The sequence below is a fragment of the Sphingobium sp. MP9-4 genome (assembly GCF_005281675.1).
Lineage (GTDB): Bacteria > Pseudomonadota > Alphaproteobacteria > Sphingomonadales > Sphingomonadaceae > Sphingobium > Sphingobium yanoikuyae.
This window is the reverse complement of record NZ_LUFI01000035.1, coordinates 1-56612: the sequence shown is the minus strand read 5'-3', so window position 1 is coordinate 56612 and position 56612 is coordinate 1. Positions and strand designations below refer to the sequence as shown.

Here is a 56612-nt window from a genome sequence, read left to right as displayed (position 1 = left end):
AGCTGCCCAAACCCGACGAGAACGGCACGCGCTATCTGAAAATCCCGCTGGACGCGCTGTGATGGACGCGCTGCTCGGCGATGCGATGCCGGTCGCGGGTTTTGTCGGCGGACTGATGATCGGCGTCGCTGGTGCGATCATGCTGCTCGGCCTCGGCCGGATCGCCGGGGTCAGCGGTCTCGCGGCGACATCCTTGGGGCTGAGCGGGCCGGATGCGGACCGCAAGCTGGCGCTCGCCTTCGTGGCCGGCTTGCCGCTTGGCGCGGCACTGGTGATGCTGGCCGGGCCGGTGCGTATCGTGTTCCCGGACTCGCTCGCCTTGCTGGTTGTGGGCGGCTTGCTCGTAGGTTTCGGCACGCGGCTCGGCAGCGGCTGCACCAGCGGGCACGGGGTCTGCGGCCTGTCGCGGCTATCGCCGCGCTCGCTCGTCGCAACCGGGCTGTTCATGGCGGCGGGTTTTGCCACCGTCGGGCTGATGCGCTTGGCAGGGCTGCTCTGATGCGCGTCGTCATCGCTCTTGCCGGTGGTATCCTGTTCGGCGCCGGCCTCGCTGTGTCCGGCATGGCCGATCCCTCGCGCGTGACGGGCTTTCTCGATCTCTTCGGCCGCTGGGATCCGACACTCGCCTTCGTGATGGCGGGCGCGATCCTGCCGATGGCGGTCGCGTGGCGCGTGCAGAGGCGGGCACCGCACGCGCTGTCCGGCGAGCCCTTCCGCGTTCCGGCAACCGCCAAGCTCGATGCTCCGCTGGCGATCGGCGCGCTGCTGTTCGGCGTCGGATGGGGGCTGAGCGGCATCTGTCCCGGCCCGGCAATCGCAAACCTCGGCCTCGCGCCGCTTTCCACAGTTCCGTTCATCGCGGCCATGGCGGCGGGGATGGTTCTTCATAGGCTGTGGGCGAGCCGTAACCGATAGCCCGAAAGGCACTTGCCATGGACAAGATCACGTCCGTCACCGGAGATTTCTCGACGACCGGGCAGGTAGGCCCCGAGGACATGGCCGCGATCGCCGCGCTCGGCTTTCGCGCGATCATCTCGAACCGGCCCGACGGCGAGGATGCCGGACAACCCAGCGCCAAGGCCGTCGCAGAGGCGGCGGAGGCGGCCGGGCTCAGCTTTGCCCATCTGCCGGTCACGACACGCGATATCGCGCCGCCTGACGCACAGGCGATGCGCGAGGCGATCGAAAGGCTACCCGGCCCGATTCTCGCCTTTTGTCGCACCGGCGCGCGTTCGCAGGCGATGTACGCGGCTGCGATGAAGGCGGGCGGGCCTGCCCTGGACTATGACGTGGTGATCGTTGGCGGCGGCAGTGCGGGTATCGCTTGTGCCGCCAGTCTTCTCAAGCGGCAGCCGGACCTGTCGATCGCCGTCGTCGAGCCTGCCGAAATCCACTATTATCAGCCGGGCTGGACGCTGGTCGGCGCGGGTGTCTTCAAACCGGAGGCGACATTCCGGCCGATGGCCGATGTCATGCCACCTGCGGCGCACTGGTTGCACCAGCGCGCTGCGGCCTTTCATCCCGACGACAATCAGGTCGAACTGGCCGAGGGCGCGCGGGTTGGCTATCGCGCGCTCGTCGTCGCGGCAGGAATCAAGCTCGATTGGGACGCCATCCCCGGCCTGCGTCAGGCGCTGGGCGAGAACGGCGTCACGTCCAACTACCGCTATGATCTTGCGCCCTACACGCGCGATCTGGTCCGCACGCTGGCGAAGGGGAAAGCGCTGTTCACGCAGCCGCCCATGCCGATCAAATGCGCCGGTGCGCCGCAAAAGGCGATGTATCTCTCCTGTCATGCCTGGGAACGGGACGGGCGGCTGCGGGAGATCGACGTCGAGTTCCACACCGCCGGCTCGGTCCTGTTCGGCGTCCCTGAATATGTGCCCGCGCTCATGCGCTACATCGAGCGCTATATGATCGGGCTGCAGCTCGGCTCCACCCTTATCGAGGTAGACGGCCCGGGGCGGCGAGCGGTGTTCCGGCGCATGCTCGGGCAGCGGTCCGAGACCTTTGCGCGCTCCTTCAACATGCTCCATGCGGTGCCGCCCCAGGTCGCGCCCGACTTCGTGGCGACAAGCCCGCTCGCCGACGAGACCGGCTTCGTCGAGGTCTTCCCGGCCACGCTACAGCATCGCCGATGGCCCAATGTCTTTGCACTCGGCGATGTCGCCACGACGAGCAATGCCAAGACGGCGGCGGCGGCGCGCAAACAGGCGCCCGTCGTTGCGATCAATCTGCTGGCGATGCTGGACGGCAAGGCCCCTCAAGCGGCCTATGACGGCTATGGTTCCTGCCCGCTGACGGTCGAGCGCGGAAAGATCGTGCTCGCCGAGTTCGGCTATGGCGGCAAGCTGCTGCCGAGCTTCCCGTCCTGGCTGCTCGACGGGCGTCGGCCGACACGGCGGGCCTGGTTCCTGAAGGATCGCATACTGCCGCCGATCTACTGGCACGGCATGCTCAAGGGGCGCGAATGGCTCGCCAGGCCGGCGCGCGTCGATCAGCCGCAATGACGCTAGAACCCGTTCAATATGTGCTCGGCCTCGCGTCGGGCGGTCTGGTCGGGTTCAGCCTGGGCCTTGTCGGCGGCGGCGGCTCGATCCTCGCGGTCCCGCTGATGGTCTATGTGGTCGGCGTGCCGAGCGCACATGTCGCGATCGGCACCAGCGCGCTCGCGGTCGCGGCGAACGCCGCCACGGGCCTCGCCAATCACGCATCGGCGCATAACGTCAAATGGCGCTGCGGCGGCATCTTCGCGGCGAGCGGCATCGTCGGCGCGGCGCTCGGCTCGACCTTCGGCAAGATGGTCGACGGCGACAAGCTGCTGTTCCTGTTCGCGCTGGTTATGCTGGTGGTCGGCGCGCTGATGCTCAAGCGCCGCGGCGACCCTGGCGACCCCCGCGCCGAATGCACGCGCGAGAAAGCCCCCAAGGTCGCGGGCTATGGTCTGGGCTCCGGCCTGTTCTCGGGCTTCTTCGGCATCGGCGGGGGCTTCCTGATCGTGCCGGGGTTGGTGGCTTCGACCGGCATGCCGATCCTGCTCGCGGTCGGCACCTCGCTGGTCGCGGTCACGGCCTTCGGGCTGACGACGGCGGCCAACTACGCTTTCTCCGGCCTGATCGACTGGCCGCTCGCCCTGCTGTTCATCGTGGGCGGCGCGGCGGGCAGCTTCGCCGGCACCCGGCTCGCGCGCCGCCTCGGCGCCAGCACTGGCCGGCTCACCATCGTCTTCGCGTCGCTGATCTTCGCAGTCGCCTTCTACATGCTGTGGAAGAGCGGCGCCGCGCTATTTGCATGAAAGGGACAAGACCATGACTTTGCACATCGGCGACACCGCGCCTGACTTCACCGTCGATACCCAGCTCGGGCCGATCAGCTTCCACGAGTGGGCCGGGGATAGCTGGGTGTTCTTCTTCAGCCATCCCGCCGACTTCACGCCGGTCTGCACGACCGAGATGGGCCGCACCGCGCAGCTCGCCGAGCAGTTCGCGCAGCGTGGCACCAAGCCCCTGGGCCTGTCCACCGACACCGCCGACGAACATCGCAAGTGGATCGCGGACGTCAACGAGACCCAGCATACCGATCTGCGCTTCCCGATCGTGGCCGACGCCGATCTCGCCATCGCCCGCATGTATGACATGATCCATCCCGAGCAGAGCGAGACGGCGGCGGTGCGCTCGGTGTTCATCATCGATCCGATGAAGAAAATCCGGCTCTCGATGACCTATCCGATGAGCGTCGGGCGCAACTTCGATGAAATCCTGCGGGTCATCGATGCGCTGCAGCTCGGCGACCGGAGCCGGATCGCCACGCCGGCGGACTGGATGCCGGGCAAGGAGGTCATCATCCCGCCGTCGATCGGCGACGAGGACGCCCGCCGCCTGTTTCCGCAAGGCTGGACCGAGCATCGATCCTACCTGCGCACGACGATGGTCGACTGAATCGCCGCGGAGGAGCGGCCCTGGGTCGCTTCCCCGCCACCACATGCATGGGCGCGCCAAGCCGACGCCGTTGAGGACAGGCCATGTTCGAATCGTTCGATGCTCTCTTTCTTGCGCGCGCGCAGTTCGCCTTCACGGTGAGCTTCCACTTCATCTTCCCGGCCTTCTCGATCGGGCTGGCGAGCTATCTGATGGTGCTCGAAGCGCTGTGGCTGAAGACCGGAAGCGGCGTCTATGCCAACCTCTACCGCTACTGGCTGAAGATCTTCGCGGTAGCCTTTGCGATGGGCGTCGTCTCCGGCATCGTCATGTCCTACCAGTTCGGCACCAACTGGTCAGTGTTCAGCGACAAGGCCGGGCCGGTGATCGGCCCGCTGATGGCCTATGAGGTGCTGACCGCCTTTTTCCTCGAGGCCGGGTTCCTCGGCGTCATGCTGTTCGGCATCAACAAGGTCGGCCCGAAATTGCATTTCACGGCGACCTGCCTCGTGGCGCTCGGAACCTTCATCTCCGCATTCTGGATTTTGTCGGCCAATAGCTGGATGCAGACGCCGACCGGCTACGAGATCGGCGCGAACGGCCAGTTCCTGCCCGGCCCGAGCTGGGCCGCGATCATCTTCAATCCCAGCTTCCCCTATCGCCTCGTCCACACCGTCATCGCCGCCTATCTCACGACCGCGTTCGTGGTCGGTGCGGTGGGCGCCTGGCACCTGCTCAAGGATCGCACCAATCCTGGCGCGCGCACCATGTTCTCGATGGCGATGTGGATGGCCGCGCTGGTCGCGCCGGTCCAGATTTTCGCGGGCGACATGCACGGGCTCAACACGCTGGAGCATCAGCCCGCCAAGGTCATGGCGATGGAAGGGCACTATCAAAGCCATCCCGCTGGCGCCCCGCTGATCCTGTTCGGCATCCCCAACAGCACGGAAAAACGGGTCGATTTCGCGGTCGAGATACCCAAGGCGTCATCGCTCATCCTCAAGCACGATCCGAACGCGCCGCTGGCCGGTCTCGATACCGTGCCCGATGATCGGCAACCGCCGGTCGGGACGGTGTTCTGGGCCTTCCGGATCATGGTCGGGATCGGCTTCGCCATGCTCGGACTCGGGCTCTGGAGCCTGCTCGCGCGTGCGCGAAAGCGGCTTTACGACTGGCCCTGGTTGCACCGTGCGGCGATCGTGATGGGGCCATCGGGCTTCGTCGCGGTGATCGCGGGATGGGTGACGACCGAAGTCGGCCGCCAGCCCTGGACCGTCTATGGCCTGCTGCGCACGGCGCAGTCGGTCGCGCCGCTCGACGCGCCGGCGGTCGCCGCGTCCCTGCTCGCCTTCATCACCGTGTATTTCGCGGTCTTCGGCGCCGGCACGATGTATATCCTCAAGCTCATGGCCAAGCCGCCGGAGCCGCACGAGGATCCCGTGCCTATCCATGGCCCGGTGCGCACCGCCGGCATCACGCCGGCCCCGGCGATCGAGGGAGGCCAGCCATGATCAATCTCACCATCGTCTGGGCCGGCATCATTGCCTTCGCCGTCGCTGCCTATGTGGTGATGGACGGGTTCGATCTCGGGATCGGCATCCTGTTCCCGCGCTTCGCGGTCGGCCGCGACCGAGACATGGCGATGAACAGCATCGCGCCCGTCTGGGACGGCAACGAAACCTGGCTGGTGATGGGCGGCGGCGGCCTGCTCGCGGCGTTCCCGCTCGCCTATGCGATCGTCCTGCCGGCGCTCTATGCGCCGCTGATCGCCATGTTGCTCGGTCTCGTGTTCCGGGGGGTGGCCTTCGAGTTCCGCTGGCGCGATCCGGCGCACCGGCGCTTCTGGGATTTCTCGTTCAGTGCCGGCTCGATCGTCGCGACGCTGGCGCAGGGCATCACGCTCGGCGCGCTGCTGCAGGGCATCACGGTCGAGGGCCGCGCCTATGCCGGCGGATGGTGGGAATGGCTGTCGCCATTCTCGATCGCGACGGGCGTCAGCCTGCTGATCGGCTACGCCTTGCTGGGCGCCTGCTGGCTGATCTGGAAAACCGAAGGACCGCTGCACGATCAGGCCCGCCGCATCGCGAAGCCGCTGCTGCCCGCGCTGCTCGTCGCGATCGCGGTGGTGAGCGCGTGGACGCCGTTTCTCGAAGGTCAATATTACCGCCGCTGGTTCGAATGGCCCGGCGTGCTCGCCAGCGCGCAGATGCCGCTGCTGGTCGCCGTCACCGGCTTCCTCGCGTGGCGCGCGATCCTCAAGGGGCGGGACTGGACGCCGTTCTTCCTGACGCTGGCGCTGTTCGGCCTCTCGATGATCGGCCTCGCCATTTCGATCTGGCCGGACGTGATCCCGGGGCGAGTCTCGATCTGGGAGGCGGCAGCGCCCGAGCGCAGCCAGGTGTTCATGCTGATCGGCGCGGCCGTGCTGGTGCCGGTCATTCTCGCCTACACGGTCTGGGCCTATTGGGTCTTCCGAGGGAAAGTCGATGAGACTGGATACCACTGAACCGCAAAGCCCGCTCTGGCGGCGGCTGCTCTGGTTCGCGGCGATCTGGCTCGCGAGCGTCGTGATCCTCGCGGGTGTCGCCTATGGCATCCGCCTGGTGCTCAAACAGTAAGCGCAAGGGAGCGCCCGCTATGAATGACAAGCTGACCGACGGGCATAAGGATGGCGGGCTGCCGGCATCGGAATGGGCGGGTGGATCGGGCGAGCGCTGGCTCGCCAATCTCGACGGTTTGGAGCGCATGATCGAACCGATCGGCACGGCGCTGCTGACCCAGGCCGGCTACCGCCCCGGCGAGAGGGTGATCGACATCGGCTGCGGCGGCGGGTGGACGAGCCGGCAGATCGCGCGGGCAGTCGGCCCCGATGGCGCGGTGACGGGTCTTGATATTTCGCCGGCGCTTGTCGAGGCGGCGCGCTCGCGCGCCGAGGCCGAAGGCATCGCCAATATCGCTTTCGAGCTGGGTGACGCGGGCGTCGCCATGCCCGCGTCGGCTCCCTTCGATCGCCTGTTCTCGCGCTTCGGCACGATGTTCTTCGACGATCCCTATGCGGCCTTTGCCAATCTGCGCTGCATGGTCGCCGACGGCGGCCGGCTCGATATCGCGGTGTGGGCAAGGGCCGGCGAGAACCCTTGGTTCGTAGCGGTGACGGATGTCCTCGCAAGGCATGTCGAGATGCCCAAGCCCGCGCCCCGCGCGCCCGGACCCTTCGCTCTGGGCGAACCGGAATATCTTCGCGACCTCCTGACCCGAGCCGGCTTCGCCGAGCCGCACATCGTGCCGTGGGAGGGCGCCTATTATATCGGCGGGCCGGGCAACAAACCCGATGCTGCCGCCGCCTTCGTACTGGAATCGATGCATGTCGCAGACCTGCTGAAAGGCGACCGCGCCCTGCAGGATGTCGTCCGCGAGGATCTGGCGCGTGTGTTCGCTGCCCACGAGACCGCGAACGGCGTTGCGCTGTCCGCCAAGGTGCTATTCGTCAGCGCCGAGGCGGGCGAGCAAAGTGAGGGCCGCCGCGGCGACCCCGCCAGGAAGAACAAGCTGGGAGTGCGCTATGATGAACCGCAGACGTCCGTTTCTCCTGCTGGCGGTGCTCGCCATGAGCTTTGAGCCCGGTGCGGTACAGGCTCAGGGTGCGCGCGATCCGGCGCATCCGGTCATCGCCGGCTTCGGTACGATCACGCCATTGCCCGATGCCGCCAATCAGCCCGACACGGCCGTCAATTACCGGGCGGTCTTCAACGTCACCAAGGCGGCCGCGAAGCCCGAAGAGGTGAACCCCTCGCTCGATCGCGTCGCGCGCTTCGTCAATCTGCTGGGTTCGAAGGGCGTGAACCCCGCGCCCGGTGCGCTGGTCGCGGTGATCCATGGTCCCGCAACGCCGATCATCATGAACGATGCGGCCTATCAGGCGCGCTTTGGGCGTGCCAATCCCAACACGGCGCTGATCGCGGCGCTTCGGCAAGCGGGCGTCGAAATCCATGTCTGCGGCCAGGCCCTCGGGCGGGCGGGCATCGAACCGGCGTCGGTATCGCGGGACGTGACAGTCGATCTCGCTGCCATGGTGACGCTGGCGACGTTGCAGCTCAAGGGCTGGGCGCTCATTCCCGATTGAGCGCTGCACCGCGTGGGGGACTGCTAAGCGGGCCTTAAGGTGGCGGGTCGATGCGATGACGCATGACCCGTCCCCTGCAAGCTGCGCGGCACGCGCCATCGCCGTCATCGTCAGCCATGCTCTGGCTGAAGCGTCTTGCCGCGATGATCGCGCTGATCCTTGCCGGCCTGGCCGTCCCGGCGCACGCGCAGCCCCGGCCTCACATCGCAGCATCGATCGTCGCGGCGAGCGACACGCCGCGCCCGGGGGCTACGACCCGCATCGCCATTCGCATGGCGCCCGAGGCGGGATGGCACGGCTATTGGATCAACCCCGGCGATAGCGGTCTTTCCGTAGAGGCAAAGTGGCAGGCGCCGGCGGGCGCAACGATCGGCGCGCTTCGGCACCCCGCGCCCACGCTGCTCGAACTGGCCGGTATCGCCAGCTACGTCCACGAAGGCCCATTCACGCTCCTGGCGGACCTCAAGCTCGCCCCGTCGATCGCGCCCGGGACAGCGCTGCCGATCGCGGTCGATCTGAACTGGCTGGCCTGTTCCGACACGTTATGCGTCCCGGAGCGTGCCACGCTTCGGCTTCAGCTCGTGTCAGGCGACGGCGCCCCGGCGAGCGGCGCGCCCGCGATCATCTCGGCGGCCGAGGCGGCGCTGCCGCGCAGCGGCGCCAGCGGCGCCAGCGGCACCTTTGCCCGTATTGGCCCCGACCTGGTGTTCGACATTGCCGGTGCGGGTTCGCTCGATCCCGCCAAGGCGCGCCTGTTCCCCGCTTCGGCCGATTGGTTTGAGGCGGCAACGCCGCAAAGCGTGACCCGCGCGGCGGGTGGTGCCGTCACGGTGCGGGTGGCTGCCACAGGCGAGCGCCCCAGCGGAAATTTCAGCGGCGTCCTGAGCGACGGGCGGCGCAGTGTCGCCCTCACTGCCAAAGCCGGGTCCGTAGCGGCGCTTGCATCGCCGGGGGTGACGGAACTGCCCGACACGCCCAAGCTGGTCCTCAGCGGCGATCCTGAGACGTTACAGGCCCCTCCCGCCGATCCGGGCAGGGTGACGTCCGCCGGCGCGACGCCAGCGCTCTTCGCCGCGCTGATGGGCGCCTTGATCGGCGGGCTGCTGCTCAACCTCATGCCGTGCGTGTTTCCGATCTTGTCGTTGAAGGCGCTGAGCCTCGCCAGGGCCGGCGGCAATCGCAGCGCCGCGCGGATCGAGGGCATCGCCTATTTCGCCGGCAGCGTCGCCACGACGGCACTACTCGGCGCGATCCTGATCGCGGCGCGCGCGCTTGGCCACGATATTGGCTGGTCGTTTCAGTTGCAGGATCCTCGCATCATCCTCCTGCTCATGCTGCTGTCGCTGGGCATCGCACTCAATCTCGCGGGGCTCTTCGAGATCAGGGGCATATCGCTGTCCGGCGGCCGTCTGGCGCAGCCGGGCTGGAGCGGTGCGTTCGGCACCGGCGCGCTCGCGGCGGTGATCGCAACGCCCTGCAGCGGTCCCTTCCTCGGGGTGGCGCTGGGCGCCGCGCTGGTGTTGCCGGCGCCGGCGACGCTGGCGGTGTTCGCCGGCCTTGGCGCGGGCATGGCGCTGCCATTCTTGTTGATCGCCTTCGTACCGGCATTGCGGCGCGTGCTGCCCAAGCCCGGCCGATGGATGGAAACCTTCCGCAGGCTGCTCGCCATCCCGATGCTGCTGACCGCGATCGGGCTCGCCTGGGTGCTGGGACGTCAGAGCGGCGTTGATGGACTGGTTATTGGCCTGCTCCTCGCCGCTATGGCAGCGGTCGCCCTATGGTGGGCGGGGCTGCGTCAATCGGGCGGCAAGGGGACCGGCATCGCTCTATCGGTTGTCGCCGGCGCGGCGCTGCTGGCGCTCGTCATCGAGCTGCCCGCGCCCGCCTCGCCGCCGCCCGTCACGGCGGCGAGCGCCAGCGCCGAGCCGTTCAGCGAAGCGCGGCTCGCCGAGCTGCGCGCGCAAGGCAAGCCGGTGTTCGTCGACATGACCGCCGATTGGTGCCTGATCTGTCAGGTCAACAAGCGGGTCGCGATCGACCGGGCAAGCACGCAAGAGGCATTCGCCCGCGCAGGCGTGACGACGCTGGTCGGGGACTGGACGCGCGGCGATCCCGCTATCACGCGCTTCCTCGCCGCGCGCGGCCGTAATTCTGTGCCCTATTATCTGTTCGTGACACGCGGCGGCGAGCTGCGCGAGCTGCCGCAAGTGCTCACCAGCGACATGCTGGTGGAACAAGCCGCTACGTCATGATCGCGGCGCGCTTGGGGATCTTCGCCCTCGGCGCGGTGTCATCGCTGGGCTTCGCGCCGTGGTCGCTATGGCCTGCCACGATCGGCGGCCTCATCCTGCTGCTGCGCATCGCCGGCATGGCGCCGGACTGGCGGCGGGCGGCGGCAAGCGGGTGGTGGTATGGATGGGGCCTCGGTTGCGCGAGCCTGACGTGGATCGCGCACGCCTTCACCTATCAGGCGGCCATGCCCGCTTGGCTGGGCTGGCCGGCGGTGGTGATCCTCGCGGCCTATACCGCCTGCTATTGGGCGCTCCCGCTGGGCCTTGCCCATCTCGTCACGCGCCGCGCAGGGGCTACACCCTTCGCGCTAAGTGCCGCCGCGCTCTTCGTCCTCGCCGAATGGCTGCGGGGCGTCCTCCTCACCGGCTTCCCGTGGAATCCGCTCGGGGCCATCTGGCTACCTGTCAGCGAAGTCGCCCGCGGTGCCGCCACGATCGGCGCGCTGGGACTGTCGGGCATCACCCTGCTGGCCGCCGGCTTGATCGCCAGTGCGACCCGCGACGCGGGGGTTCGGCCGCTGGCACTGGCCGCCTTCGTCATGACCGTGCCGATCGCCGTCGCCGGTCCGCGTGCGGCGCGCGATACGGCGACGGCGATCAGCCTCGTCCAGGGCAATATCGATCAAGCCGACAAATGGCGGCCCGGTCAGGGAGCGGCGCAGCTCGCGCGCTACCGCGCGCTGAGCGGTCCGCCCGGCGCGCCATTGGGGCCACGCCTCATCTTCTGGCCGGAAGCCGCCATCATCGATCCGCTCGATAGCGACCCGGCGCTACGTCGGCGCGCCGCTGCGATATTGCGGGCCGGCGATCTCCTGTTCACGGGGGCGACCGGGACGGCCGGCGCCGACGGTTACAGCAACAGCGTGTTCGTGCTCGATGCCGCTGGCCGGGTTCTTGGGCGCTACGACAAGGCGCATCTCGTCCCCTTTGGCGAATATCTACCGTTTGCGGATGTGCTGGGACGTCTAGGTATAGGCCGCCTGGTTCCCGGCGAAGCTGCCTTCGTGCCTGGGCCGGGTCCACATACGCTGGCGATCGGCGACCTGCGCGCCGGCGTATCGATCTGCTACGAGATTATCTTCCCGTCCGCCGTCGTCGATCAGGCGCGGCGTCCCGCCTTTTTGTTCAATCCGTCGAACGATGCCTGGTTCGGCGCGGGCGGCCCCGAACAGCATCTGGCGCAGGCGCGCCTGCGGGCGATCGAGGAAGGCGTGCCAATCATCCGAGCGACGCCGACCGGCCACACCGCGGTCATCCGCTCTGATGGGAGCATCGCCGCGAGCCTGCCCCCGCATGAGGCGGCGCGGCTCGATACGGTGCTCCCGGCGATCGGACCCGCAACGCTCGTCAGCCGATGGGGAACAGCTTTGCCGCTGGCAGCCGCCATCTTACTGCTCACGCTGTTTATGACGCAGACGATGCTACGATCCGGACCGCGCCGCTCGCAGGCGCCGCCACCACTTTCATCCTCCGCAAAGCGCCCTCGACGATCGCGGTGACGCTGCGTTCATCGGTATGGATGTCCTCGCCCTGGGCAAAGGCGGTGTAGCGATGGAGCCCGTCGAGCATCCCGGCATTGGTCGCGACCTTGTAACGCGCCTGCGGCTCGATCGCACGGCCGTCGATCGCGGCGTGGGTGATACGGTTTCCCGCTGGCCGGTTGAGATCGGCCGTCCAGGCTATGCCCGATGTCTGCACGAGGCCGCCGACTCGGGCCAGATCGTCATCGGGGCTAAGGTTCGTGGCGCTTTGCTCGAGAACCGATCGGACCTGTGCGCCCGTCATCGTCAACGTCACCAGTTTGGTCGGGTGGGGCAAGAGGGTGTAGAGCCGGTCGCGAGTTACCGGGCCCGGCTCGATCGAGACACCGTAACCGACGCCCGGCATGAATGCGACGTCGGCGCCGGTTTCCTCGCGCAGGATCATGCCCACCAGCGCATCGAACGGGCTCTCCGATTTGTATCGGCGCCCGATGCGGTCGGTGGCAGTCGCCAGCACTTCGTCCATCTCGCGCCTGTAGGGGCCGTCCTCGCGGGCGACCGCTGCCGCCATCGCCGGGTCATCGGGATGCTGGTCGTTCCACAATTCGACCACGCCGCTGTCGAGCTGCCGAATACGCCCGCCAGCGCCAACCACGACGGTCAGGCGGCCGATCATCGCGGCGTCTGACAGAGCCTGGACGATCCATGTGCCGCCGATTTTCTCGGCCGGGGCGATCAGGTCATGCGAATGGCCGCCGATGATGATGTCGACCCCGGGAACCTCGCGGGCGAGCTTGCGATCGACGGCCGTGCCCTGATGCGACAGCAGCACGACGATATCGGCCTGTTCGCGAAGCCGAGGCAGATAGCGCCGGGTCGTCTCGATCCCGTTCGCGAAAGTCAGCCCCTCGACGTTACTCTTGGAACCCGTGAGGCCGGTATTGTGATAGCTGAGCGCCAGCATCGCGATCCGCACGCCGCCCGCCTCGAAGATCTTCCACGGCTCGCCGAAGACAGGCGAGCCCTTCTCCAGGGTATTGGCGCCGCGCATCGGGAAGGTGGCGAGCGCCTGCAGCTCGCGCGTGCGCTCAAGGCCATAGTCGAAATCATGATTGCCGAGCGCCATGAATTGATAGCCGAGCTGGTTCATCAGCCGGATCATCGTTTCGCCGCGGGTCGCGTTGCCGACGAAATCGTCACTGAACGTGTCGCCGGCATCGACGAGCAGCACGTTGGCGGGGCCTTGTTCCCGGCGCGTGCGCTCGACCACACCCGCCAGTGCGGCAAAGCCGCCGATCCTGCCCGTGCGGGCGAACTCGACAGGGGTGCGGCCGGTATCGCCGGTCTGCGAGGTGGCATTGCCGGGCGCAACGGTGATGGGCGCATGGCGCCCGTGCATGTCGTTGGTGTGCAGGATCGTGAAGCTCCGATCCTTCGCCTCGACAGCGCCGCCGCCCATCGTGGCCAGGACCAATCCTGCCAGCCAACCTCGCATCGTCATTCCTTTCCTTCGATCAGGAAGGGGCGAGGCCCCTTGCCTGGTGAAACGCTTCTTTGAACTCGCTTTGGGACAGCGCGCCGATGACGAGCAGCGGGCCGATCAGGAACGCCGGCGTCCCGGCGATACCGAGCGAGAAGGCGTCGGCCCGGTTCCTGCCAAGCGTCAGGTCGATCGCCTGGGCATGATCCTTCAAATCGCGTTCGATCCGGTCCCAGCGGCCCCCAGCCTGCTGCACAACCAGTTCGAGAACATTGCGTTCGAGCTGGCGCCGCTCGCGCATGAGGGCGTGATGAATGGGCGGGTAGATCCCCTGGTAATGCGCGGCGAGCGCGACCCGCGCTGCCTGCTCCGAGAGTGCGCCGAAGATCGGCCAGTCCTTATAGGCCAACTGGACACGGCCATCTTCGCGGAAGGCGGCATCCAGGTCCGGCGCCGCCTTGCGGCATGCCGGGCACTGATAGTCGGTGAAGATCACGACGCGCAGGTCCGCATCGTCCGGCCCCTCGGTGGGGCCGCCGGGATTGCGCAGGAGCGCCTGCGCCTGGGAGTTGGTCGACATGTCCCGGCCAAGCGGCGCGGTCGCCTGAAGAAAAACGCTGACGCCGTAACCGGCTGCGACCAAGCCGCCGAGCTGGAGTAGTTCCCGGCGCGACAGTCTTCGCCTCTCGGCCGTCATGACGGTGCGGCCGCGTCACCCCCCAGCGCCCGGACCAGGGCGATCGTCGTGCGGGCGCGGTCGAACGATACCGCGATGCTCGCCTGCTGCGCCGACAGCGCCGCGGTCTGGGCGGTCACGACTTCCAGATAGTCGGCCGCGCCGTCGCGGTAGCGATCGAGCGCCAGGCTTTCCGCGCGCGCGGCCGCGCCTGCAGCGATGCGCTGCTCGCGATCCTGACTGGCCAAGGCATTCGAACGCGACAAGCCGTCCTCCACCTCCTGAAACGCATCGAGGACGGTTTGGCGATAGTCGGCGGCGAGTTCGGCATATTCGGCGCGGCTCATGTCGAGCCGGGCCCGGCGCTGCCCGCCATCGAACAGGTTGAGGAGCGTGCTGACCGGGCCGAGACCCCAGAACAACGTGTCGGCGCCGATAATCGGCGCCTGGGTCGCCTGATAGCCAGCGCCGAGCCCCAGACTGATGCTGGGATAGAAGGCGGCGCGCGAAACCCCGATCCGCGCATTGGCGGCGACGAGCCGGCGCTGCGCCTCGGCGATGTCGGGACGGCGCTGCAGCAGCTCGGAAGGGAGCCCCGCGGCGAACGATGGCAGCGCCAGCTCGCGTTCGGTGGGCGCGATCGAGAAGGTGGAGGCGACTTCGCCGACCAGCGCAGCGATCCGGTGTTCAAGGCCCGCCCGCCGTGCCTTCAGCGCCTCGCTGCGGGCGCGGGCGTCGGCGACCTGCGCCAGCGATCGGCTGCGATCGACGCCCGACGCGATCCCGCCCTCGTAGCGCGTCACGATCAACTCGTCCGCGCGGGTGAAGGCCGCCACGGTGCGCGCCAGCAACGCCTGCTCCGCATCGACGGCGCGAAGCTGGACGTAAAGGTCGGCGACAGAGGTTTGCAGGCTGAGCCTGGCCGAGCGCAGCGCGGCTTCCTGCGCCTCGGCATCGGCGCGGGCGGCGCGCACGCTGTTGCGGACCCGTCCCCATAGATCCAGTTCGTAATCGAGCCCGATGCCGAAGATATATTGGTTGGTGGTGATGGGCTGCCCGGGGCCGATCGGGCGCCCGGCGGATAGCCGCTCGCGCGATGCGCTGCCCGAGAGGTCGACGCTGGGGAACAGGTCGGCGCGCGTGGCGCGCGCCGCCGCCAGCGACCGGTCGTAGCGCGCAAGCGCCGCGGCGAGCGTCGGCGTGCTCTCATCGAGGCGCGCCATGAGACCGTCGAGCACCGGGTCGCCGAACGCGCGCCACCAGTCACCGCGCGCGAGATGATCGCCCGGTGCGGCGCTCGACCATCCCTCGGCATGGCGGAACTGCGCCGGCGCGTCGATCGACGGCGTCTGCATCGGCGGCAGCGTCGAGCAGCCGGCAAGACCGAGTGCGGCGAGCGCTGCGAGACTAGCGCTTCGCATTGGGCGCCGCCGGCTGCCGTGCGGGAACCACGCGCACCCTGTCTCCTGCCGCGAGTGCGTCGGGCGGAGTCTGGATGACGCGGTCCGTGGGGCCGAGTCCCGACAGGATCTCGATCGTCGGGCCGCGATCCCGTCCGGTCGTCACGCGCCGGAGCGCCACCTTGCCCTGGCCATCGACGATCGCGACGCGGGCGCCTTCGGAGCCAAGGATCAGCGCGCTGGCCGGTATCTGGAATGTGCCGGTGCCGCCGGGGAGGGCGATATGCACTTCGGCATAGCCGCCGGGGCGCAGGCGGCGCGCCGCATTGTCGACGAGGAACTCGACCAGCATCGTGCCGGACTGGCGATCGACCGCATCGGCGAGGCGTGACAGGCTCGCCTCGAAGGTCTCTCCGGGCCGATCGGGCACCGTGAACGTCGCGCGCGTGCCGCGCGCAAGCTGGCCGGCAGCGGCCTGGGGCACGCGGACGTAGAGCCGCAGGCGGCTGACATCGGCGATGGTGAACAGTGGCTCGGCGCCGGCAGCGTTGGCGTTGACCAGCGCGCCGAGCTGCGCCGATCGGCTCGTGACCACGCCATCGAAGGGCGCGGTGAGGCGGGTGAAGCCGCGCAGCGCGTTCAGACGCCCGACATCGGCCTGGGCTGCCTCGGCGCGGGCATTGGCCGAAGCGAACTGGCCTTGCTTCTCATCCGCCTCCTGCCGCGACACGGCGTCCTTCCTCAGCAGGCCGTCCCAGCGGGTCGCGGTCGTCTCGGCCAGGCCCCGGTCAGCGCTTGCGGTGCGATAGGCGGCGCGAGCCTGGGCGAGCTGCTGTTCGATCTCCGGCGCATCGAGAACCGCGAGCATCTGGCCGCGTCGCACCTGATCGCCGATATCGGCGCGCCATTCGCGCACATAGCCGCTGACACGGGCATTGATCGCCGCGCGGTTGTAGGGATCGAGATTGCCCGGCAGCACGATCTCGCCGGCCTCCGAAGCGCGCGGCGGCGCGACGCTGACGGTCGGCAGCGCGTTTTCGGCTGCAACTGCGGCTTGCTCGTGTTCCGCCATGTTGCGGGTCACGAGGCCGCCGCCGACAAGCGCCGCCACGGCGATGATGGCCGCGCCGCCATAGAGCCTGGCGCGATTGGGTTTGGTCGTATCAGGCATGCTGGAGATCTAGCTCCCGGGTTGAGGGGGCGCCCTTGCGGTGCGCGAAGCTGAACAAGGCGGGCACGAACAGCAGCGTCGCCACTGTCGCGAAGATGAGCCCGCCGATGACCGCGCGGCCGAGCGGGGCGTTCTGCTCGGCGCCTTCGCCGATGCCGATCGCCATCGGCGCCATGCCGATGATGATCGCCAGCGCGGTCATCAGCACCGGGCGGAAGCGCACCGTCGCCGCCTCGATCGCCGCCTGGGTCGCGTCGCCGAGCACGGCAAGTCGCTCTCGCGCGAAGCTGACGACAAGGATCGAGTTGGCGGTCGCGACGCCCATGCACATGATCGCACCGGTCAGCGCCGGCACCGAGATCGTCGTGCCGGTGATGAACAGCATCCAGACGATGCCGGCGAAGGCCGCCGGAAGCGCGCCGATGATGACGAGCGGATCGATCCAGCTCTGGAAGTTTACGACGATGACCAGATAGATGAGCAGCACCGCGCCGATCAGGCCGAAGGCGAGCCCGCTGAAGGCTTGGTTCATCGTCTGATACTGGCCGGCGATGCTGACGGTGACGCCCTTGGGGCGCTCGCCGTCGAGATCGGCCATGATGCGCTGGATATCGCCGACGACGGCGCCGAGGTCGCGCGCCTGGGGACTGGCGTAGATGTTGATGACGGGTTGGATGTCGGAGCGGCTCGCGACATTGATCGTCGTGTTGCGCGTGACCGTACCAAGCCCGCCGAGCGTCTGCGCCGAGCCGGCGCCGGTTCCCGAAACCGGCAGGGACTCGATCGCGGCGATGGTGTCGACATCGAGTTCGGGCACTTGCGCCACCACCGGGTAGGAGATGCCGTTTTCCGGATTGAGCCAATAGACCGGCGCGGTTTGCTGGGTGCCGGCGAGCGCCGTCGCGATGTTGGTCGTGACGTCGCGTTGGGTAAGGCCATATTGCGCGATGCGGGCTCGGTCGATGTTGACGTCGAGCTGCGGCGCGCGCGAGGATTGCTGGATGCGCGCGTCGGCAAGCCCGGGCACGCCGCGGATGCGCTTCAGCAGCTTCTGCGCATAGGCTTCATTGGCTGCAACGTTGCGGCCGCGCACCTGAATATCGATCGGTGCGGGCGAGCCGAAGTTGAGGATCTGGCTGGTGATGTCGGCGGGCAGGAACGCGAAGTCGATGCCCGGAAAGCTCTTGGGCAGTTCGCGGCGCAGGGTCGCGACATGATCCGCCGTAGCAGTGCGCTCTTCGCCGAGCGTAATGAGGAGGTCGCCGTCGTTCGATCCCACGGTGCCCGAATTGTTGTAGATCGTGTTGAGCGGGGCCGACGAAAGCCCGACATTGCTGACCACCGACTTAATCTGCTCGGCAGGAATGATCTGGCGCACGCGGGCCTGCACGCGCGAGAGCAGCGTGGCGGTATCCTCGATCCGACTCCCTGCCGGCGCCCGCACGTGCATCGTGATCTGCCCGGCATCGACGCTTGGGAAGAAGTCGCGCCCGAGGGTGGGGATCAGGAGGAGCGAGGCGACCATCACGCCGAGGAAGGCCGGCATGAACAGCTTGCGGCCCGCGAGCACGCGCGCGAGGAGATGCCCGAAGCGGTCGCGGACCGCATCGAACCGCGTGGAAAAGCGATGCTGGAACCGGACCAGCGGGTTGCGCGAGGAAGCGCGGGCAGCCTCCTCCCCGTGATGATGCGGGCGCAGCAGATACATCGCCATGGTCGGGATCAGCGTGCGCGACAGGATGAACGAGGCGATCATCGCGAAGATGACGGCGAGCGCCATCGGCACGAACAGATAGCCCGCGACGCCGGGAAGGAAGAACATCGGCACGAAGACGATGCAGATGCAGGTCACGGCGACGAAGGCCGGGGTGACGATCTGGGCTGCGCCGTCCATGATCGAGCGCACCACCGGCTTGCCGTGCTCGAGGTGCCAGTTGACGTTCTCGATGGTGACGGTCGCATCGTCGACGAGGATGCCGATCGCCAGCGCCAGGCCGCCGAGCGTCATGATGTTGAGGGTGTTGCCGGTGAGCCCCAAGCCGAAGATCGCGCCGAGGATCGCCAGCGGGATGGTGATGATGATGATGACCGTCGAGCGCCAGGAGCCGAGGAACAGCAGGATCATCAGCGAGGTGAGAACGGCCGCAAGGGCGCCCTCGAACGCCACGCCGGACACCGCCGCCTTCACCAGAACCGACTGGTCGCCGATGAGCTGGACGCGGAGCGCATTGGGCAGCCCCTCGACGATTTGGGGGATGCGGTTGCGGATCGTGTCGACGATGGTGAGGGTCGAAGCCGCGCCGCTCTTGAGCACGGTCATCAGCACCGATCGCTGACCTTCGACCTGCACGATGTTGGTTTGCGGCGGTGCGCCGTCGCGAACCTGGGCGACATCGCGCATCAGGATGGTCGCGCCGTCGACCACCTTGACCGGGAGATTGTTGAGCTGCTCGACCGAGCCCGGCGCGTTGTTGAGGCGGACGTTATACTGAAGGCCGCCGACCTTGGCGAAGCCGGCGGGCGTGATCTGCGTCTGCGCGGCGATCGCCGCGGCGACGTCGCCCGCTGACAGCCCTTTGGACCGCAGCGCCTCGGGGTCGATGTCGATCTGGATCTGGCGCTGCTTGCCGCCGAAGGGGAAGGGCATGGCCACGCCGGGCACGGTGATGAGCTGAGGCCGTATCTGGTTTGCCCCCAGATCGTAGAGCTGCTGTTCGCTCAGGCCCTCGCCCGACAGCGCGACCTGCACGATTGGCACGGTCGAGGCGTCATAGTTGACGATGACGGGCGGGGTGACGCCGGGGGGAAGCTGGCGCAGGATCGTCTGGGAAATCGACGTGACCTGGGCGGTCGCGGTACGAATATCTACATTGGGCTGGAAGTAGATGCGCACGACGGCGACGCCGTTCATCGACTGGCTCTCGATCCGGTCGATGTCGTTGACGGTCGTGGTCAGCACGCGCTCGAACGGGTTGATGATCCGCCCCGCCATGTCGTCCGGGGACAGGCCGTTGAAGGTCCAGGCCGTCGCGATCACCGGCACACCGATGCGCGGGAAGATGTCGACCGGCATCCGAAGGACGGACAGAATGCCGAGACCAAAGATCAGCACTGCCATCACGATGAAGGTGAGTGGTCGCGTTAGCGCCACCCGCACGAGCGCCATCATCAGCAGCAACCGCGTGATGGTAGAATTTTGACAAGCATTGCGGTCCTCCTGTGGAAGGCCACACACCGCTTAGCTTAAGGCAATCTTATCGACGCTGCGGCGCAGCGAAAACCAGAAGCCGAGGATGGAGATTGTCCGAAGAATCGACATGATGGCCATTACCGCACCGGTCGCGTCGCTTTAGCGATAGGAAATGTCGGGCGACGCTCGCCGGATCTTGTCCTCGGCAAAAATGCTCCGAGGGCGGTAAATTCAACGGCGTCGGTAGCCCTCGGCCCCAACGCAGTGCGGATGTAGTCGATTTTTCCCTGCACGGCTGCCATGAAGGTTCACATCCAGTTGCTGCAGGTGAATCGAATTGGCCGAATCCAGTCGTGAACTCTTGGACGCATATTTGACGCGTATGCGGGAGATTCGTGCGACCGGCGCGGCGACGAACGAGACATCCTACTACAGCGCCCTCGAAAACCTTTTGAATGGGGTCGGCCGCCAGTTGCGACCACGGGTGATCGCGAACGGTCAGATACGCAACCAAGGTGCCGGACACCCAGATTTCGGACTTTACAGCCAAGCACAGTGCCGAGGGGGTGAACCCGCGCCCGGCACCGGTGCAGCGCCCGAGCGTGGCGTGGTCGAAGTGAAGGGCTTGGCCGAAGAGACATGGTTCACTGCCGATACGTCGCAGGTCTCACAATACTGGCAGCACTATGGGCTTGTTTTGGTCTCTAATTATCGCGCCTTCCTCCTGATTGGACGAGACGCGCAAGGTCAACCAGTTCGTCTCGAAGCATTCAGCCTTGCTTCCAGTGACGCCGCGTTTTGGAACCTACATCACACATCTGTCGATGAGACACTCGACCAGCTTGCTGAGGCGCTCCACGACTACCTTCGACGCGCTCTCAGCTATCTGGCCCCGCTCACTCGGGCGTCGGATTTGGCATGGCTTCTGGCCTCCTATGCCCGCGATGCTCTCCGCCGGATCGAAGCAAGCGCCGACCTGCCGGCATTGCAGACAGTTCGCTCAGGCCTAGAGCAGGCGTTGGGTCTGCGGTTCGACGATGCCAAGGGCGAGCATTTCTTCCGGTCAACCCTCGTCCAGACGCTGTTCTACGGCATCTTTAGCGCATGGGTGCAATGGGCGCGGGAGCTTCCACCGCAGGCTACGGCACGTTTCGACTGGCACGCCGCCGGATGGACGATGCACGTGCCAATGGTCCGCACCTTGTTCGAACAGGTGGCGACGCCAAGCCGGTTGGGTCCGCTTGGATTGGTCGAGATACTCGACTGGACCGGAGAAGCGCTCCATCGGGTCGACCGAACGACATTTTTCGAGGCTTTTGATGAGGGGCGCGCCGTCCAATATTTCTACGAACCGTTCCTCGCTCATTTCGATCCTGCGCTGCGCAAGCAACTCGGCGTCTGGTACACGCCGCCCGAAATCGTCACCTACATGGTGGAGCGCGTGGACCTCGCGCTCCGCGAGGAATTAGGGATTGAAGCCGGCCTGGCAAGCCCCGACGTCCATGTGCTGGACCCTTGCTGCGGAACCGGTTCCTTCCTCGTCGAAGTGCTGAGGGTGATTGAGCAGCGCTTGCGCGAGCAGGGCGAAGATGCACTCGTCGCGCATGATTTGAACACCGCGGCCCGTGAGCGGCTCTTCGGATTTGAACTGATGCCCGCGCCATTCGTGGTCGCGCATTGGCAGATTGGAATGATGCTGGCTCACGCGGGCGCACCGCTGAGTGCTCAGGAGCGCGCTGCGGTCTACCTTACAAATGCTCTTACCGGATGGAATGAGCCGGAAGGGCCGGTCGACCAATTGCTCCTTCCGGAGCTTCAGCCCGAGCGTGACGCCGCCGAGCGGGTAAAGCGTGTCGATCCGATCTTAGTGATTATTGGCAACCCGCCGTACAACGCATTTGCAGGTGTCAGCCCGAATGAAGAAGAGGGCTTAGTTGAGCCCTTCAAACAGGGCCTTCGTTCTGACTGGAACATTCGCAAATACAATCTCGATGAGCTTTACACCCGTTTTCTGCGCGTAGCCGAACGGCGCATCACCGAGCGATCAGGCCGCGGAATTATCTGTTTTGTTTCCAGCTATTCGTACCTGAGCGACCCATCATTTGTCGTTGTGCGGCGACGGCTCCTTGAGGGTTTCCATCGCATTTTCATCGACAGCCTCAATGGCGACAGCCGAGAGACTGGGAAACGCACGCCTGAAGGCGATCCAGACCCGTCGGTTTTCTCGACGCCTTTCAATCGCGAGGGCATCAAGCTTGGAACCGCGGTCGGCATGTTCGTGCGCGAGGGGCCGACCGATTCATTAGCGGAAGTCCGGTATCGCCAGTTCTGGGGCAACCGAAAGCGCGAAGAGTTAGTCGAGGCACTGAATAGCGGATCACTCGACGGCGGATTCGAAGTGACCACGCCGCTGCCGGCGAACCGCTTTAACTTCCGCCCTCTTGGGCCAGCGTCCAGCTATGACACCTGGCCAGATCTCATTGCTATTGCAGAGGCCGAACCATTTAGCGGTCTTGCTGAGATGCGTCGCGGAAGTCTCATTGATACCGATCGCAGCCGGCTCGCTGACCATATGCGACGCTATATGGACCCCTCGCTGACATTCGAAACTCTGAAGGCCGAGGGAATCGGCCCCGTGGAGGATGCCGGCGCCTTCGACCCAGAGCGTGCACGCCAAAGGTTACTTGCCCGTGAGACGTTCGACGCTAGCCGCATCATTCGTTTCGCCTCACTGCCTCTCGATACTCGGTATGCCTATTACACATCTGTCGCGCCGATCTGGAACCGCTCCCGGCCGGAGTTCTTCGCCGCTGCCCGCGATGGAAATCGGTTTCTCGTCAGCCGCATGATGGCCGAACGGCCCCACGAGGGTGTTCCTGCTCTACCCATTACCGCCCTGCCTGATTATCACCTTCTCCGACCAAATATCCGCGCGTTCCCGTTCCGTCTGCTCGGGTCTGAAGCGCCACAACAGGACCTTCTCGGCACACCGGCGCGACGAGCGAATCTGTCGGCGAATGCGCGCGCATGGTTGGCAACGATCACCCAGAGCGACCCTGATACAGACGCCGATCTCGGTGACACTCCGTGGTTCCATGCGCTCGCCATCATTGCGGCTCCCGGTTGGCTCCAAGAAAATCAGTCTGCGATTCTGGGAGGCTGGCCCCGGGTGCCTCTGCCGACCGACCTGACGCACCTTGAGGCGTCAGCCACGTTGGGCCGCCGCGTTGCCGCGTTACTTGACACGGAGCAGGTAGCTCCTGGCGTAACTACGACACCTTATGATGCGCCACTAGGGACGCTGGGGCGATTGGTTCGCGAGGGAGGTGGTCCGCTTGGCCCCACCGATCTTGAAGTGACAGGCTGGGGCAGAGGTGGCAATGGCGCGCCAGTGATGCCGGGTAATGGAAATTTCCGCGAGCGAGCTGGCTATGATGAGGAGGAACGGTCAGCGTTGACCGAGGCGGCTGGTGTCCTCCATGAAGATGTTGGTGCCCTGGAGAGCCGGCTCGGTCCGCCGATCGATGTCAGACTGAACGACGTGGCGTTTCTCAAGGGCGTTCCGGCCAGCGTTTATGAGACGACAATCGGCGGATATCAGGTTCTCAAGAAATGGCTTTCATATCGAGACCGTGAGGTCATCGGCCGCCCGATCACCGTCGCTGAGGCGCGGGAAGCTGTCGCCATCGTTCGACGGCTGACGGCCTATGTCCTGATGCAGCCCGCTTTGGACGTGAGTTACGAAGCAATCAAGGCAAGCGCGTATGTGTGGGATTCGGGCATCGCGGTGTCCGATGAAACTACCGCTGCCTCCTGAGTGCAATTGCTAACACCTTGACGTCGATCGCCGCCGCTCCGACCGGCGGCTGATCGTTCGCCAATCATTCTTGCCTCGGGGCGCGAAACGAGGCATCTTGTTGTTCACAACAAGATCGTGAGCTAATTTCGTGACAGTCCTTTACACCCCCGGTCAGTTGCGGAGCGCGATATCGATCGCTCCGGAAACCTATCGGCACTGGAAGAAGGCGCTCGATCCGCTGCGACGGGGACGTGGCCACAGTCCTTGCTTTAGTTCAGGCGATCTAGTCGCGGTTGCCGTGATCCGCTCTCTCGCAGTCGACATGGCTGTTCGTGTCGGTGCTCTGGCACCTATCGCCGAACCGCTGTTCGACCTGTGCAACCAGTCGCCGTGGCCCGAACTTGAACGCACGAAGCTGATTGTCGATCTCCCCGAAGGACAATTGCAGCTCCGCCCAGAGCTGGCAGAGATTACGAGCGACCGGCCAACGATCACAATCCCCCTGCGAGCCGTCGTGGCTGGACTGCGCGAGCAGCTTCTCGCTGCGAGCGGTGTCGAGGATCAGGCGTCGCTCCGCTTCCCACCCATTCCAGTCAGCACTGCGGCCGCCGCAGGCGGAGCCCGGTCGTGAACGCGGTCGAGACCATCGCGCAAGCGGCCCGCGACGTCGGCTATCGCGCAGAGGCGGTTGTGTCTGACTATGCCTTCGCGGATGTGCTGAGCGACGCCAACACGACGCGGACCGTCCCGCTTGCCGCCTTTACGCGCACGCCGCCCTCTTACCGGTCCGCCGCACTCGCCGTCGTGAACGGCGGCGGCGGCCGCGCTATCGACCTCGTGAACGAGCATCGCGCCTTAGGTGCGCCTTTGCTGTTCGTTATCGAGCAGGATGAGGTGACGGTCTGGCAGGTGCGAAGCGATGCGCCGCCCCGTGCGATCGAAAAGGTAAGGCTCGCCGATATCGCCGAGCTATTCGCGCGCAATCGGGCGAACTGGCATCCCGATGCTATTCACCGGGCGAAATCGATCGGTGCGTCGGGGACAGCCTATCAGCTCGATTTTGTCGACCTGGGCCTTCTGCCAGCAATTGAAGGCGAGATTCACGTCAAGCTGGATCGCTTGCTGGTCGAGACCCTCGACTTGGCTCGCAAGGTGCCCGGCGGAGACAGACTCAATGTACGGACGCTGTTCCGCGTCGTCTTTCGCCTGCTGGCGGCCAAGGTTCTGCAGGACCGCCGCCATCCCTATGCGGATGGCTGGGACGCGGACGATTTGGGGTCGGTGCTTGCTGGCATCGAAAGCTATTATGCGCTCGGGACGATCGAGGCTAAGCCGAACGCCGCACTGCCAGGCATCTTTGATGCGGCATGGCGGCATCTGCGGGCCGGCATAAGCTTCTCCAATATTTCGTCCGACGACCTCGCCTTCGTCTACGAGAATACGCTGGTAACGCCCGAGACTCGCAAGCTGTTTGGCACACACAGCACCCCCCGGCAGGTCGCGGAATACGTCGTCCAGAGGCTCGAACTGCATCGGCACCCCCCCGAAGATATCAGAATTTACGAGCCCTTTGCCGGAGCCGGTGTTTTCCTCGTTTCGGCACTACGCCATCTACGCGATCTTCTGCCGGTCGAATGGACTGATCAACAACGGCATGATTTTCTGATCAACCACATTTCTGGCGACGAGGTCGATCCCTTCGCGTGTGAGGTAGCTACCTTATCGCTCATTCTCGCGGATTATCCGAACCACAACGGCTGGCATGTCAGAGAAGGCGACCTGTTTACCGATGATGTTTTGGCGAAGCGTCTGCAGGCCAACAACATCATTGTCTGCAATCCCCCGTTTGAATCGTTCAGCAAGGCTGATCGGACAAAATATCCAGTTGCAAACAAGACTTATTCTAAGGCAATCGCGGCATTAAGTGCTGCGTTGGACTCCAAGCCGCTCGCACTGGGATTTGTTCTTCCTCGGTCCTTCATTATGGATCAGCAGTTTGCGGAGCAGCGCAAACGATTAGAAGAGCTGTACGGATTGGTCGAGATCTTGAAAATGCCCGATGGCATTTTCGGCGCATCCGATGTGGAATCTTCCGCCGTAATTGCCCGCGATTTGCGCGATGCGGACGATGACAAGCTTAAGATACGTTCGACCGAAGTCGCCGAATATGATCGCAGCCTTTTTCTGAAAACCGGTCACATCACGGTTCAACGCGAAGCGGAGCGGACGGTGGATGCCGCGCCAAGCGGACAGCTTTGGCTTCCGCCACTTGGCGATATCTGGGATTATTTGCGTAGGTACCCGAAATTCGGAGCGATCCTGGAGACGCGCCGAGGTCTAGAATGGCATTACAGTCAAGCGGCGGCGACGAAGCCAGAGCCTTTACCGGGATACAAGGCTGGCTATCCAAATGCACGCCACCTCCGCCAGTATATGCCGCCTCAGAAACTCTGGTTAGACTTCCGCCGTGAAAATCTTCGGTGTGGAGCGACTCATGACTGGTCTACTCCCAAGCTGATCGCCAGCGCGACGCGGTTGAGTCGCGGGGCATGGTGCATAGGGGGATTTGCCGATTTGGAGGGGTTGCTGTGCTCGCAGCAATTCTTCGCGATGCGTCCAAGGCACCCGGTTTCGTCAACCGACTTGCTCGCTTTGAGCGCCGTGCTGAATGGAGCCGTGGCGAACGCTTTCCTGGCGATCAACTCGCCCAAAGATCGCTTTCGCACGGCGGTGGTTGACGACATTCCTGTTCCAATCCACTTGCCCGAGAAAATCAGCGAACTGGTTGCTGCTTATCAGACGGTGCTGCAGAATTGGGAGTTGCTCGCCGACCGGGATGCCAAACTCGCACAGCTCCTGACCGAAATCGATGCGGCTGTATTGAAAGCCTATGATTTGCCGCTTCGGCTCGAACGTCAGCTCCTAACATTTTTCAAGGATGCAGAGCGCCCCCTTGCACATGGTTGGCAGCATTGGGATTCGTCCTATCCAATGCCAGGACTGAGCCTTGCGGAGCGGATTTCCGGGCGGTTCAAAGCGAGCGGCGATTGGGTTCAGTCGGTGTTCCGACCACTGCCCCAAGAAGAAGCGACCTTCCTCCGCGACTATGTGGCGTAGACCCAATGGACGCGTACCTGTTCGATACGACGGTGCTGTCGATCTATCTTGATCCGACGCATCCTCATCACGTCGAGAAAGGCCAAACCCTCGCAGCGTTGCCCCTTGATAGTCCGCGGTTCATTTCTGCGATCGCATTGGCTGAGTTGGGTTTCGGGACCAAACTCGCCGCCGCTATCGGCAAGGGCAATTTGCCGGCGCTAGAGGCGATGATCGTCCAAGCGCGTTCATATGCAGTGCTCGATGTTACCCATCACACTGCCGCGGTCTACGCAGAGGTAAAAGCACGGGTCGCTCAGAAATATCTGGCGAAAATGCTCCGCAAGGACCGTCCAAAGTATATCGAGGAATGGGTCGATAAGGCGACCGGCCAGAAGCTCGGGATCGACGAAAATGACCTTTGGATGTGCGCCCAAGCCAAAGAGCGGGATCTAGTCCTTGTCACTGCGGACGGGCGAATGAAGCGCATCCCGAACGCTGACCCGGACGTTCGGCTGCTGACGATATAGTCACGAACTCAGCTAGTGACCAACCGCTGGCTCAAGCAGTAGCGCTCCGGTCAGACTGCGGCAGTGAGGGGCGGTAAGCGGTAGCCCTTTGCGGCTCTAGGGTAGTGCAAACGGCGACTCGTATTCGTTATTTTTATCCAGGGCGGGGCGCCAAATACCGCCGTGTGCCGCCGTATTCCACTAAAGGTCCGCTGCAAGCACGCCAGCGTAGTAGGCCAGGCGGTCATCGGCGGTACGGGAGTTCGCATCACCTACACGGAGGCAGCTGTGCGGCCATTCCGGACCTCGGCGAGTGCTGCCGAGCTTCCCAGAATGCGAATTCGCTTGTAAGCGTCTGAGATAGATGGATAGCGCGCGTTTGCGGCGACCCTTGGCAATGCGGCAACCGTCGTGGCCCAATCATCGTAATCGACTGTTAGCCGGCGCAGCAGGATAGCTTGGACACGTCCTTGCCGAATCCTTGTGCCGCAAGCTTCAGCCCCTCGACGGTCGTCAAATAGGGAAAGATTGTCTCGCCCAATTCCTTGGTGGTCATCCCGAACTTCAGCGCTAGCACCATCGTCTGGATGCTGTCAGCTCCCTCGGGCGCGAGGATCTGCGCGCCCAGCAGACGATCGGATTGCTTATCGGCGATAAGCTTGATCAATCCCCGCGTGTCGCGGGCCGCGAGCGACCGCGGTACCTGGTCGAGCGGCACTACTGATGCTTTCGTCGCAAAGCCTCGCGCCTTGGCCTGGGCCTCGGTCAGGCCGACGCCAGCAACCTGCGGATCCGTGAAGACGACCCATGGCATCGTTGCATTGTCATAGGCGAGGCTGTCGCCGTTGAGAGCGTTAAGCGCGGCGAGCTTCGCACCATAGGCCGCCATGTAGACGAACTGGTCACGCCCGGTCACGTCACCAGCGGCGTAAATGCCGGATTTCGATGTACGCATGCGCTCGTCGACGACGACTCCACCATTCGTCGCCACCTTGACGCCCGCTGCACCGAGGCCAAGGCCGGCCGTGTTGGGCGTGCGGCCTGTCGTCGCCAGTACCTGTTCGGCGATCAGCGTTTCCGCTTTGCCGTCCACCTCGATGGTGAGCGCGACCTGGCCCTCGCGGCGTTCGATCCGGGAATAGGCCAGGCCCGTGCGAACCGTGACGCCTTCATCGGCCAGATAGCGGGTCAGCGCTTCGGCGATTTCCGGCTCCGCCTCCGGAAGCAGCCGGGAGCGGGTGACGAGAGTTACGTTGGTCCCGGTGCGTGCAAACATCTGGGCGAGCTCGCAGCCGATATAGCCGCCGCCGATGACCAGAAGCGAGCGTGGGTGCTCGGTGAGCTCCAGTGCAGTCGTGCTCGTCAGCCAAGGCACGTCGGCCAGCCCTGGAATATCCGGCACGGCGGGCGCGGAGCCGGTCGCGATGATGATCTTTCGGGCGGCAATGACCCGGTCATCCACGGCGACGCCATTCCGATCCAGACGGGCCGCGCCTTCTAGATAGGTGACGCCGTCATACTCGGGCAGAAGGTCGATATATTTCTTCTGCCGAAGCGTGGCGACGAGATTATCCTTGGCCGCGATCAGCTGGCGCCAGTCAGTGACGCGAGCCTCTCCGGCGAGACCCGGAAAACGGCTTGCGGCGCCGGCGCCGTGAAGGGCTTCGGCTGCACGGATCATCGTCTTCGACGGAACGCAGCCGACGTTCACGCAGGTGCCGCCGATGGTGCCGTGGCCAATCAGTGCGACGCTGGCACCCTGCTCGGCGGCGGTGATCGCGGCGGAAAAGCCGGCCGATCCGGCGCCGATCACGGCGATGTCGAAAGCTCGGCCTTCGAACCCGCCGGTAGTGCAGCAGTCACGGGCGTCCACTTGATTGTCCACTGTCGCATTCCTTCTATATTCATGGGGGCCGCGACTGTGGCGATGCCCCAAAAGGCATGTGTCACACCATTGAGCCGATGTCTGAGGCGTAGCTCGGATACGCGAAGATCACTGCCTTGATCTGGTTGGCGGTCAGGCCTGCCCCCATCGCCATGGCAAACAGGTTGATCTGTTCCTCGGCCCCCGGCCCCATCAGATGCGCGCCAAGGATTCGGCCGGTCTCCCGTTCGACAAGAATCTTGTAGCCCGTCCATTTCGCCCCGACCCGCAGCGAAGAATACCAGCCCTGTGTCTTCTCGAAGTGGGTGTCGAACTTTAGTCCCTTCTCCCGCGCAGCCGTCTCCGACAGTCCGACCGTCGCAACCATGGGAAGGGTGAAGACGACGCTCGGGATCGGCGGGTAGGACACGCTGCGCTCGTCGTGGCCGGCCAGCAGGTTCTTGGCGGCGATCCGGCCTTCGTAGGCTGAAACCGGGGTCAGGTTGGGGCCGCTGTCGGCGCAGTCTCCGGCGGCGAATATGTTTGGATTGGTGGTGCGCATCGAGGCGTTGACCTTGATGCCACGCGGTCCATGCTCCACCCCGGCGGCGGCGAGGTTCAGTCCGTCGATATTGGGCACACGCCCGGTGGCGTGGACCACGGTATCGCAGGTAACCACCTTGATGCCGCCCGGCGTCTCGACCGAGACGGCGAGTTCGCCGCCCTGTTTCTCGACCTTCAACACTTTCGCTTCGGTCCGCAGAGCGACTCCGAGTTCGGCGGTGGCCTCGACCAGCATTGTGACAAGATCGGGATCGAAATTGCCGAGCGGCCGCTCCATCATCTCCAAGACCGTGACCTCGCTCGCACCGGCCCGTTTCGCGATATGGGCGAATTCCATGGCGATGAATCCGCCGCCGACAAAGACGACCCGGTCCGGCCGCTCCGGCAGGTCGAGGAAGTCGGTGCTGGTGATCAACAGCTCTTCGCCGGGGATGTTCAGCGTCATCGGCCGCGCGCCGGTGGCGATGTGGAAATGCCGCGCGCGCAGGCTTTCCCCGTTCAGCTCAATCGTGTCGGGGCCGGTGAACCGAGCGTCGCCGTGCAGCGTCGCGACGCCCGCTTTTTCAAGCCCGGTCTCGATGCGCCGCGGCATGGCGTCGGTGAAGCTGCGCTTGAAGGCCATCATGTCCGGCCAATCGACAGAGATCTGAGCCTCGAGACCCTTGCCCTTCAGGTTCTGCGCCCAGTCAACGCCCTCGGTCACCGCCACCAGCATTTTCTTGGGGTCGCAGCCGCGCAGAGCGCACGTTCCGCCGTAGGGCAGGCTGTCGATGCTGGCGACCTTCCAGCCCGCCGCAGCAGTCATCCGGGCAACCCCATTGCCGCCGGTTCCGGCCCCGATCACTATCAGGTCGAAGTCATATGCGCTCATGCGTGTCCTCCTCATCGGATCGGGTCGGCTAATCTTGTCGGCGCGGCAGTTCCGGGCTCGACAATCATGATCTCGTCTAGCGCCGTTGCCGGCGCCACATGGCGTAGGCGGTCAGACCGACGAAGAATAAGAGCGCGGGCAGCAGGACATAGTCGAGGTAGCCGACGATCGCCGCCAGGCCGACCACGCCCGCCAGCACCACAAGCACCGGCGTGAAGCAGCAAAGCGCTACTATCGCCGTCCCGATAAGCCCGGCGCCGAGCAGCGTCCGGTCTTTCACCCGCGTCAGATCTTCGTCGCGCGCGCCGGATAGCCCGCGTTGGTTGAGGCCCTGGCGATGGCGGCAATCGTCGTCTTGGACGCGTCGAACCTGACCGTCGCGGTCTTCGCATCGAAATCGACATTGACGGCCTGGACGCCTGTGACGCCTGCAATCGCCTTCTTCACGGTGATTGGGCATGTGGCGCAGGTCATGTTCTCGATCGCGAAGGTCGCGGTCTGAGCGCGGGCAGGCGCCGCTTTGGCCGGTTGCGCGGCAAACGGCGCGAAAGCCGCCGTGGAGATGATTCCCGCACTGGTCAGCGCAACTGCGCCGGCGGCAATGATGAAGGGTCGTTTCATGAGTATATCCTCTCTAGGTAGAACGGGGCGGCTCAGTAGAAGTACGGAGCCCACCAATCGATCGTCAGCGCCAGGGCGATCAGGACGGTTGCGATCCAGAGCGCCGACTTGGTGATGATCGAAGAGCGCGGCCGAGCGCAGTAGGAGCCGTCGACGCATTCCGGCGCGGTCCGGAAATAGACGTGCCAGAAGCCGAGCGCGATGAAGACCAGCGTCACCGCCGCGAAATAGGGCTTGAAGGGTTCGAGGGCGGTGAGATTGCCGATCCAGGCTCCAGACACACCAAGGCTTAGAAGCACGAGCGGGGCGAGGCAGCAGGATGACGCCAGCACCGCGCCCATTACTCCACCCGCTGCAAACCATCCCTTCCGGGCGGCTGGCCGGGAAGGCGCCGGATCCAAGCCTGCTTCATACACTTTGACATCGTCCATCGCGAATCACCTTGGCTGTCGTTCAAGAACCATATAAGGTCTGTATGGACTACAGGCTCAAGAGGTATTTTAACGTGACCGCCGGGAATCCTGAGGAAGGGCTGCACCGCGCCAAGCTGGCAAAGCATACGGGCTGCAATCTCGAGACCGTCCGCTATTACGAGAAGATCGGCATGATGCCCGATCCCCCGCGCACTGCCGCCGGCTATCGCGTCTATAACGAAGGACACGTATCGCGGCTCCGCTTCATCCTACGCGCGCGAGAGCTCGGCTTCTCCATCGAAGATATCCGGGGCTTGCTGCGTCTCGTCGACAGGGGCACCCAGACCTGCGCCGAAGTCCAGCAGCTTACCGAGGCTCATCTTGCCGACGTACGCAATAAAATCCGGGACTTGAAGCGCATCGAAGCTGTCCTGGCCGCGACCGCCGCACAATGTTCGGGGGAAGTCGTTCCTGATTGCCCAGTTCTCGATGCGCTTGCCTCATAGTGCCTCCCAAAGGAGCCACGACCACCTGGCGGGCTAGCGGCTAACCGCGGTTGGCCGATCGGCGCGCATGTGCGGCCAAGAACCGCTTGCTATTCGCTAATTGCGGCGGCCGCAGGCTCGCCACACTATCCGCCCCATTCGGCGCCGCCGTGCTGGCGCTCTGCCTCTTAGATAAAGAGAGGCGACAAGTATCGGCCAAAAGACATGGGTCGATTCTGCAGGGGGCGCCGAATTGTCTCCTGCAGGTAGCCGGTCGTTAGGTGTCGGCGACGGCCAATCGCCTTTTTGAACGCCCGGTACTTGCGCGCGGCAAACTCAACCCGGCCTGTCGGTATACGGCCACCTCTCGCCGTTAGCAGTAGCGTCTACGCACAGATGCGGCGGTCATTTGCGGAGAGCGGCGGCCTCAGGCGTTGCTAGGGTAGTGCAAACGGCGACGCATATTCGTTATGTTTATCCGGCGGGGCGCGCCAAATACCGCCGCTTGCCGCCATTTCATCTCAGCCACCGCCCAGAGTACCCTGACGTAGTGCAGGCGGCGGCACATTGCGGGCATCTGAGCGGCGTTGATAAACTAGCCAACCTCACCTCCGCCCGTCGCCGTGGAACACGAGCCGCCCGCCGGGGCTGGTGGTGTCGATCGCCCGGGTGAGCCCCCGAAGACCGCTCTCGCGCTTGGCGAAATCTTCGTCCGTCTCAACGAACTGTCGGACGGAGCGCGCCAGCCGGTCGAGCTTCCACAACGCCAGCTTCTCGCCGGCACGGAGATAGTCAAGGGCGCCTTTCAACTCCGGGCTGTCGCGTTGCGCTCCCGACGGCGTCTCCATGAACACCCACCCGCACCCGGCTTCCCGGAGCGCGTCTCGTTGGGGGGGCAGGGACTGATCCCTGGTGGACACGCGCACATAGCCGACGAGCAAAGGCCTTCTCCTGAACCTTGCCAGAACCTAGCCGGATTTCGGAGACTGAACCGAGGGACTGTTTTCGGAGGCTGAAGGGCCATTTCCAGAGCCTTCCGCCGCCATCGGTGCGGCTCTCCCGCGAACGAGCGTTCGCGGGAGACGGGAGATAGGACATTATCACATGCTAGACAGGGGGGAAATCGTGGCTGGACCCTTCATGTCATCTTGCGGAGGTACACATTGCCATTGAAGGCTGGCTGGCGCCATTCATCCGCTCTGGAAACGATGGATTGAGAAGCCGGCGTGCGCTCGCAACAGCCCAGACAAGCGCACCTGGCAAACCCTGCGGTATATCTGAGCTGCCCAAAGCCGGCTCAGCGTACGTTCGCGTAAGAAGCAGCAACAGCGCGCGCTCGTCCGCGCTGAGCATTGGATTACAACAGCATTCGGCAACCAATGCCCGGCCAAGGCATCCTTCAGTGAGTTGAAAAACGCTGGCCAGGGCGACCACCGCAGGAGCCGGAATCCCGAACTCGCCCCCTAGTCTGGTGAGCGGCGGCAGGGGTTGCTCACCGAGTTGCCGGCACGCCGCGTAGCGGCGCAGCAGCCGCACCACGATCCGCTCGGCGTCCCCTGCATTGGGGTCCATGCGCACCATCACCGTCATCGCCCATATTTCATCAGAGTCGCTATTGCGATGCATTCGCATTAGCATAGGGCGCGTCAATGATTGAGAACGATTCGCAAAGGGGGTGAAATGAGGAAAAGTAGATTATGCGGTGCGCTAGGCCTTGGAATGATGGCCGTGCCCGCAGCGGCTCAGGATCAGCCAGCCATCCCGGCTACGGACGCCCGCCAAACAATCATCGTCACCGGCGTCCGGGACGGCTACCAAGTCGACGCGACCAGCACCGCCACCCGCACACCGACCAGTCTCAAGGACGTTCCGCAGGCGGCGTCGATCATCACCGAGGCGCAGATTGACGACCAGGCGATGCGCTCGATCGCCGACGTGCTTCGCTATGTCCCCGGCGCGGTGATCTCTCAGGGCGAGGGCCACCGCGATCAGATCATCCTGCGCGGCAATAACAGCACCGCGGACTTCTTCGTCGACGGCCTGCGTGACGATGTGCAATATTACCGCGGCCTCTACAATGCAGAGCGGATCGAGGTCCTGAAAGGCCCCAACGCGATGATCTTCGGGCGCGGCGGTGGGGGTGGGATCGTCAACCGCGTCACCAAGCGCCCCGTTGCCAACGCCTTCATCAGCGGCAGCGGCTCGGCGGACACATATGGCGCATGGTATGTCGACACCGACATCAACCAGCCGATCGGCGAATCCGCCTCCGCTCGGCTGAACGCCGTTTACGAGGAGTTCAACAGCAACCGCGATTTCTACGACGGACGCCGGATTGCGATCAATCCGACCTTTGCCCTATCCCTCGGTGGCACCACCCGGATCGACCTGGGGTTCGAATATAACAATGACAAGCGCACGATCGATCGAGGCGTCCCCTCGGCTGCGCAGGGCTCTCTGACGAGCCCGTCACGCCCCCTCACCGGCTTCCGCGACACCTTCTTCGGTGTTCCGGGTTTCAACGTCAGCGATTTCGAGGCCAAGGTCCTGAGCGGGCGCATCGAGCATCGGTTCAGCGACAACCTGACCCTGACCAGTCGGGTCCTGTACGGCGACTATGACAAGCTCTATCGGAACGCCTTTGCGGTGACCCCGGTCACGCCGCGCGTCGGCATCCAAAGCGTCGGCATCGAAGCCTATAGCGATCCCACGACGCGCAAGAACTTCTTCAACCAGAACGACCTTGTCTGGACCGTCACCACGCCGCGACGCAGGCGTCCACCTTCTTAGGAGCCTTCACAATCCTGCTGCGCGAAGGGCTGGAAGCTCTCCTGATCGTGGTCGCCATGATCGCGTTCCTCCGCAAAGCGGAGCGGCCGGAAGCCATGCGTTATGTGCATGGTGGCTGGATCGGAGCGCTCGTTGCGGGCGGGCTTACCTGGGCGGTTGCCACCTATGCAATCGGGATCAGCGGCGCGAGCCGGGAACTGACGGAAGGATTTGGGTCGCTGTTCGCGGCCGTGGTCCTGCTCTCGGTCGGAATCTGGATGCATGGCAAGGCACAAGCTGATCAATGGCAACGCTATATCCGCGAGAAAATGTCTCGCGCGCTCTCGGGCGGGTCGGGATGGTTCCTGTTCGGGCTCGCGTTCCTGGTAGTTTATCGGGAAGTATTCGAGACGATCCTTTTCTACGCCGCGCTCTCGACACAGGGGAACACCGCGATGCTGCTGGCCGGGGCCGGCGCAGCGATCAGCCTTCTCGCCGTCATCGCCTGGGCAATGCTCCGCTACAGCCGGACGCTCCCGATTACGCAGTTCTTCCGCTACAGCTCGTGGCTGATGGCCGCTCTGACGGTCGTGCTGGCCGGTAAGGGAGTCGCTGCCCTCCAAGAGGCGGGGATCATCGACATAGCGCCGCTCGCCAGCGTGCCACGTATCTCGATGTTGGGCCTGTTCCCGACATTTCAGTCGGTGCTGGCACAACTCCTGATGCTTGCCGCGATCGTGATCGGGTTTGCCTGGAACCGCCGCGCCAAGCCGCGGGCGGTCGGGCCGCTAGCCTACTAGCGGCAGGGCAGACAACGCCCCTCTCTAAAGCGTTGCCGCAACCCTGACCGTGCAATGCACCGTCTCACGCGCGATGTAACGGGAGGGCGGCGGAGAAAGCGCCGCCCTTGGGCCATTTACGCGGCCATCTTGTCGCAAGCCTCGGCGCACTTGCGGCACGCGGCGACGCAATCCTCCATGCCGTCCAGCCCTTCGCAGCTCGACGCGCACGCCAGGCAAATCTCAGCGCACTCGCGGCAGATATGCCGGTGATGCTCAGATTTCCGCGCCATGAAGTCGATCGCGACCGCGCAAATCTGCGCACAATCGGCCATGATCTTCATGTGCTCGGGCGCGGCGTGCTTCCCGCCCATTTCCAGACAATGGTTCATCGCCATGTGAAGGCAGGTCACATAACATTCGTGGCAGGCGTCCATGCACGCCTTCATGTCGAGGTTGATCTGGTGCATCATTCATCTCCGGCTGAGCCCCCGCCCATTTGAAAATACGCGGCGCGCGCGCGTACCCCTTACCTCAATCGATCAAGCCAGCTTGCTGGAGATGGCTTTGATCGCTTTCAGCCCCGAGCCGAACCGGGCGATGGCCTCGCGGTTTCTCTCCAGCTCGCCGTAGGGAAGATACGATATGTCGAGATCGGCGACGCGGCTGAACGCGGGACGCTGTAACTGCGCGCGGACATCCGCCTCGCGGGCGTCGGGTGCGACCAGAAACAGCCCTGCGGTCGCGTGGAGGTCGCTGCCGCTCAGCGCCAAGTCGAGCATGCGCACAATGCCCGAGTAGATCGACGTCGAATGCTCGACCTCGAACGCTGCCGCGACGTGATCGCCGCCGCGCTCAAGCCACAGCACGTCGATTAGACGGATGGAATCCGCCCCCTTGGAGGTTGCGATGGAGGCGGGCAGGCGCTCAAGGCACCCATGTCCCAACGGCGATCCATTGAAGGCACGGCTGCGGTCGTTCGATGCGCTCCACACGTCATAGCCGAGCGCGAGTCCTAGATCGCGAAGCCATGCTTGGATTTCAGTATGGGTGCGCTCGTTCTCGCCTTCGCGTAGCGCCGCCTTGCTGAGCGTGCGCGCCTCCTCGCGCGCCGTCTCAAGCCGTTGTCCCCAACTTGCCAGCGCCTCGCCGCTAACATCGAGAGGAGGGGCCGGGTAGCGATCGAAGCCGATGTCGAACAGCAAGCCGCCAATCGCACCCAGGTCGTTCGATAGCAGGTCGCGGTGGCGATCGTTCAAGTCGAGTACACCCGACCGCATCGCCAGAAAATGCTCCCAGCTCCCGAGCTTCACCTTCGCGCCGGTCAGCGCGTTGTAGCCTTTGACGATCGCGGTGTTGAAGGGCGGCACCAGCGTCGGGTGAAGAAAATAGAGCAGGTTGGCGACCGCTGGCCCGAGCCCCTTGATCTTCAAGCGATCGATCGTGTGGATATGGCCAATAATTTCCTCGGCCGTGTCGCAACACGAACAGGCGTCGAGCAAGTGACCGAACGCCCGCTGGTTCTCCGGGTTTTCGTAGATATCGGGTATGCGGAGCTTCGGTTTCCAGAGAAAGGCGTGGTCGGCGCCTTTGAAAATTTGACGCTGCTCTGCGACGGAATGAACGACCGTTTCGAGCGACGATCCCCGGTAGGCGACGCCGAACGTGCCGCGCTCGATCTCACCAACGACCTGGCCAATACCACGCCGGATCGAGCGGAAGTTTTTCAACCGTTCGTCCCACAGAAACCAGCTTCGGTAGGTTGCGCCAGGATCGTCACGCCAACGGGCAATAAGACGACGAACGAGGCCACCGTGATCCTCTCCGGTAGTAATTTGGTCGGGTTGCGTGGCCATATTGTCGGTGTGATCCCCATTCGCTGAACCAAGACCTAAGCCCCTGGTCGGTGACCGTCGAGCTTCTTGATTCAGCATATCGGACCGCGAATGACGTGCTCCCCGTTTTCAGGCCGCTGATAAGTTAGCTTCGGTGTCCTCATTCCCCTGACGGGGGCGGTTGGTGAACTCGGCGGGTGCCATGCCGCCGAGGCTGCTGTGGGGACGCACGGTGTTGTACAACGAGACGACGGAACGCCCATGGGACCGACGTTCGCGAAGTTCTTTATCAGTGGCATCCCTGGACCGGGCTTCAGGTTTACATTCATGAAGTAGTCGAGCGCGCGGGGTGCGGCGTTTTCCGTTGCAGCATCGCAGGATCGGCGGCCGATCGCTGGCTCGAGATCCCAGCCTGGATGTTCGACCGCGCGGTTTGCAGCATGATGCGTGTCGACCACGCTCCCCGCGTCAATATTGGCGCGCTGGTTGCCTTGGTGAAGCTGCTGCAGGCGACGCGGCCGGTTTCGGCTTCATTGGTTTCAGGCGCAGCATCGGGCTCTCACGACTCACATCGGGGAGGTCTCCATGCCGCGCAAGTCCATGACGTTTCAGTTCGATCTGTTCTCCAGGCCCCACGGTTCCGGGATCGCGCAGACACCGCGTTGGCAGACTCTGCCCGCGCCGACGCGGCAGACGCTGACGCCATTGATCGTGCGCCTGCTTCTCGCCCATGCCGACGGCGGCCCCGTCGCGGAGCTGCAGGAGATGCGCGATGATCTTTGAGAAGATCGGGGCTCAGCATCTCGAGCGCAAGGCGATCCTGTATGTGCGGCAGTCATCGGCCTGCCGCTAGCGAGGTGCCGCCCATCAGCATCGTTACCGCGATTAGAAATACGGCAAAAGCTCTTTTGGCAACGTTGCTCTCCTGTTGAACGGTAGACGCTGCATAAACTCTTCAGAAGTGGGAGCCTCCGCCTACGCAACACTGAACTGGCCCATCATTCCATTATCCTCATGTTCAAGGATATGGCAGTGATACATGAAAGGAGCGTTTTTTGCCGGCTGATCAAACCGGATTAGAAGCTCCACCGGCTCTTTGACGAGGACCGTGTCGCGAGGCCCCTGGTCGAGAACATCGGGCTGACCGCCCCCGCGGGTGAGAACATCAAAGTGGACGCCGTGAATATGGATCGGGTGGCGCATCATTTCGCCAGACACCTCCCATATTTCGGTGGAGCCTAGCTTCACCGTCTCGTCGATGCGATTCATGTCGAATGGCTTGCCATTGATCGTCAGGCCGCCACCGCCTCTTCCTGAGCCCATCATGCCGCCCATGCCCATGTTGAGGATCAGTCGGCGACGGCGCACCGCCTTGCCGGCGTCGGGCCGAGTTCGTGATGCCAGTAGGGTGGGCACGGCGGCGCTGGCACGAGCCTGTCCCGACGGCCGTGGTTCAAACCGCAGCACGGTCGCTGGCGCCGCGGCATCGGTCCTCCCGGCGCCGCGGCCCATCATACCCATGCCGCCCATCATCGAACTGTTGGAATCAGTCGCCGTCACGAGCGAGGCGGGTCTACCATCCGTGAAGTCCACGAGAAGCTCGGCGCGTTGGCCCGGCGCCAAGGTTATGGCCTCCAGTGCTACTGCCCGTTCGAGCAGCCCCCCTTCGGTTCCGATCCAGTGAAAGCTTCGCCGATCGGAAAACGACAGCTCATAGATCCGGGCGTTCGATGCATTGACGAGCCGCAGGCGAACCAACCGGGTTGGCACTGCCGCCAGTGAGTTTACCGCCCCGTTCACAAGGATCGTGTCGCCGCGCCGGCCCTGCATAGCGACCATCATGCCGCCTGGCATGACGAGGCGACCATTTTCAAACTGGCGATCCTGGATGATCAGGGGCAGGTCATCCACGCCATATTCTGACGGGAGCCCCAGGCCCTGCTCTTCATCGTCGGTTACCAGCAACGCCCCTGCCAGACCTGAATAGACTTGCTCGGCCGTCAACCCATGGACGTGTGAGTGATAAAGGAGGGTCGCTGCCGGCTGCCGGATCGGGAGCGTGGGCCGCCAGGTCGCGCCCGGCGCGATGATCTGATGGGGGCCGCCATCCAGCTCTCCGGGGATCAGAAGCCCGTGCCAGTGCACAGTCGTGTCCGCGTTAAGCCCGTTGGTCACGGCAGCCGCCACGTCGTCGCCACGACGCACTCTGATCGTCGGTCCGAGATAGCTGCCATTATACCCGAGCGTGCTGCTCGGACGGCTTGGATAAAATGAAGTCGTTCCGGACTGGACCTGTAGCGCGAACGACCGCCCAGGCTGCGCATCGAGCAGCGGCGGCATCGGAAGGGGGTTTGCACCACCCCTGTCGATAGCCGGGGTGGAGCGCGAACAAGCAGTGGTGGCGAACAATGCCGCTCCGCCGGCCAACAGCGAACGTCGATCGAGCATCTAAATCTGGCCCTGCGTGTAGCGCAGCTTGGAAGCGCCACCGGCAGCCTTGTCGATCGGCATCGGTCGCCCACGCTCTAGCGCTTCAATAGCGCGCAGGGCCGCTTTCCTCGAGGGATGCCGCGATAGTCTGGCGAAATAGTAGCGCACGAGAAACTCCTAAGCTGGCTTGATCGAACTCTCATCCATCATATATGCTGCATATAAGATGCTTGGAGCAATCGTGCCACCTTCTCTCGTTAAGATGTCCCCAGAACTTCTGGAGGAAAAGGCCGGCGAAGCAGAAGCGTTCCTCCGTTCGCTGGCGAGCCGGCACCGTTTGATGATCCTGTGCAGCCTGCTCGGCGGGGAGTTGTCGGTAACCGAACTGGGCGAGCGCCTAGGGCTGACACAATCCAATTTGTCCCGCCACCTTGCCACGCTGCGCGACGAGGGCCTGGTCGGCACGCGGCGGGAGAAAACAACGATCTTCTACCGCATCACGTCCGAACGCGTGCTGCCGATCCTGACGGAACTCTACGCACTCTTTTGTGCTGGCGCCGATGCTGAACAAGGAGAATCCTGACGATGGAGGGATTCACCCCATTTTCGGCCATCGTGGGCGGCGCGCTCATCGGCCTCTCGGCCTCCCTCCTATGGATCGCCAACGGGCGCATTGCCGGTATCAGTGGCGTCGTCGGGGGCGTGCTTGCGCCCGTTCGCGGCGATGTGGCGTGGCGCGGAATGTTCCTGGTCGGCCTGTTCGCTGCGTCCTTGCTCTACCGGGCGGCGGGCGGCGTGCTGCCGGACCTCACGTCGTCGGCCCCAGTCGCCGTCGTGATCGCAGCCGGCCTTCTCGTGGGATTTGGGACTCGGCTTGGGAGTGGTTGCACCAGCGGCCATGGCGTCTGCGGAATAGCGAGGCTTTCGCCCCGCTCGCTTGCCGCGACCGGCATCTTCCTCATCACAGCGGCTGCGACCGTGTACGTCGCTCGGCACGTCGTGGAGCTCTGAGACAATGAGTAAGCTGCTCATCGCGCTCGCCTCGGGGCTCATTTTCGGCTTCGGCCTGATCGTCTCGGCCATGATCAGCCCAGGCAAGGTGCTGGCGTTTCTCGATGTCGCCGCGCCGTCATGGGACCCGAGCCTGGCCCTGGTGCTGGCCTCGGCCGTCATGGTTTCCGCCTTGGGATTTGCACTTGGCCGAAGGCGCAATGCTCCGCTTTTCGCAACCACGTTCAATGGGCCATCGACCCGGTCCCTGGACAAGAAACTTCTCTCCGGCGCGGCTTTGTTCGGCGTCGGATGGGGCCTCGTCGGCTACTGCCCTGGTCCGGCCCTGGTCGCCCTGAGCCTCGGGGCGCCGGCGGCGCTGGTGTTCGTCATGGCGATGCTGGTGGGCATGGGCGTCTTCGCCGTTCAGGAACGCTATCGCGCGGCCAGGGCCGGAGCCAACCCATGACTCCGGTCGACATCCTCACGCTCATATCCGGCGTCCTCGTCGGCTTCACCCTCGGGGTGATCGGCGGCGGCGGCTCGATCCTGGCTCTGCCATTGCTGCTGTATGTCGTGGGCATGAAGGACCCGCACGTCGCGATCGGTACCAGCGCGCTGGCGGTCGCCGCCAATGCCTTCGCCAACCTGGTCCAGCACGCCCGGGCCGGAACCGTGAAGTGGCCCTGTGCCCTCGTCTTTGGGGCGTCGGGCGTCATCGGCGCCCTCATCGGCTCCACCCTGGGCAAGATGGTGGCGGGTCAGCATCTCCTGGTGCTGTTCGCGGGCGTGATGATCGTGGTCGGGGTTTCCATGCTGCGCGGCAAATCCGGGGGCGGCGATCCGGACGTGCGGATCACGCGGCCAATCGCTGTCCGGCTCGTGGTGATCGGCCTTCTTGCCGGCCTGCTGTCAGGGTTCTTCGGCATCGGCGGCGGCTTCCTGATTGTGCCCGGCATCATGCTCGGCAGCGGCATGCCCATCCTCAACGCGGTCGGATCGTCGCTGTTTTCGGTGGGAGCGTTCGGCTCGGCGACAGCCTTCAACTATGCCCTGTCAGGCCTCGTGGACTGGCGCGTGGCCGGCTTCTTCATCGCTGGCGGGGTCGCTGGCGGCATCGCCGGCATGCAAACGGCCATCCGGCTCGCCGATCATAAGGGCCTGCTCACCCGCATCTTCGCTTTCGTTCTGCTGGCCGTGGCCGCCTACATGCTGTTCCGCAGCCTGGGCGGGATCGGCAGCTAAGCACCATTGGAGACCGATCATGATCTTTCGTCAGTTGTTCGAACCCGAGTCCTCAACCTACACCTACCTCCTCGGTTGCCCGGAGACGCGCAAAGCCGTCCTGATCGATCCTGTCCTCGAAACGATCGAACGCGACCTTGCCGCGCTTCAGGAACTGGATCTCGAACTGGCCTATACGTTGGAGACGCATGTGCATGCGGACCACGTCACATCGGCCTGCTATCTGCGCAGCCTTACCGGCTCCAAGATCGCGTATCCCGCCATGGACGGCCTTCCCTGTGCTGACGTGGGGGTCGCCGAGGACCAGCCTCTGACTGTCGGCGCGCTCAAGCTTCAGCCGCTGTTTACGCCGGGGCACACCGATGCCCACCATACCTACCTGGTCGATCAGCCCGATGGTCTTCGCGCCTTTACTGGCGACGCCCTGCTGATCGACGGCTGTGGGCGGACCGATTTCCAGAACGGTGACGCCGCCACGCTCTATCACTCGGTCACGCAGAAGATTTTCACGCTGCCGGGCGACGGTCTGATCTTCCCCGCTCACGACTACAATCATCGCCACATCACGACAGTGGCGCAGGAGCGTGAGCGAAACCCGCGCCTTGCCGGCAAGACCGTTCAGGAATTTGTCGCGATCATGGCGGCTCTCGATCTTCCCTACCCGAAGAAGATCGACGTTGCCGTTCCGGCAAACAAGCTTTGCGGTGATTGCCCAACAGATTTGCCGGAGCGGCTACGCCAAATAGGCGGCAAGTCCGAGCAGGGCTGAGCGATCCGCTTCAGGTTCATTTACAGGAGAAAGTCGATGCCAACACGCACCTCGAAGCAGCTCGTTTCTGAAGCGAATGCCCTTGTCGAAACTATCGCGCCTGAGGATGCAGCCAAACTTGTCGGCAATCCCGAGGTACGGTTCGTTGACATCCGCGAGCCAGGTGAAGTCGCGAAGTCAGGGCTGGTGTCTGGTGCGGTACATGTCCCGCGCGGCCTTCTGGAATTCCAGGTCGATCCTCAAAGCCCCACCCACAATCCCAAACTCGCCGCCGGATCGCGGTTGGTGCTCTATTGTGGGTCCGGCGCCCGCTCAGCGCTTGCCGCAAAATCACTCAAGGATATGGGCGTGGAGAATGTCGCCCACGTCCCCGGCGGGTTCGCGGCGCTCAAGGATGCCGGCGCTTCAATCGCACCGGAGTAATCCCATGGCGCGCTCGAGCACCCGTCCTCGCTGGCAGGATACAATCCTTGGATAGCCATATCGCATTTGCCAGCCTCGGATTGAGCCCGATTGCCATCTCCATAGGCCCGCTAGACATCCGCTGGTACTCGCTCGCCTATATCGCCGGCATTATTGCCGGATGGTGGTATCTGTTGCGGCTGCTGGCCCAACCCGCGGCCCCGATGAACCGCCAGCAGGCTGATGATCTCGTATTCTATGCGACGCTCGGCGTCATCCTGGGTGGCCGCCTTGGCTATGTAATCTTCTACGGTCCCGAGATGATCCTCCACCCCCTGCAAATCCTCAAGCTGTGGGATGGCGGCATGTCGTTCCACGGGGGTGCCGCCGGCGTCTCGCTCGCGCTGATCCTGTTCGCGCGACGACACGGCCTCGAATGGCTGCGGGTCCATGATTATGTCGCCTGCACCGTGCCGATCGGCCTGTTCTTCGGTCGTCTCGCCAATTTCGTGAATGGCGAGCTTTGGGGAAAGCCCACCGATGTGCCCTGGGCGATTGTGTTCCCCGGAAGCCATGATGGTCTCGCCCGCCATCCCAGCCAGCTTTACGAAGCCGGGCTGGAAGGGTTGGTCCTGTTCGCCGTGCTCGCCTTCCTGTTCTGGTTCACCGACGCGCGGCGCAAGCCGGGGATGCTCGTCGGGGTGTTTCTCATCGGCTATGGTCTGGCCCGATTTACGGTCGAGTTCTTCCGAGAACCCGATGCCCAGCTTGTCGGCTTCGCAGCCAGAACAGGGCTTCACATGGGTCAGTGGCTCACGGTGCCTATGATTGCGGCAGGGATCTACCTCGTTGCCGCAGCATGGCAGCGGTCAGTCGATCACCCGGCTCAAGTTACCCGAAGCCAGTGACGTGCTCGCATCGGGCAGATCTGCGCTCCGCTGGAATGGCAGCGATCAACCTACGCGATTGAACATCGATCGATTCAACCGTAGCTTCGCCCCCCGAACATTAGGTCCCTAGCGGCCAGATATCTCGCCTAAGCAGTAGCGCCAATGGCTGTGGGAGACGGCGCCAGGCTGGCGTCGGCGGCGTCCGCCCGCTCTAAGGTAGTGCAAACGGCGACACATATTCGTTATGTTTATCCTGCACGGGGCACCATTTTCTCCAATAAAATCAAAGATTTGAAGCTCTGACCTTGTTGCTAACAGGGGCGGCAACGCCTCGTAGCATACGGCGTGGCATACGGTCAGGACGACAGAAAGCGACAGCATACAACAGCGTCGCGTGAATCGGTCTTCCTCCCTGCTTGGCGTATGCTGTGCATGGACGATGAGCATGGACGTAAAATGGAATCATCAGGGGCTGGTTGGCCTCAAGCAGGAAAATGCGAGATACCTCGATCCCAAGGGTAACCGGCTCGCTCTCGTGGTCACCAAATTTAGCAAAACTTGGACGTGGCAGGCGCGGGTGAATGGTGTGCCTCGGACGCTCACGCTGGGTAAGTTTCCAGCCGTGGGGCTGGCGGACGCTCGGGCAAAGGCTGGTGCGATCCAAGCTGATCACGATGCAGGCGTTGATGTCCACGTCAAATATGGCGCTGGCGTGGCGGCCACGGATGCTACTCCAGCGGTTGAGGCAAAGCGCGCGGGTATGACCTGTCAGCAAGCTTGGGATCGCTATATCGGCGGCCTGAAGGCAGGAACCAACGTTCACGGAAAAGCGCGTAACAAGCCCCGGACGATCATCGAGAAGGAGGGAATGTGGAAGAGGCAATGGGCTGACGAGATAGGTGACACGATGATGAATGAAGTGACCGAAGAGGTGCTTTACGATGTCATCCAAGGGCTGCGCGATGATGGCTATATGGGGGCGGCAAATTCGACCACGCGCTACATCAAAGCATTTTTCCGGTGGGCAAAATTGGAGAAGCGCGCCACGGGCCTCAGGACTAATCCAGCAGAAGACTTGCCTATCTCTCAGCTACGGGCGCGGGACCGATATCTCACGGAAAACGAAATCCGCTACCTGCTGACGGCGTTGGAAGCGGAAGACCAGATTTGGACAGATGCATATCGGCTCGCGCTTCTGACGGGACAGCGGAAGAATGAGATATTCGGGGCGCTTCGCTCAGAGGTGGATATCAACGCGCGTCACATCACGATCAGCGCAGATCGGATGAAGCACAATCGCGCGCACGTCGTCCCGCTCTCACCGCAGGCGTGGAAGATCGTTGAGCGGCGCTTGAAGGCAACGACATCGCGCTACCTGTTCGCGGCCGCTGACGGTGACAATCATTTGACTGGCTTTTCCAAGCGGCAGGCCGCGATCAAGGCGGCGGTTTCCAAGCTCGCGTCGGCCGATGGTATTGAAGTGGCGCATTGGTCGTTTCACGACCTGCGGCGCACTGTGTCGACAATGATGAACGGCTTACGCGATGAAGGCGGCAATCGTCTCATCGCCAAGGATCACATTGAACGGGTGCTAAGCCACATCATTCGCGGAGTGGAAGGCACCTACGATCGTAACGATTATTATGCAGAGAAACGGCGCGCGCTAATGCTCTGGGCCGATCATCTCGACAAAATTGTGAAAGCGTCAAAGCAAGCAACAAAATGAGATGTTGACCGTTCTTCATATTGTCCATGCTGCGCGTTCAGCGACCGCAGTGCGGCAACCTTAAACTTATCTTCCTCCGAAGATTACGGCCCGGCATTGTCGGGCCGATTTTTTGTCATGAGGATATCAACGGGTCAAAGCCTTAACGAAAAATTCTCAATTCAGTGTCATCATGCTCATCACAACAGATCGCTTTTTTCGACGATCCGAATTTGGCAGCAGCGACTTCAATGGCCCGGCGACCATAGCGTCGGGCCATTTTTCTGTTGCTAAGGAAATGCAAAGACGTAGGATTGGGCTGCTCTGAAAATCACGATGCTTCTCCCCTAGGCCCGGCCCGACCGGGCCTTTTTGTGTCGACGGCCGGTGAAGGTCGTTGTAAAGGTTGGATGGGCGATCCGGTTATTCGCTGGGAGACCGAACCCTTTCAGCATGATCGGATCGTCCACTTCAAATCCCGAAGCTCTCTCGGACATGGGCCTCATATTCCGCCCATTCTGACGCGGTCCACCAAAAGCCCGAAACCTCGAAACGCGGTTCCTCGACAGGGCGCACACGGCGCGACGCGGGAAATGCGATCACATTGTCGTTGGCGGGCTGGTTGGCATGGTCGGGCTGATGCTTGTTCACGATGGTCCCCCTGTTTGATCGGATCAGCAGACAGCCAAAATATTGAGTTTAGCGGCGGCGGCACGATCGGCCGTGCAATTCTCGCGGAGACGTTCGACGTCGGCGAAGGCTTCGGCGGCGTTACTCTGGTTGCGAGATTGTTCGATGACCAGATTGGCCATAGCATCACGCAACTTGGTGAGGCGGTCGTCAGCGGACGGGTGGGGCGTTCCGGCCACCATGTGATGGCCAATGTGTGAAGCCATTGCTCCGCAACGCGCGTAATTGATGATGTCATCGAAGGTGAGGCGTGGGTCGATGTTCATAGGTATTTCCTTTTCAGTTGGGCGCAAAGGTGCCGATGCCGGGTCGCGCCGCTCCCCGGACGGTGTCGTTAAAGTTTTTCGGGAATGGTGGGGGAGGTCAGGGCCTCCCCGGATCATCAGTCGACGCGCTTGGCCCAAACCAGTTCGGCATCTTTGAATGCCCGCTTGATTGCAGTCAGAAAGCGATGGTCGATGTCGAGGATGGCGTCAGCCAGTTCGTTGGCGGTGGCAGCCGAAACAGCACGTCGCTGGATATCTTCGTTGTAACGGTCGGAATACAGGGCCGCAGCGTATTGACCCGCAGCGGTCTGGTAGACGGTAACCCAACGTCCGTAGCCATTCTGTTCATGATAGAAGTCGCCCAGTTCCAGACCAGCGAATGCCAGATCGGCACCAAAATCGTCCGTGATGGTGATTTCTGCGGTTTCGTTATTCATTCTCATTTCCTTTATTCAAAGTTCTCCCGTCTCCAGAACCGCAGTGTGGTCCCGGACGGCATAGGCACCCGCTGCCGGGGTGCCCTCCAATTTTAGATTTTAGTTGTCGTAGGCATCCGCTGTCGGGTGCCGTCAAAATCAAGTTCAGATCAGAGTGGAAGCATTGGCTTCAGCACTTCGGCGGCTTCGATGATTTCGGCCCACATGCCGCACGCCTTCAAATAAAGATGGCCCGGTTCCTCCAGAACAAGCGCGTCGACGTCGTTACCCTTTTCATCACGGTAAAGATCAAGGCCGACGAATTCTTCGTTCTGGTAATCGCGCGCGTCCAGAACGTCGTCCCAATCCAAATCGAACACATCGGTCAGTTCGTTCATTTCGACGGAACCGAACCCGCACAGGCTCGCGATAGCCAAAGCCCGTATCACCGAAAGTTGACCAGCGGTGACTGTGACGCGAGGGGCGAAGAAGCGGAAGGTGTCGTCGTTGGTAGTGGTGGCGGTGTTCGCAATCATGTGAAACTCTCTCTCGATATAGTTTTCCCGTCTTCGGAAGCGCATTGCGCCCCCGGATAGGTTTCAAATTGTCAGGTGGTGGTTAGGCTGTGACCAGCCGGTCGATCGCATCCTTGTCCCAGACCATCGGGGTCGTGCGGATGCTTTCTAGAGGGGCAGGGATGACGCCTTCACGCCGGCGACGATCAAACGTCGCGGGGCTGATGAAAGGCGCTGGGCGGCTTGTAGGCGGGTGTAAGTCATGTGTGATCCGTGCTCATCTGGTGAGCCGAATAATAACAGCTGCTCAAGCCTAGTCAACACTAGGCGAGAATGCTCCCAATATTTCTCTTTATAGGCCGGCGGGGAAATTACTTCAATCCAAATCTTACCACCAATTGTGAAATGTCGATCTCCTCAATCTGTTGAAAATACGCGATAAAATGCGGATTAGGTCAATCGTCCAGATTTCAACTTCATTTTTTCGGAAGTGACTTCCAAGTTTCAAGCCGAAAGCGGCACGAATCGCAGGTGCGGTCAAGGGGGTGATTCGAGAATGATTTGGGGCTGTTTTTGACGTTGGAAGTGACTTCCGATCTATGTGTTTGCAGTTGCCGCGCGATCGGAAGTGACTTCCAGATTTGGAAATGTTTCCGGGCAAGGTTGGAAGTCACTTCCGATTATGCACTCAACGAAACGGGGCCATCGTCATGTCGAACGATGGCCCCACCCATTTGATCACAGATATTTATCGATGAAGTGTTGGGAAGCGGCCGGGCGCGAAATCACTTCATGCCAAGCGACGCCTTGACCTCGGCCAACGTCATGACCGGCGCATTGGGATCGCGGCGCGCCCAGCGGACACGCGACAGGTGCGCTCCATAAAGGTCATCGGTGCGCCGGAAGCGTGGCAGATTGGCGATTGCCTCATTGAGTTCATCGGAAGTCATATCCCAGCCTGTACGGCGGCGGGAAGCAGGGGTATTCATGATAGTCACCTCAAATATATTCCGAAAGTATTTATCCTCAATGTTGGAAATGGCGTTCATAAGTTTATGGACATCGGAAAACATGTTTCCGTATAAATAATATCAAGAACGCTGTGGTGGCGGACTTGGTAAAGTTTGAAGCGATATTTGATAAATAATATGGACAACGGATTGGTGAGTAATCTAAAGTCCAATTATCACCTCAAAGAATATTCCAAAACGATAGCCAGCCCGACCACCACCGGGCTGGTTATTTTTTATCTGTTTTGGGAGATTTATGAATTACGTTGAGGTTATCGATAAACATAAGCAGGCGCTGGAAAAGCGCATCGACGCTGACGACAAGCCGTCCGCCCATGAAGTGCTGCTGCCGCTCCAGTGGGGCGAGGAATATGAGACCACAAACAAGCCCTTCCTGCGGTGGGCGAAGGCCAAGGGGCGCGAACTGATCCGCGATCGGGACGTAGCCAAGGCGCAGCACCGCGCAGGTGTGATTGAGTCGTTGGGTCGCTATCCTGACAATGCGGTTGGGCTGGTGGAGTTGCTGGTCCACCTGCGGCAGGCGCGCGTAACATATAACGGCCTGCTGACCGCGATCGATTTGGACGCGGGCGCACGCACTAGCATGCTGATCACCAGTCTCGCGCGTGATGCGCGCATCACTGCCGACAGCCTGCGGCTAGACCTCAGTCGCGATGCGATCAACGATGCGGCCGACAAATGGTTTGAGCAGGCCAAAAACGCGCGTTTTTCGGCGATAAGGCAATCTATCGCTCCGCTCGCCGATTTCGACTGGATCGATGTCGCGCGGAACTGTTTTCACACTGCAGATATGTCGCCCGAACTGGTCGCAGCGGTTTTGAAAAAGTTTGTCCATCAGGTCGTTTCCAAAATGAACGGGGCCAAGGTGGGGTGGCACCTTATGCCGATTTTGGTCGGGCCGCAGGGCGAAGGCAAAAGCTACTTCATAGACCAACTGATCAGCCCGCTGCGCGAACTCACGCGCCAGACCGATTTCAAAGCACTGACCGACGACCGCAACATAGAGCTTTGGTCATCTTCGATCCTGTTTCTGGACGAGATGTCATATGCCAGTCGCTCCGACGTGGAAGCTGTCAAGCATGTCATCACGGCGGACACGCTGGATCGCCGTCCCATGCGAACCAACGGTGCCCAGCAGGTCCGCCAATGTGCCACTCTGATTGGCGCATCCAACAAGGAAGTGGAGGAAAATATCCGCGACGAAACAGGCGCGCGGCGGTTTTTCGGCCTGAGGTTCAAGCGACCACCTGAGGGCTATCTTCAAAAGCTGGACTGGTCGGCCGCATGGCAGTCAGTCAAGCATACGGATGCCGATCCGCTTGAGGAGTACCGCTCAGAAGTGGCGCAGATACAGGCCGCCTCACGCTATCGTTCGCCGGTCGAAGATTGGATCGACAATCTCGGCGAATATAGCGCTGGGACCATCCAAGCTGGCGAAAAACTGCGGATCAAAGACCTCTACGATGATTATCTGAGCCACCGTCGTGCCGTGACCGGCGACCGCGATCCAGTGTCGAAGACGTTGGACCAGTTCTCCATCGAACTGGGTCGCCTGCTCCGCAACGCGGGCGAGGATGCCAAGCTGACCAAGGAAAAGGATCGCAAAGGCGCTGTCTATGTTCTGCGCGGCCCCAGCGCTTTGAGGGCCGTTAAGTGATCGTTTCGATGTTTGGTACTCATATGGTGACCAAGGGCGAGAAGGCTGGGGAAATCGTCCCCGGCTTTCGCCCCTATCGAGCGCGATGCGGTTGGGGCGAATTCGTTGATATGTTGCGGACGGCTTCAAAAGTTGAGACCGACCCAGCGGACAAAGTTCGTACCTACGCGATATCGATGGCCGAGTTCGAGGAGGGGCGAAATCGTGGAAATGACTTCGCCCTCGGCGCTGACTGGGTCGGGCTGGATATCGACAACAAAGATGGCACTGATCCAGACGCGTGGACGGTCGATGGTCTGGCCGAATGGCTGGATGGCGAAGGTGTCACATATGTCATCTACACGACCGCCAGCAGCCGTGTAGGCCGCGAATGCATGCGGTTGTTGATGCCGCTCTCCGAACGCGTGGGGCCGTTGGAATGGGCCACGTTCTGGATCGGCTGCAATGAATGGCTGCGTGGAAAGGTTGACCAGCAGACCAAGGATATCGCACGCCTGTTCTTCGAGCCACGAAAATGGATAGGGGCCGACAATCGTTTTATCGCGTCACCAGAGCGGCGGCCGCTCGATGTCGATGCTGTGTTCGCGTTGGTGCCGCCTGCGCCGGTCAAGGTCGCGGCGACTTCAGTGGATGTCGCTTCCGCGCGAGCGAGAATGGCCGATAAGATGTTGGTCGAGGGGGATTTGGCCTGCCTTGAGACGTCACCAATCATACCAGCGGGAGCGGTGGAAAAGGCGTTGATGGCACCAAAGGGCGGCAGGCTATGGCGCTTTTTGTGCGCGTGTTCAGCGCGGGCGATCCGCAAGAATATTGCGGTGACGGCGTGGGATATGGAGCGGTTGGCTGCCAATATGGACGCCGTGTTAGGTGGAAAGCGAAAGTCTGACCTAGCGCGGGAAGCTGCGCGTGCGATGGATTGGGCGCTGGGGCAGGTTCTCGATGATGATGCCCGCGCGCTGGCGGCGCTGCGGAAAACGATGTCAGCCCGCTATATGTGACGGGTATACCCGTCACACTTTTGCCAACCCGTCACACCTGAAACCCGCAGAAAACCGCCATTGTGACGGGTGTGACGGGTGTGATGGGTACTTTTCGTTCGTTCAGATAAATTAGATAAAATAAAAACAGCCGGAGGAATGGAAAAAGCCAGTCATACCCATCACACCCGTCACACGGCGCGAAAAACCGCAGAAAACCGTGGGTTTTGGTGTGACGGGTTAGATGAAGAACCCGTCACATGTGACGGGTTCCTACGCTTCAGATGATCTTTTGCGATCCGAACGGCCCTTCGATTACCAACTTCTCAATCCGCTGGGTCGCCGCATTGAAATCGCAAAAATAGCGATGCTTCAGCTTCGCCCCAAATGCGTTCTCGGCCTTGAAGTCGCGGGCAACACGGATCGTATCATCGTCGCCGAAGCCATAATCCCAGCCCCAGTCCATGCTGCTATCGCCGACGAGGGCTTTCTGGACTGTCATGTCGCAGAAGGTGACAACCTCAACCTCTTTGGCCGATTTCTGGGCCTTTGATGCGCTGCACATCGAGACGGTCTTGTCGGTGCATGACTGTTCGAGGTCGGTCGCGACCAGCTTTTTATCCTTGAATCGTTGCATGGCGGCTTCCGCCTGCGCGGTATCAATCATGAAGCGATTACCGTTTGAACAATCGACAAACCACATAGGCTTATCCTTGCGGCTCATTTTGAGCGAAACCGCCCCGACCGAAACTGCATCGCAATTTTTGCTTTCGGCGGCCGCATATATCGCGCCGGGCTCAAGCTCGTTCAGCCGCTTGAACGCGCCAGCCCCAACCTTGGCGTAGGTGTCTTCGAAATCGTCCTTGGTATATTTCGTCACGCTTTCCATGCCAGCTTTGGCTTTCGCGAGGATTTCGTTTTGCCCAGCCTCGACTTCGGCGATCTGCGCGGCCTTTGCTTCCGCGTCCCTTTTTGCTTGCTGTTCCGGAGTTGGCGATGGGGCAATTATACCGATCGCGATGAAGCAGCAAATCGTGATTAGGACGAACTTCTTTCTCGATAGCCCCTTGTAAGGCTTGATGATGCCCCACGCTCCTGCGAAAAATGCAAGCATGAACAATAAGGCGATAAATTCACGCATGTAATTCCCCCCCGTTCCCACAGAATTTCCGACCGTTCTATGAGTTTGCTGGGTGAAGCAGGGGCTTAGCGTCACGTCAAGTCTATGTGGCGGAACTCAATGCAATGCGGTCCTATTTCAGGATGGCGACCAAAATCAGGATGGCAAGAAGGGCAACTGCGAAGTTCATCCTTTTAACCAGTTCAGTGAAATTGGGCTGATCATTTCGTGGCTGCTCAGGGCCCACCACCGCAGGTAGGTCGGCTTTAGTGGCAACGGCCGGATTCCGCCAATCATCAACTACTTCAAGAGTGGCTTCGATGATGGGTATGTCCGCATCCTCCTCCACTCCGAATATGCCCCCTCCACCGCCATATTTGCGGTCCATGTCTTCCTGATATGCCGCGAATTTGACGCAAGCGCGGAGAATAGATGCGGGTCTATCAGCGAGTTCTCGGCAGATGGCGTCGAGGTTCGTTTCTTCCAGAACGAGACTAACGTATATCTCTTCCTCTCCCAAGCCCTCGGCTGCTGGGGCTAGCCAGACACTGCCGTGAGGCTGTTCTGTCGTTTCGTCGTCGGTTCCTTTGATGTGGAGGCGGATAGAGCCTTCGTGGGGCGTCAGGCCCGCTTCGCTAATTTTCGCGAAGCTGACGTATTTATCCGGCTGCAAGGTGGCGGAAATGGAACGGCGCATTGCGGTATTAACGTGAAATGCCAACGGCGCACGTTGTCCAAGGGGACGGAAAGCTTCGCCATTCGGCGCAAATTGGTCCCAAGGATCATTTTTATAATCAAGGTTGTGCCGCGCTTCAGTCGACGCCCGGACATTAAGTTGATCGGCAATGAACCAAAATACCTTGGGTGTGCCAAAATAGGTGGCACGATATTCGCCGTCATTCTCCACATAAACGTGCTTTTGAGTTTTGGTCAGTTTCGCCATTTGTCCCCCGATCTGCCCGCACCGATACCGGCAGATTTCTGCCGTGCAAACAACGAGCTACGGCATTGCCAAATTTACTGGTTGGTCGAGCCGCCTGATTGGGATGATGAGATATGGGGGGGAATTGCTCGACCTTGCCAACCAATTCCGTTCGTTTAGTGCGCCTGCGATGCCTAATTCGTTTAGTCCAAAGCCAAAATTCAGACCCGGCATCATCGAGAGCCAGATGCGTCGCACCGCGGATGCGCACGAGCGATCCCGCCCACTGCTAGAAGTCATTTTCAACATGCACGGCGCGCCGATCCGCGACATTGTACGAGCACTCAACTCGGCTGGTCATCGTGCGGCGCGTGGCGGCCCTGTGACGCATAATACGGTGTTGAGGGCGTTGGCGCGGATGGGGGAGGAGGCACCGCAGCCGCCACGGGAGCGCGCTAAAAAGGGCGCTAAGGCGGCCAAAACGATCCGCGCGCGCAGCGAACAATACGAAGTGTTTCGCACCCCAGCCTACGCCTATCTGCCCCTGTTGGACTATCGGCCGGAATGGTTCGTGGGTCGAGGCTGCGACCCATCGGCTGGTGATGGCAGGATGCTCCGGGAAATCATTTCGCGGGGAAATATGGGGCCGCATTGGGCCAATGACATCCGCGATGAAGAGGCGGCGAAGCTGGCCGACATTGGGCAGGTCACCGTGGCCGATTATCTCACGATGGACGATCCGCCGCGAAGTGACTTCCTCATCACCAATCCGCCTTTCACCCGCGCGCAGGAGTTCGTCGAACGGGCGAAAATGCATGTCAGCGGCCCCATCTGCATACTTCAATCCATCGGATGGCAATCGACTCAAAAGCGATCGAAGTGGCTTCGGACGGCGGGGTTGGCGCACGTTCTCAATCTGCCGAAGCGGCCGCAGTGGGAAGTGGACAGCGGCGATAGGATCAAATCGAATGTCTGGGACTATGCGTGGTTCGTCTTCCTGCCCAATCATGATGGGCGGCCGCAAATGGATTGGCTATCTGACGGTGATTGATTAATCCTCTGGCCGCTCATATCGCGCATCATGCTCGATGAAATCCGTGAAGCCCGCGAAAACAAAGGTCTATCCCGCCGCGCGCTTGCCCAGCTTATCGGCATTCCTGAGCAGAATATCGTCCGCATAGAGGCCGGACGTGGCCGCGTGGAAAACCTCATCCTGATCATGGCGGCGGTCGACTATCATGTCGCGGGCCTTTCTCATGGCCACAATTTCCCAGCCCAATTGCGCAATCGTCGGATAGCGCTTGGCCTGACCGTCAAAGATACAGCCGCGAAAGCAGGACTGGCTTGGCATACGGTCGCGGCTTTGGAAGCTGGGCAGGGAACGATCGCAAGTTTGCTTAAATTGATGGCGGCGATCGGTCGCAATGTTCGCCGCCGCGCGCCTGTCCGGTCCCACTGGTCTGTTGCCCGGACGCACGGCCGTGACAGTCGTTTCACACCTTCTGAGTTCCTCGATCATATTTATTATGCGTTTGGCCGCATTGGTCTCGACGTGGCGGGGCACCCGGATGCGTTTGTCCAGTGCGACCGGATGTTCCTGTTCGATGAGCGCGGGGAAGACGGTCTGGCGCTGCCATGGATGGCTGAAACGGTCTGGTGCAATCCCCCGTTTTCATCCCAGCTAAAATGGGTCCGAAAGGCGCACGATGAGGTGCAGAGGCGTAACGCGAAAACGGTGATAATGTTGGTGCCTGCGCGCACCGAGTCTCGGTTCTTCCACGATGTCATTACTGTAGAGGCCGACGTTGCCCTGTTGCGTGGCCGGATCAAGTTTATCACGCCGGACTCGCGTCGAGAGCAGACGCCATTTGGTATCATGCTCGTCATCTTTGGCGCGTCATCTGACCAGTTGGATCGTCTCAAATCGCGCATCGATGCAACGTGGCTGCCACGTTCGTCAAAAACTGATGAGGGATCATGTCAAGTTTTGACGATAGGGCAGATTTTGGCCGAATGATCAAAAAGTGATCTGTTTTCTGATCATTTTCTGACGATGGGCTAATTATTAGAATGAACCACATGTAAATGCCCGCGCTGGGCTATCCACGATTAAGCAGTTCGAGGGCTGCAAACTCAGGGCTTACCGATGCCCAGCGGGCATCTGGACCATAGGTTGGGGGCGCACGACCAAAGTCAAAGCCGGTGACACCTGCACGCAGAAGCAGGCCGATGCATGGCTGATCGAGGAATATGACGCATTCGAAACGGCTGTTCTCACGCTGCTAGGGAAGGCGAGGACGACGGCGAACCAACGGGGGGCGCTTGTCAGTTTTGCTTACAATCTCGGTATCGACGCACTGGCGAAATCTACGCTGCTTAAAAGGCATTTGGCAGCCGAATATGCGGGTGCGGCGCGTGAATTCGCGAAGTGGAAATTTGGCGGCGGCAAAGTGCTGCGGGGCTTGATCAAGCGGCGGGCAGCGGAGGCGGCGCTATATCTGTCCTGACCCAAGTCACCGCAAACCGGTGACGCTAAATATCGGATGAACTTTGACCTGAGGCTGGGAGATTGCCTCGACCTAATGACCGATATTGCTGATCAATCTGTCGATATGATCCTCGCGGATTTGCCCTATGCTGTTACCCGAAATTCATGGGATGAAATCATTCCGCTGGAGCCATTGTGGGACCATTATCGGCGGATTGCAAAAGAGAATGCTGCGATCGTTCTCACGTCTCAGCAGCCTTTTTCCTCTTCTCTTGTGGCCAGCAATCCTTCGATGTTTCGTTATTCGCTCGTGTGGCAGAAAACGATGCCAACCGGCTTCCTCAATGCGAACCGCATGCCGCTGCGTTCCCACGAGGACATCATGGTATTCTACCGGCGTTTGCCGACTTACAACCCGCAGAAAACGCAGGGGCATAAGCCCTATCGAACGCAAACTGGGAAGCGAACTTCGAATTACGGCCATCATACGCAAACTGAATCCGTCAGCAGTGGGGAGCGTCATCCGACTTCAATATTGAAGTTCAATCATGAACGTGGCCTGCATCCCACCCAAAAGCCCGTCGCGCTGATGGAATATTTGATCCGCACCTACACTGACGAGGGGCAGACTGTTCTCGACAATACTGTCAATCGGCGTGCAAACGGGACCCCCGATCGGCGCGCAAAAGGGACCCCTTTTCAAGGATGGCAGGAAGGTCGAGGAACGCGCCTTGCGCAGCGCGCGGCGTAGGGAGGGCGGAGCCC

At 62.5% G+C, this 56612-nt stretch carries 56 protein-coding genes and 1 pseudogene (1 of these 57 running past the window's edge); 35 read left to right on the top strand and 22 right to left on the bottom strand.

Translation table 11 applies throughout. The features are described 5' to 3' along the window. From A0U87_RS11825 to lnt, 13 genes are all read left to right on the top strand, one after another. Positions 1-62, top strand: the end of a protein-coding gene (locus tag A0U87_RS11825; RefSeq protein WP_061938048.1) for an MBL fold metallo-hydrolase. Its footprint begins 853 nt before the window's first position; 62 of the gene's 915 nt are visible here — the last part of the coding sequence; the start codon falls outside the window, past its left edge; the stop codon is at positions 60-62. Continuing rightward, the gene (locus A0U87_RS11820; RefSeq protein ID WP_061938045.1) at positions 62-499 is read left to right on the top strand and encodes a YeeE/YedE thiosulfate transporter family protein; all 438 of its coding nucleotides are present in this window, start codon (positions 62-64) and stop codon (positions 497-499) included. Before A0U87_RS11825 ends, A0U87_RS11820 begins: the two co-directional genes overlap by 1 nt. Next, on the top strand, positions 499-915 hold the full coding sequence (locus A0U87_RS11815) for a DUF6691 family protein (RefSeq protein WP_170978391.1): 417 nt from the start codon (positions 499-501) through the stop codon (positions 913-915). The genes A0U87_RS11820 and A0U87_RS11815 overlap by 1 nt, the downstream gene beginning before the upstream one ends. A gap of 17 nt (positions 916-932) precedes the next feature. After that, positions 933-2510, top strand: coding sequence for a bifunctional protein tyrosine phosphatase family protein/NAD(P)/FAD-dependent oxidoreductase (locus A0U87_RS11810; protein WP_061938039.1), 1578 nt, complete (start codon positions 933-935; stop codon positions 2508-2510). Next, entirely contained in the window at positions 2507-3295 is a 789-nt protein-coding gene (locus A0U87_RS11805; RefSeq protein ID WP_061938036.1) for a sulfite exporter TauE/SafE family protein, read from the top strand. The genes A0U87_RS11810 and A0U87_RS11805 overlap by 4 nt, the downstream gene beginning before the upstream one ends. Positions 3296-3308: 13 nt before the next feature. Beyond that, on the top strand, positions 3309-3938 hold the full coding sequence (locus tag A0U87_RS11800; RefSeq protein ID WP_061938033.1) for a peroxiredoxin: 630 nt from the start codon (positions 3309-3311) through the stop codon (positions 3936-3938). A gap of 83 nt (positions 3939-4021) precedes the next feature. Further along, positions 4022-5428, top strand: coding sequence for a cytochrome ubiquinol oxidase subunit I (locus tag A0U87_RS11795; protein WP_061938031.1), 1407 nt, complete (start codon positions 4022-4024; stop codon positions 5426-5428). Continuing rightward, positions 5425-6423: a cytochrome d ubiquinol oxidase subunit II gene (gene cydB, locus A0U87_RS11790; protein WP_061938028.1), complete on the top strand. Its 999-nt coding sequence runs from the start codon at positions 5425-5427 to the stop codon at positions 6421-6423. The genes A0U87_RS11795 and cydB overlap by 4 nt, the downstream gene beginning before the upstream one ends. After that, positions 6404-6535 (top strand): DUF2474 domain-containing protein, encoded by a 132-nt coding sequence (locus tag A0U87_RS11785; protein WP_082718721.1) that lies wholly within the window; start codon positions 6404-6406, stop codon positions 6533-6535. The genes cydB and A0U87_RS11785 overlap by 20 nt, the downstream gene beginning before the upstream one ends. A 19-nt stretch (positions 6536-6554) precedes the next feature. After that, complete coding sequence (locus A0U87_RS11780; protein ID WP_064232569.1) at positions 6555-7535, top strand: class I SAM-dependent methyltransferase; 981 nt, start codon at positions 6555-6557, stop codon at positions 7533-7535. Continuing rightward, a complete protein-coding gene (locus A0U87_RS11775; protein WP_061938085.1) occupies positions 7525-8040 on the top strand; it encodes a DsrE family protein in 516 nt (171 codons plus the stop codon). The genes A0U87_RS11780 and A0U87_RS11775 overlap by 11 nt, the downstream gene beginning before the upstream one ends. A gap of 143 nt (positions 8041-8183) precedes the next feature. Continuing rightward, on the top strand, positions 8184-10292 hold the full coding sequence (locus A0U87_RS11770) for a thioredoxin family protein (protein WP_240700553.1): 2109 nt from the start codon (positions 8184-8186) through the stop codon (positions 10290-10292). After that, the gene (gene lnt, locus A0U87_RS11765) at positions 10289-11830 is read left to right on the top strand and encodes an apolipoprotein N-acyltransferase (protein WP_076605703.1); all 1542 of its coding nucleotides are present in this window, start codon (positions 10289-10291) and stop codon (positions 11828-11830) included. Before A0U87_RS11770 ends, lnt begins: the two co-directional genes overlap by 4 nt. On the opposite strand, the gene A0U87_RS11760 is transcribed toward lnt, so the two are convergent. From A0U87_RS11760 to A0U87_RS11740, 5 genes are read right to left on the bottom strand one after another with little or no spacing between them, the layout of a single operon-like run. Beyond that, a complete protein-coding gene (locus A0U87_RS11760; RefSeq protein WP_206366600.1) occupies positions 11736-13307 on the bottom strand; it encodes a bifunctional UDP-sugar hydrolase/5'-nucleotidase in 1572 nt (523 codons plus the stop codon). The two genes, lnt and A0U87_RS11760, sit on opposite strands and share 95 nt — an antisense overlap. 19 nt (positions 13308-13326) lie before the next feature. After that, positions 13327-13989, bottom strand: a complete 663-nt coding sequence (locus tag A0U87_RS11755; RefSeq protein WP_137405590.1) for a DsbA family protein — start codon at positions 13987-13989, stop codon at positions 13327-13329. After that, on the bottom strand, positions 13986-15389 hold the full coding sequence (locus tag A0U87_RS11750) for an efflux transporter outer membrane subunit (RefSeq protein ID WP_061938001.1): 1404 nt from the start codon (positions 15387-15389) through the stop codon (positions 13986-13988). Before A0U87_RS11750 ends, A0U87_RS11755 begins: the two co-directional genes overlap by 4 nt. Next, a complete protein-coding gene (locus tag A0U87_RS11745; RefSeq protein WP_061937998.1) occupies positions 15376-16539 on the bottom strand; it encodes an efflux RND transporter periplasmic adaptor subunit in 1164 nt (387 codons plus the stop codon). Before A0U87_RS11745 ends, A0U87_RS11750 begins: the two co-directional genes overlap by 14 nt. Beyond that, positions 16532-19708 (bottom strand): efflux RND transporter permease subunit, encoded by a 3177-nt coding sequence (locus A0U87_RS11740; RefSeq protein WP_061938082.1) that lies wholly within the window; start codon positions 19706-19708, stop codon positions 16532-16534. Before A0U87_RS11740 ends, A0U87_RS11745 begins: the two co-directional genes overlap by 8 nt. A 403-nt stretch (positions 19709-20111) precedes the next feature. Between A0U87_RS11740 and A0U87_RS11735 the strand changes: the two genes are divergently transcribed. From A0U87_RS11735 to A0U87_RS11725, 4 genes are all read left to right on the top strand, one after another. Then, positions 20112-23546: a type ISP restriction/modification enzyme gene (locus A0U87_RS11735; protein WP_061938079.1), complete on the top strand. Its 3435-nt coding sequence runs from the start codon at positions 20112-20114 to the stop codon at positions 23544-23546. 130 nt (positions 23547-23676) lie between these two features. Next, a complete protein-coding gene (locus A0U87_RS26190; protein WP_061937995.1) occupies positions 23677-24159 on the top strand; it encodes a hypothetical protein in 483 nt (160 codons plus the stop codon). After that, positions 24156-26645: an SAM-dependent methyltransferase gene (locus tag A0U87_RS11730; protein ID WP_061937992.1), complete on the top strand. Its 2490-nt coding sequence runs from the start codon at positions 24156-24158 to the stop codon at positions 26643-26645. Before A0U87_RS26190 ends, A0U87_RS11730 begins: the two co-directional genes overlap by 4 nt. Before the next feature lie 5 nt (positions 26646-26650). Beyond that, positions 26651-27154 carry a PIN domain-containing protein gene (locus A0U87_RS11725; protein WP_061937989.1) on the top strand — a complete coding sequence of 168 codons (504 nt, stop codon included), beginning with the start codon at positions 26651-26653 and terminating at the stop codon, positions 27152-27154. 415 nt (positions 27155-27569) lie between these two features. Here A0U87_RS11725 and merA read toward each other — a convergent pair whose 3' ends face one another. The 5 genes from merA to A0U87_RS11705 form a co-directional block, all read right to left on the bottom strand. Beyond that, on the bottom strand, positions 27570-29018 hold the full coding sequence (merA, locus tag A0U87_RS11720; protein ID WP_269465200.1) for a mercury(II) reductase: 1449 nt from the start codon (positions 29016-29018) through the stop codon (positions 27570-27572). A 61-nt stretch (positions 29019-29079) separates the two neighbouring features. Further along, positions 29080-30432, bottom strand: a complete 1353-nt coding sequence (locus A0U87_RS11715) for an NAD(P)/FAD-dependent oxidoreductase (protein ID WP_054725878.1) — start codon at positions 30430-30432, stop codon at positions 29080-29082. Positions 30433-30508: 76 nt separating this feature from the next. After that, complete coding sequence (gene merF / locus A0U87_RS26445) at positions 30509-30712, bottom strand: mercury resistance system transport protein MerF (protein WP_201030916.1); 204 nt, start codon at positions 30710-30712, stop codon at positions 30509-30511. A gap of 5 nt (positions 30713-30717) precedes the next feature. Next, positions 30718-31053, bottom strand: coding sequence for a cation transporter (locus A0U87_RS26440; RefSeq protein WP_054725882.1), 336 nt, complete (start codon positions 31051-31053; stop codon positions 30718-30720). Positions 31054-31085: 32 nt separating this feature from the next. Further along, positions 31086-31484 (bottom strand): mercuric transporter MerT family protein, encoded by a 399-nt coding sequence (locus A0U87_RS11705; protein WP_054725884.1) that lies wholly within the window; start codon positions 31482-31484, stop codon positions 31086-31088. A gap of 74 nt (positions 31485-31558) precedes the next feature. On the opposite strand from A0U87_RS11705, the gene A0U87_RS11700 reads away from it, so the two are divergent. Then, positions 31559-31972 carry a helix-turn-helix domain-containing protein gene (locus tag A0U87_RS11700; protein ID WP_234716096.1) on the top strand — a complete coding sequence of 138 codons (414 nt, stop codon included), beginning with the start codon at positions 31559-31561 and terminating at the stop codon, positions 31970-31972. A gap of 584 nt (positions 31973-32556) precedes the next feature. Here the strand turns inward: A0U87_RS11700 and A0U87_RS11695 are convergent. After that, positions 32557-32892 carry a recombinase family protein gene (locus A0U87_RS11695; protein ID WP_199739963.1) on the bottom strand — a complete coding sequence of 112 codons (336 nt, stop codon included), beginning with the start codon at positions 32890-32892 and terminating at the stop codon, positions 32557-32559. A gap of 202 nt (positions 32893-33094) precedes the next feature. Next, on the bottom strand, positions 33095-33577 hold the full coding sequence (locus A0U87_RS11690) for a hypothetical protein (RefSeq protein WP_137405588.1): 483 nt from the start codon (positions 33575-33577) through the stop codon (positions 33095-33097). Between the two features lie 54 nt (positions 33578-33631). Here A0U87_RS11690 and A0U87_RS11685 point away from each other — a divergent pair, with 54 nt between their 5' ends. After that, the gene (locus tag A0U87_RS11685) at positions 33632-34741 is read left to right on the top strand and encodes a TonB-dependent receptor plug domain-containing protein (RefSeq protein ID WP_346763661.1); all 1110 of its coding nucleotides are present in this window, start codon (positions 33632-33634) and stop codon (positions 34739-34741) included. Then, positions 34714-35520: pseudogene (locus tag A0U87_RS11680) on the top strand (FTR1 family protein); the annotation flags it as partial. The gene A0U87_RS11685 and the pseudogene A0U87_RS11680, both read left to right, overlap by 28 nt. 116 nt (positions 35521-35636) lie before the next feature. Here A0U87_RS11680 and A0U87_RS11675 read toward each other — a convergent pair. Then, entirely contained in the window at positions 35637-35936 is a 300-nt protein-coding gene (locus tag A0U87_RS11675) for a four-helix bundle copper-binding protein (RefSeq protein WP_240700552.1), read from the bottom strand. 105 nt (positions 35937-36041) lie between these two features. Continuing rightward, a complete protein-coding gene (locus tag A0U87_RS11670) occupies positions 36042-37355 on the bottom strand; it encodes a type II restriction endonuclease (RefSeq protein ID WP_137405587.1) in 1314 nt (437 codons plus the stop codon). 564 nt (positions 37356-37919) lie between these two features. Here A0U87_RS11670 and A0U87_RS11660 point away from each other — a divergent pair. Then, positions 37920-38117 carry a hypothetical protein gene (locus tag A0U87_RS11660; RefSeq protein WP_058818195.1) on the top strand — a complete coding sequence of 66 codons (198 nt, stop codon included), beginning with the start codon at positions 37920-37922 and terminating at the stop codon, positions 38115-38117. Positions 38118-38309: 192 nt separating this feature from the next. On the opposite strand, the gene A0U87_RS11650 is transcribed toward A0U87_RS11660, so the two are convergent. Beyond that, the gene (locus tag A0U87_RS11650; RefSeq protein ID WP_137405586.1) at positions 38310-39782 is read right to left on the bottom strand and encodes a multicopper oxidase domain-containing protein; all 1473 of its coding nucleotides are present in this window, start codon (positions 39780-39782) and stop codon (positions 38310-38312) included. A 223-nt stretch (positions 39783-40005) separates the two neighbouring features. Between A0U87_RS11650 and A0U87_RS11645 the strand changes: the two genes are divergently transcribed. The 8 genes from A0U87_RS11645 to A0U87_RS11610 all read left to right on the top strand — a co-directional run bounded on the left by A0U87_RS11645 (position 40006) and on the right by A0U87_RS11610 (position 45786). After that, a complete protein-coding gene (locus A0U87_RS11645) occupies positions 40006-40347 on the top strand; it encodes a metalloregulator ArsR/SmtB family transcription factor (RefSeq protein WP_240700551.1) in 342 nt (113 codons plus the stop codon). 2 nt (positions 40348-40349) lie between these two features. After that, positions 40350-40775, top strand: coding sequence for a YeeE/YedE family protein (locus tag A0U87_RS11640; RefSeq protein WP_137405585.1), 426 nt, complete (start codon positions 40350-40352; stop codon positions 40773-40775). Positions 40776-40779: 4 nt separating this feature from the next. Continuing rightward, on the top strand, positions 40780-41223 hold the full coding sequence (locus A0U87_RS11635; protein ID WP_137405584.1) for a DUF6691 family protein: 444 nt from the start codon (positions 40780-40782) through the stop codon (positions 41221-41223). After that, positions 41220-41999: a sulfite exporter TauE/SafE family protein gene (locus A0U87_RS11630; RefSeq protein WP_137405583.1), complete on the top strand. Its 780-nt coding sequence runs from the start codon at positions 41220-41222 to the stop codon at positions 41997-41999. The genes A0U87_RS11635 and A0U87_RS11630 overlap by 4 nt, the downstream gene beginning before the upstream one ends. Positions 42000-42018: 19 nt before the next feature. Next, the gene (locus A0U87_RS11625; protein ID WP_137405582.1) at positions 42019-42768 is read left to right on the top strand and encodes an MBL fold metallo-hydrolase; all 750 of its coding nucleotides are present in this window, start codon (positions 42019-42021) and stop codon (positions 42766-42768) included. Positions 42769-42804: 36 nt separating this feature from the next. Then, positions 42805-43191 (top strand): rhodanese-like domain-containing protein, encoded by a 387-nt coding sequence (locus A0U87_RS11620; protein WP_054725933.1) that lies wholly within the window; start codon positions 42805-42807, stop codon positions 43189-43191. A gap of 47 nt (positions 43192-43238) precedes the next feature. Then, positions 43239-44078, top strand: a complete 840-nt coding sequence (gene lgt / locus A0U87_RS11615) for a prolipoprotein diacylglyceryl transferase (RefSeq protein ID WP_082395462.1) — start codon at positions 43239-43241, stop codon at positions 44076-44078. A gap of 421 nt (positions 44079-44499) precedes the next feature. Further along, complete coding sequence (locus A0U87_RS11610; protein WP_048938294.1) at positions 44500-45786, top strand: site-specific integrase; 1287 nt, start codon at positions 44500-44502, stop codon at positions 45784-45786. Between the two features lie 450 nt (positions 45787-46236). On the opposite strand, the gene A0U87_RS11605 is transcribed toward A0U87_RS11610, so the two are convergent. The 5 genes from A0U87_RS11605 to A0U87_RS11585 all read right to left on the bottom strand — a co-directional run bounded on the left by A0U87_RS11605 (position 46237) and on the right by A0U87_RS11585 (position 48725). Next, entirely contained in the window at positions 46237-46416 is a 180-nt protein-coding gene (locus A0U87_RS11605) for a hypothetical protein (protein WP_137405581.1), read from the bottom strand. A gap of 23 nt (positions 46417-46439) precedes the next feature. Then, positions 46440-46721 (bottom strand): hypothetical protein, encoded by a 282-nt coding sequence (locus A0U87_RS11600; RefSeq protein WP_137405580.1) that lies wholly within the window; start codon positions 46719-46721, stop codon positions 46440-46442. Positions 46722-46837: 116 nt separating this feature from the next. Next, entirely contained in the window at positions 46838-47158 is a 321-nt protein-coding gene (locus A0U87_RS11595) for a hypothetical protein (protein WP_137405579.1), read from the bottom strand. A gap of 149 nt (positions 47159-47307) precedes the next feature. Next, positions 47308-47673, bottom strand: a complete 366-nt coding sequence (locus tag A0U87_RS11590; RefSeq protein WP_137405578.1) for a hypothetical protein — start codon at positions 47671-47673, stop codon at positions 47308-47310. A 764-nt stretch (positions 47674-48437) separates the two neighbouring features. Beyond that, on the bottom strand, positions 48438-48725 hold the full coding sequence (locus A0U87_RS11585; RefSeq protein WP_137405577.1) for a hypothetical protein: 288 nt from the start codon (positions 48723-48725) through the stop codon (positions 48438-48440). 193 nt (positions 48726-48918) lie between these two features. Between A0U87_RS11585 and A0U87_RS11580 the strand changes: the two genes are divergently transcribed. Together A0U87_RS11580 and A0U87_RS11575 are read left to right on the top strand one after the other, a co-directional pair. After that, complete coding sequence (locus tag A0U87_RS11580; RefSeq protein WP_137405576.1) at positions 48919-50340, top strand: VapE domain-containing protein; 1422 nt, start codon at positions 48919-48921, stop codon at positions 50338-50340. Beyond that, complete coding sequence (locus A0U87_RS11575; protein WP_137405575.1) at positions 50337-51338, top strand: hypothetical protein; 1002 nt, start codon at positions 50337-50339, stop codon at positions 51336-51338. Before A0U87_RS11580 ends, A0U87_RS11575 begins: the two co-directional genes overlap by 4 nt. Before the next feature lie 259 nt (positions 51339-51597). Here A0U87_RS11575 and A0U87_RS11570 read toward each other — a convergent pair whose 3' ends face one another. Beyond that, on the bottom strand, positions 51598-52458 hold the full coding sequence (locus A0U87_RS11570; protein ID WP_137405574.1) for a hypothetical protein: 861 nt from the start codon (positions 52456-52458) through the stop codon (positions 51598-51600). Between the two features lie 112 nt (positions 52459-52570). Continuing rightward, on the bottom strand, positions 52571-53380 hold the full coding sequence (locus A0U87_RS11565) for a hypothetical protein (RefSeq protein WP_137405573.1): 810 nt from the start codon (positions 53378-53380) through the stop codon (positions 52571-52573). Between the two features lie 124 nt (positions 53381-53504). Here A0U87_RS11565 and A0U87_RS11560 point away from each other — a divergent pair, with 124 nt between their 5' ends. From A0U87_RS11560 to A0U87_RS11545, 4 genes are all read left to right on the top strand, one after another. After that, the gene (locus A0U87_RS11560) at positions 53505-54410 is read left to right on the top strand and encodes a hypothetical protein (RefSeq protein WP_137405572.1); all 906 of its coding nucleotides are present in this window, start codon (positions 53505-53507) and stop codon (positions 54408-54410) included. Between the two features lie 30 nt (positions 54411-54440). After that, positions 54441-55376 (top strand): DNA N-6-adenine-methyltransferase, encoded by a 936-nt coding sequence (locus A0U87_RS11555; protein WP_137405571.1) that lies wholly within the window; start codon positions 54441-54443, stop codon positions 55374-55376. A 91-nt stretch (positions 55377-55467) separates the two neighbouring features. Next, the gene (locus A0U87_RS11550; protein ID WP_137405592.1) at positions 55468-55866 is read left to right on the top strand and encodes a lysozyme; all 399 of its coding nucleotides are present in this window, start codon (positions 55468-55470) and stop codon (positions 55864-55866) included. A gap of 75 nt (positions 55867-55941) precedes the next feature. Then, positions 55942-56598, top strand: coding sequence for a DNA methyltransferase (locus A0U87_RS11545; protein WP_170978390.1), 657 nt, complete (start codon positions 55942-55944; stop codon positions 56596-56598). Positions 56599-56612: the final 14 nt, after the last annotated feature.

Excerpts from the sequence above, each read along its gene's own strand:
- A0U87_RS11820 (WP_061938045.1), top strand. The coding sequence starts at position 62 with ATGGACGCGCTGCTCGGCGATGCGATGCCGGTCGCGGGTTTTGTCGGC.
- A0U87_RS11815 (WP_170978391.1), top strand. The coding sequence starts at position 499 with ATGCGCGTCGTCATCGCTCTTGCCGGTGGTATCCTGTTCGGCGCCGGC.
- A0U87_RS11810 (WP_061938039.1), top strand. The coding sequence starts at position 933 with ATGGACAAGATCACGTCCGTCACCGGAGATTTCTCGACGACCGGGCAG.
- A0U87_RS11805 (WP_061938036.1), top strand. The coding sequence starts at position 2,507 with ATGACGCTAGAACCCGTTCAATATGTGCTCGGCCTCGCGTCGGGCGGT.
- A0U87_RS11800 (WP_061938033.1), top strand. The coding sequence starts at position 3,309 with ATGACTTTGCACATCGGCGACACCGCGCCTGACTTCACCGTCGATACC.
- A0U87_RS11795 (WP_061938031.1), top strand. The coding sequence starts at position 4,022 with ATGTTCGAATCGTTCGATGCTCTCTTTCTTGCGCGCGCGCAGTTCGCC.
- cydB (WP_061938028.1), top strand. The coding sequence starts at position 5,425 with ATGATCAATCTCACCATCGTCTGGGCCGGCATCATTGCCTTCGCCGTC.
- A0U87_RS11785 (WP_082718721.1), top strand. The coding sequence starts at position 6,404 with ATGAGACTGGATACCACTGAACCGCAAAGCCCGCTCTGGCGGCGGCTG.
- A0U87_RS11780 (WP_064232569.1), top strand. The coding sequence starts at position 6,555 with ATGAATGACAAGCTGACCGACGGGCATAAGGATGGCGGGCTGCCGGCA.
- A0U87_RS11775 (WP_061938085.1), top strand. The coding sequence starts at position 7,525 with ATGAGCTTTGAGCCCGGTGCGGTACAGGCTCAGGGTGCGCGCGATCCG.
- A0U87_RS11770 (WP_240700553.1), top strand. The coding sequence starts at position 8,184 with ATGATCGCGCTGATCCTTGCCGGCCTGGCCGTCCCGGCGCACGCGCAG.
- lnt (WP_076605703.1), top strand. The coding sequence starts at position 10,289 with ATGATCGCGGCGCGCTTGGGGATCTTCGCCCTCGGCGCGGTGTCATCG.
- A0U87_RS11760 (WP_206366600.1), bottom strand. The coding sequence starts at position 13,307 with ATGCGAGGTTGGCTGGCAGGATTGGTCCTGGCCACGATGGGCGGCGGC.
- A0U87_RS11755 (WP_137405590.1), bottom strand. The coding sequence starts at position 13,989 with ATGACGGCCGAGAGGCGAAGACTGTCGCGCCGGGAACTACTCCAGCTC.
- A0U87_RS11750 (WP_061938001.1), bottom strand. The coding sequence starts at position 15,389 with ATGCGAAGCGCTAGTCTCGCAGCGCTCGCCGCACTCGGTCTTGCCGGC.
- A0U87_RS11745 (WP_061937998.1), bottom strand. The coding sequence starts at position 16,539 with ATGCCTGATACGACCAAACCCAATCGCGCCAGGCTCTATGGCGGCGCG.
- A0U87_RS11740 (WP_061938082.1), bottom strand. The coding sequence starts at position 19,708 with ATGATGGCGCTCGTGCGGGTGGCGCTAACGCGACCACTCACCTTCATC.
- A0U87_RS11735 (WP_061938079.1), top strand. The coding sequence starts at position 20,112 with ATGCGGGAGATTCGTGCGACCGGCGCGGCGACGAACGAGACATCCTAC.
- A0U87_RS11725 (WP_061937989.1), top strand. The coding sequence starts at position 26,651 with ATGGACGCGTACCTGTTCGATACGACGGTGCTGTCGATCTATCTTGAT.
- A0U87_RS11715 (WP_054725878.1), bottom strand. The coding sequence starts at position 30,432 with ATGAGCGCATATGACTTCGACCTGATAGTGATCGGGGCCGGAACCGGC.
- A0U87_RS26440 (WP_054725882.1), bottom strand. The coding sequence starts at position 31,053 with ATGAAACGACCCTTCATCATTGCCGCCGGCGCAGTTGCGCTGACCAGT.
- A0U87_RS11705 (WP_054725884.1), bottom strand. The coding sequence starts at position 31,484 with ATGGACGATGTCAAAGTGTATGAAGCAGGCTTGGATCCGGCGCCTTCC.
- A0U87_RS11690 (WP_137405588.1), bottom strand. The coding sequence starts at position 33,577 with ATGCATCGCAATAGCGACTCTGATGAAATATGGGCGATGACGGTGATG.
- A0U87_RS11685 (WP_346763661.1), top strand. The coding sequence starts at position 33,632 with ATGAGGAAAAGTAGATTATGCGGTGCGCTAGGCCTTGGAATGATGGCC.
- A0U87_RS11675 (WP_240700552.1), bottom strand. The coding sequence starts at position 35,936 with ATGGACGCCTGCCACGAATGTTATGTGACCTGCCTTCACATGGCGATG.
- A0U87_RS11670 (WP_137405587.1), bottom strand. The coding sequence starts at position 37,355 with ATGGCCACGCAACCCGACCAAATTACTACCGGAGAGGATCACGGTGGC.
- A0U87_RS11660 (WP_058818195.1), top strand. The coding sequence starts at position 37,920 with ATGCCGCGCAAGTCCATGACGTTTCAGTTCGATCTGTTCTCCAGGCCC.
- A0U87_RS11650 (WP_137405586.1), bottom strand. The coding sequence starts at position 39,782 with ATGCTCGATCGACGTTCGCTGTTGGCCGGCGGAGCGGCATTGTTCGCC.
- A0U87_RS11640 (WP_137405585.1), top strand. The coding sequence starts at position 40,350 with ATGGAGGGATTCACCCCATTTTCGGCCATCGTGGGCGGCGCGCTCATC.
- A0U87_RS11635 (WP_137405584.1), top strand. The coding sequence starts at position 40,780 with ATGAGTAAGCTGCTCATCGCGCTCGCCTCGGGGCTCATTTTCGGCTTC.
- A0U87_RS11630 (WP_137405583.1), top strand. The coding sequence starts at position 41,220 with ATGACTCCGGTCGACATCCTCACGCTCATATCCGGCGTCCTCGTCGGC.
- A0U87_RS11625 (WP_137405582.1), top strand. The coding sequence starts at position 42,019 with ATGATCTTTCGTCAGTTGTTCGAACCCGAGTCCTCAACCTACACCTAC.
- A0U87_RS11620 (WP_054725933.1), top strand. The coding sequence starts at position 42,805 with ATGCCAACACGCACCTCGAAGCAGCTCGTTTCTGAAGCGAATGCCCTT.
- A0U87_RS11610 (WP_048938294.1), top strand. The coding sequence starts at position 44,500 with ATGAGCATGGACGTAAAATGGAATCATCAGGGGCTGGTTGGCCTCAAG.
- A0U87_RS11600 (WP_137405580.1), bottom strand. The coding sequence starts at position 46,721 with ATGAACATCGACCCACGCCTCACCTTCGATGACATCATCAATTACGCG.
- A0U87_RS11595 (WP_137405579.1), bottom strand. The coding sequence starts at position 47,158 with ATGAATAACGAAACCGCAGAAATCACCATCACGGACGATTTTGGTGCC.
- A0U87_RS11590 (WP_137405578.1), bottom strand. The coding sequence starts at position 47,673 with ATGATTGCGAACACCGCCACCACTACCAACGACGACACCTTCCGCTTC.
- A0U87_RS11585 (WP_137405577.1), bottom strand. The coding sequence starts at position 48,725 with ATGTTTTCCGATGTCCATAAACTTATGAACGCCATTTCCAACATTGAG.
- A0U87_RS11580 (WP_137405576.1), top strand. The coding sequence starts at position 48,919 with ATGAATTACGTTGAGGTTATCGATAAACATAAGCAGGCGCTGGAAAAG.
- A0U87_RS11570 (WP_137405574.1), bottom strand. The coding sequence starts at position 52,458 with ATGCGTGAATTTATCGCCTTATTGTTCATGCTTGCATTTTTCGCAGGA.
- A0U87_RS11565 (WP_137405573.1), bottom strand. The coding sequence starts at position 53,380 with ATGGCGAAACTGACCAAAACTCAAAAGCACGTTTATGTGGAGAATGAC.
- A0U87_RS11555 (WP_137405571.1), top strand. The coding sequence starts at position 54,441 with ATGCTCGATGAAATCCGTGAAGCCCGCGAAAACAAAGGTCTATCCCGC.
- A0U87_RS11545 (WP_170978390.1), top strand. The coding sequence starts at position 55,942 with ATGACCGATATTGCTGATCAATCTGTCGATATGATCCTCGCGGATTTG.